Genomic DNA, 57,671 nt, shown 5'->3' with positions numbered 1-57,671 from the left:
GCCGTGCATACTCGGGTGCTGGGGGCCCATGTTAAGAATAAGGTCTTCCGTTTTATCAATACTCATGGCTTTTCCCCCCTATTCCCCTTCTTTACGCTGCCGGACAAGGTTTCGAAGCTCAATGGGCTCTGTCACATAGTCCTTGCGTAATGGATAACCTTCGAAATCATCCCACATATAGATCCTTTTCAGGTTAGGATGACCTTTAAACTGAATTCCAAACATATCAAAAGCTTCACGCTCTAAAAAATCTGCGCCTTGCCAAATCCGCGTTGCTGAATCAATGACTGGGTTTTCTCTGTCAACACTTGCTTTGACTCGCAAACGCTGCGGGCCGTTCCAACTTGTCAGCTGATAGACGACCTCGAAATGATCCCCCAGATCTAATCCTGCCAAATCGTGGAGAAAATCACATGGAACATCGGCGAAGCTTTTCGCCGCAGTTAGGGTTTCAATAACGTAAGGCGCCTGAATTTTAAGAATAATTGCTCCTAAGATCTCTTCTACTTCGCCGTTAACCTTGCCAGCGAGCTCTTCCACTCGTTGTTTTAATAGTTCTTTATTTTCCATGTCTCATTAACCTCACCTTAGCGGGATTTGAAACTTTAAATTGAAGTTGCAAAAGCCCATAGATTAAAGATTCTGGACGTGGAGGACACCCAGGAATATAGACATCAACCGGAACAATTTTATCAACGCCTGCCAGCATAGAATAAGAATCCACAAAAGGTCCTCCGGCGTTTGCACAGCTTCCCATGGCAATGACCCATTTTGGTTCAGGCATTTGGTCATAAATACGTCTTAGAAGCGGTGCCATTTTACGAGTACAGGTTCCTGCCACAATCATAACATCAGCTTGCCGCGGTGACGCTCGGAACACTTCATAGCCGAAGCGTGAAATATCATAGCGAGGTCCTCCGGTAGCCATCATCTCAATGGCACAGCATGCTAAGCCAAGGGTAACAGGCCAAAAAGAGTGCCCTCGTGCCCAGTTAAGAAGCTTATCAATATTAGTTACTAAAATGTTCTTTTCCAGCAGCGTTTCATCTTCACGCAGCTGTCTTTCCAATCTTACATCCACTCTAAAGCACCTTCTTTCCAAGCATACCAGAAGCCAACCAAAAGAATGACGATAAAGATGAACATTTCCACGAAGGCGAATGTCCCTAGTTTTTGGAATGTGAGCGCCCAAGGATATAAGAAGACAGTTTCCACATCAAACGCTGTAAATACAAGAGCATACATAAAGTAATTACTCTTGAATCCGAGCCAGGTCCGTCCAATAGTTTCGTTCCCGCACTCATACGTTGTCAGTTTTTCCTTATGTGGCTTATTGGGCGCCAACAACTTGGGCATTAGCATCATAATGATCGAGACAGCGATGGCACCAACAAGAAACACCCCGACAGCAGCAAAATTGTTGTCCAACTTCCTTACCTCCTTCCTGAAAAAATTTTTTTATAAGCCGGGTTAATCCGCAGCCTCATAGAAAGAAAACAGTTATTATCCCGGCATAAAGCGGCGCCATGGACCTCGGTAGAATTAAAGAGCGCACAGCCCTTCTTTTACCGGGGCAAAACTCTTTCGATGAAGAGGACATGGCCCTAAACGCCGCAAAACTTTCATATGTTCACTCGTTCCATAACCCTTGTTTTTAGAAAAGGTATATTCAGGATAAAGTGCGTCAAGTTCGACCATTAACCGATCACGAGTCACTTTTGCTAAGATTGAAGCCGCAGCGATCGAGGCGCTTAACTGATCTCCTCTTACCAGAGGAAGTTGCGGCAAATTGACCGCCGGCAAGGTAAGGGCATCAATCATTAAGTAATGGGGACGAACCGTTAAACCTTCAACGGCTCTTTTCATTGCCAATTTTGTTGCTTGTAGTATATTTAGCACATCAATCTCGGCGGGTTCAGCACTGCCAATGGCATAGTCTATGGCTTGAGTTTGAATTTGAGAAAATAGTTTTTCCCGTTTACTTTCTGTTAAAGCCTTTGAGTCATTGAGACCGGGCAGCATAAACCGTGTCGGCAGAATACAGGCTGCAGCAACGACAGGTCCGGCAAGAGGGCCCCGGCCGGCCTCATCAATACCTGCTATCAGCAAAAAACCCTTCTGCCATAATTTCTTTTCCTCGATAAGTAATCCCTGAACACGCGCATCTTCCTGCGCTTGGGCCTGCTGATGCTTAATTAGACGTTCTGCGAGCCGCCGAACCCCTTGCCGTGGATCATTTTGGCAAGCAGCAAGCATTCGAGGTGAAGGATCATTATATAATTCGATTTCAACTTCTTTGATATTCATCTGGGATAATGGTACCACCTATTTTCCCTCTTTCTGAGTTCGACATCACAGGTCTATATCCTTTAATTAAGAGGCTCTAATTCTTCCAAATAACGGAAACTCCTTATTTCAAGATCTGTCCATAGTTATTGGGCCAAGTTGCCCTGTTCTCAGTTCACGCAAGAATATTTGAGCTGCTTTTAATGTATCCACCCGCCCGCCTCGAATCAAACAACCACGTTTATTACCTATAGTCTCTAGGGTAATGTCCGAGTCAGAACTCTGATAGCGGCTTAAAGACTGTGGCGAATGTAATTTGAACCAATCGATCATCCAAAGGGCCAATTCTTCTAAATCAAAAACTTCGTCTTTGATTGCTCCTAAAACGGCAAGTTTACGTCCAATTTCGGGATCTTCAAACTTGGGCCATAACATACCCGGCGTATCTAAGAGTTCGACTCGATCATGAATCCGAACCCATTGGTTTCCCCGGGTCACACCGGGCTTATTGCCAACTTTGACTTGGGCTCCTCCAGTTAGCTGATTAATTAAAGACGATTTGCCGATATTAGGTATTCCCACGATCATAACCTTGATCATTTGCGGGCGGACACCTTTTTCCGCAAGTTTCGCCTGTTTTTGCTGTACCATACTTTCTAAGGCCGGCACAATCTGTTTAACACCTTTTCCCGTAACAGCGCTCAATGCATAGGCTGGACTGATAGTTCTCAGCTTTTCGAGCCATTTTGCCGTCCAGGCAGGATCTGCCAAATCGGCTTTATTGAGCAACAATAACTTTGATTTTTTGCCAAGGATCTCATGCAATAAAGGATTGCGACTGCTAGCCGGTATTCTGGCATCTGCAAGTTCTATAACAACATCAACCCATCTTAGCTGATCCGTTAAAAGACGCCTTGCTTTGGCCATATGCCCTGGAAACCACTGTATACTCATTAAAAACCATCCTTAATAGTTCAAAACAACCTTTAATAAATTAAAGAAATTTAATAAAGCAAATTAGAGAAACTTAACCCGTTGAAAAGGGTAATAAACAAACCAGGCTTTTCCTAAAAGATAGCTTTTAGGAAGAAGTCCCCATTCTCGGGAATCCTCGCTTTGACGACGATTATCACCTAAAACAAACACTTTATCCCTAGGTACAACCTGCGGGCCATAAGGAGGATAATCTCCCGGTTTTACATAGGGCTCTTGAATTGCTTGGCCATTGACAAATACTTTATTATCGCGAAGTTCGACTTTTTCACCTTCAACAGCAATGACTCGTTTAACAAACGTCCGTTTTGTGTCTTTGGGGAACGCGAAAACTACAATATCTCCGCGGGTAGGAGCCCAAAGCCGATAGGCTAATCGGTTGACAAGAATGCGATCTCCCGGAGCAATCCCCGGTTCCATGGATGGAGAGGGTATTAAATAGGGCTGTAACACACCCCAGCGCAGTAACCCACCACTTAATAAAATGACACCAAATAAAATGACGATCCATTTTCTTTTTGATTTTGATTGTTCCATTCCATAGCTCCCCTCTTGAACTACTTCATAGTATGAACAAGATTTTGTGGAGCATACGTTAAAAATCAATAATCTCCGAAGTTATCACTAATTCAAGTCAGATAACTCAAAATAGTTCTACGGACCGCATTAAAGAAGACTCGGCTTGCGCCGAGCCTCGCGAGGGCGGAAGCCGTCAATTTACTGCACCATTGTCTCGAAAGACTGAGTGCTCCTAAACAGATTGCCTATTAAGAAGACCGCCTGAGAATCTTTTTCCATGCATGTAAAAAAAGGGCTAGATCGCTCCAGCCCATTTTTAACCTTAGATCGAACGCCGGTCGCGAATACGTGCCGCTTTTCCGGACAGAGATCGTAAATAATAGAGTTTAGCCCGACGAACAATACCCCGGCGAACTACCTCGATCTTATCTAAGCGAGGGGAATGCAAGGGAAATGTACGTTCAACTCCTACGCCGGCAAAAACACGCCGAACCGTAAAAGTTTCCCTGATACCGCCACCTTTCATGGCAATAACAAGTCCTTCAAACACCTGAATACGTTCACGAGTGCCCTCAACAATACGTACATGCACACGTACTGTGTCACCCGGACGGAAGTGAGGAAGATCCTTTTTCATTTGCTCTTCTTCAATCATGCGAATATAATCCATTATAAAATTACCCCCCTTCCTTGCCTAGATGTTCATACACTGGTTTGACAGCGAGCGGACCATCCTTTTTAGACCAATTTATATTAACATAACCTGATTAGTTATGCAACTTCCATTATAAAATATAATTATTCGTTCTTTTCTCAATAATTATCAGTGTCCCCTTAAACGGTCCAAAATAATGGCAACTGCCGACCTTACGGATAAATGGTTATAGTCGGTGGGCCCATATACTGGTTCAAGGATTTGATCCATAGTTTCCATGTCTTCTTTTAACAATCCCCAGCCCGTACCAAACAAAAGCAAAATAGGCGTTTCCGAAGTTTCAATATTCTTGCGCAATTGGGCGTAGGAAACTGTATTCGCATATTTTCGAGCATCGGTAGCCACTCTCAAGGGAGCCATGCCTTGTTCAGCTGTGATCTCAGCATAAACCTCGGCTAAATCCGCAGCAATTTTCACCCTGGAAAAGGCCTCTTGGCGATCCGGATTGTATTCTGCTCCGTATCCATCTTGCCAAAAACCCATAATTCGTTTAGCCAACTGACGCTGAGCTTCAGCAGGATGCACGACATAATAGCGTTTAATCCCGTAAGTCGTTGAACTGCGAGCAATATCATGTAAATCTAAATTTGTGATTGAGGTTGCAACCGTTTCCATGTTTTTATTGTAGACCGGTGCATGGATTAGAGCTAGATAGATATCCGCCACGATATTTCCTCCTGATCTCTGTCTGAACTTTGTATTTTTGGATAGACCTTTTGCCTTTATAGTCATGTGGATTACTCAAGGAATTTTAATCGTCGCCGGCGTTTTTTCGGCGGAGGACAGAGAGATTCCCACTTTTCACGCCATACGTCCATTTCTGGATGTTCAAGAAGAAGTTCTTCTAAAATGGAATAATCCGCAGGTTCGAAACTTAAATGTTTAAACAAATCCGGACGCCGCAAAAAGGTTCGTCGCAGAGATTCCTTTCTGCGCCAGCGTTTAATATTAGCATGGTGCCCAGAAAGCAGGACTTCGGGGACCACTCTCCCCTCAAAATCAGCAGGCCTGGTATATTGAGGGTATTCCAAAAGCAGTGTACTGTGGGATTCCTCCTCAGCAGAAGTTTTCTCCCCTAATACGCCGGGAACTAACCGAGCTACAGCGTCCATCATAACCATTGCCGCCAGTTCGCCCCCCGTTAGAACGTAATCACCCAGCGAAGCCTCTTCATCTGCCAACTCACGGATTCGTTCATCAAAACCTTCATAGTGCCCGCAAATAAACACTAACTCTTCATACTCAGACCAGCGTTGAGCAGTATCCTGGCGAAAAACCTGTCCCTGCGGGGACATCAGGATCGTCCGCCGCCGGCCATTCGCCTGAGACAAATCCCGCACAGCTGCAAAGATAGGCTCCGGCTTCAAAACCATCCCAACCCCGCCGCCATAAGGAATATCATCGACATTTTTATGTTTGCTGACTGCATACTTGCGAAAATCTATGAACTCAAATTCCAAATACCCACCTGCCTGAGCACGTTTGAGAATGCTTTCATGAACAGGCGCAAACATCTCCGGAAACAGGGTCAAGACAATCATTTTAATAGGCATCTGCTAGTCCTCCAACAACCCTGGGGGAAGCACTACATCCATCCGTCGGCCTTTGACATCAACATGTTTGACAACGCTTTTAAGGGCAGGGACACAAATTTCTCCGCGGGCCCCTTTGACAATATAAACATCATTAGCACCCGTTTCCAAAACCTGAGTCAGAACTCCCAAAAAGGTCTCCCCATCATATACCTTCATCCCCTCAAGCTCAAAATAATACCAACCATCCTGAAGAGGAGGAACTTCTGAACGATCAATCCGGACTTCCCAGCCACGAAACGCTTCCGCCTGCTCAACACTCTCAATGCCTTCAACCGAGAGCAAGACATGATCCGGCTGTACGCGGGCAGAAATAACTTTAAAGCGTTGATTTGTCTTGCCCTTACCAAGGATAACTTCCCGCAGCTGAGAAAACCGCTCCGGGTCACTGGTAATCGGGTAGACCTTTAACATCCCGCTCACTCCATGAGGACGCAAAACTTCACCAATCAGCACTTCTTCCATTTTCCAAGCCCTTTCTTTCAATTTAGTTCCTAAAACATTAAGAAGGGCCCTAAGCCCTTCTTAACATCATTGATCAATGTCCATATGAACTCGGCGACCATCTTTAACGGCAGCGGCTTTGACCAGCGTACGAATAGCGTTCGCGATCTTTCCTTGTTTTCCGATAACCTTCCCCATGTCTTCAGGAGCGACAGTAAGCTGCAAATGCACGCTCTTATCTGTCTCAGACTGAGCAACAAGAACCTGGTCGGGATGATCGACCAAGGCTTTCGCGAGGATTTCAACAAGTTCCTTCACAGGAACCACCCCCCACACACTACTCTAGTTCTTGGACTCGTGGAATTTTGTTAAGATACCCGCTTGACTTAACAAAGACTTAGCAGTATTTGAAGGCTGAGCTCCCGTAGAAAGCCATTTTAAAGCCTTTTCCTCGTCAATGTTTATAACAACAGGGCTCTTTGTCGGATCATAATAACCGATTTGCTCAATAAAGCGTCCATCACGCGGAGCTGAAGACTCGGCAATTACCATACGATAGAAAGGATTCTTCTTCGCACCGATACGGCACAAACGAATTTTCGTAGCCATCTTTTCACCTCCTTTACAGAATACCCAAATTTATAGGACCGTAGTCCTCGACTCAACAAACTCATATGACTCAGAAGGCTTTAAATCCAGCTTTCTTACCCTTCTTGCCCTTCTTACCCATTCCGAACATTCCCATACCGCCGGAACTCGTCAATTGCTTCATCATTTTTTGCATTTGTTCAAATTGCTTTAAGAGACGCCCCACTTCCTGAACGCTTGTCCCGCTCCCTTTAGCTATTCTCTTTTTTCGGGAATCTTTAATCAAAGCAGGCTTCCTGCGCTCTTCCAAGGTCATTGAGCGGATAATCGCTTCGATGTGTGCGGTATCTTTCTCATCAATCTTGACATCTTTTAACTGTTTTCCGACTCCGGGAATCATTTCCAAAAGAGACGACAACGGCCCCATCTTCTTCATCTGCTGCATTTGATCGAGAAAATCATCAAGTGTAAATTCTTGTTTGCGCAGCTTTTGTTCCATCTCTTTGGCTTTTTTCTCATCGAAGGACTCCTGAGCTTTCTCAATGAGAGTCAGAACATCCCCCATCCCCAAAATCCGTGATGCCATGCGGTCCGGATGGAAAGGTTCTATGGCATCCATTTTCTCACCGGTACCGGCAAACTTAATTGTGCAGCCGGTAACTGCTTTAATGGATAGTGCTGCCCCGCCTCGTGTGTCTCCGTCAAGTTTTGTCAGAATAACACCGTCAAGACCGATTTCCTTGTGAAAGGACTCTGCCACATTCACTGCATCCTGTCCAGTCATAGCATCTACCACCAACAGGATCTCGTGAGGTTTAACAGCAGTTTTAATTGCCCGAAGTTCATTCATCAATTCTTCATTAATGTGTAAGCGACCCGCTGTATCGATAATCACAACATCATGACCATTTTGATTAGCATGGTTTATACTGGCAACCGCAATATCAGCTGGAGGTTCCTGCCCCATAGAGAACACAGGTACCTTCAGTTGTTCTCCCAAGACCTGCAACTGCTTAATGGCTGCAGGGCGATAAATATCACAAGCTACCAGCAAAGGATGTTTTCCCTGCTTCTTAAGCATGTTGGCAAGTTTGGCGGCATGGGTTGTTTTCCCGGCACCTTGCAGTCCCAACAGCAAAATCACAGTAGGCGGTTTTGGAGCGATCAGGATTTTTCCTGTTGCTCCCCCCATCAGGTCAATCATTTCCTCATGGACAATTTTGATCACTTGTTGCGCCGGAGAAAGGGATTCCAAAACGTCTTGCCCAATACAGCGTTCCTTAACTTTAGCGACGAAGTCTTTAACTACTTTAAAGTTAACATCCGCCTCGAGCAAAGCAATACGCACTTCTCTCATGGCTTCGGTAACATCAGCTTCTTTTAAGATGCCTTTTCCCTTAAGTCGCTTAAATGTTTCTTGGAGTTTATCGCTTAGTCCTTGAAACATATCTTTGGGACACCTCCTGTGTCGTCGCCTCGTAAACCTTAGTTCTGGAGCAACTTACTCTCAAATATCAAATATATCCTCTATCTTAACGCCAATTTGGCAGTGACGTTCCCAAGCCTCAGGGCTGGAAAAATCCCGCTTACCTAGTCCCTGCATCAACGTCCGTACTTCCGCGAGCTTCTCCCGTTCCTTCCAAAATCTTTGGACAAGCCCTAGCTTATGTTCGTATTCTTCAAGTATTTTCTCTGTTCGCTTGAGCAAGTCATGAATCGCTTGGCGACTGATATGTTCCAACCCAGCTATTTCCGCAAGTGAAAGATCCTGTTGGTAATGCAGATCCCAAACGTTTCGCTGCTTTTCTGTGAGCAGCGGCCCATAAAAATCTGCGAAAAGAGCCATTAAGGCAAGTTTCTCCATATCGATCCCCCTGTAAAGCAATTTTACTTTACATTCGAATATTAGACTAAAACTAACGATTTGTCAAGAACCTATTACCCATTCAAAGCACTTGCAATCCCCTTAGCCCGAATTTCTGCTTCCTGACATACCTTGTGAACATCAAGCGTAAGGATTTTTCGCTCCTCCATCAGTATCTTGCCATCGACCATCATCGTGCGTACATCTCCCGCATGGGCCACATAGGCTAAATGAGCAGGAATAGAAAACCGGGGATAAAAATGGGGCTGATCCAGATCAACTGTAATAAGATCTGCCTTAAACCCTGGAGCCAACATTCCTACGTCTTCAAAACCTAAACTTTGAGCGCCGTTAATTGTAGCCATCTCAAGCACTTCATAAGCAGGGAGGGCTGTGGAATTCACCCGAAGTTTTTGCTGAAAAGCCGCCGAACGCATCTCCCCAAAAAGATCGAGATTATTATTACTGGAGGCTCCATCGGTACCTAAACTTACAACAATTCCCTGAGCACGAAGTTCTGTAATGGGGGCAGTTCCACTGTTCAATTTCATGTTGCTTTCCGGATTATGGGCCACACAAACCTTATTGCGTGCTAAAATTCCCATATCGTTCTTGGTCAGATGGACACAGTGAGCTGCCACTACGTGACCGCCAAACAAACCTAACCCCTCTAACCATTCCACAGGAGTCTTCCCATATTGTTCATGAATCATTTTAATTTCATCGAGAGTTTCTGCCACATGGATATGAATTCCCACCCCTAAGTCATCCGCATGGGCTTTAACTTGCTGAAGGTAGTCTCCGGAACAAGTATACGGAGCATGTGGACCAAACATGACCTTAAGCCGTCCTTGACCGGCGCCTTGATAACGCCGAACGAGATCAATGCCTTCTTGCAGAGCGCGCTCTCCATTTGGGCCATTCCCTATAAGTCCACGGGAAAGAACCGCACGAGTACCTGCCTGCAGAACAGCCTCGGCAACTTGATCCATTGAGGCGTACATATCAAGCATCGTGGTTGTTCCGGAGCGGATCATTTCGCAAAGTGCTAAAGTTGTTCCCCAATAAATATCATCCTCTGTCATCTTATCCTCAAAAGGCCAAACCTTTTCATTTAACCAAGGCATAAGAGGAAGATCATCGGCATAGCTCCTTAGCAAGGTCATCGCTGCATGGGTATGAGTATTAATTAAACCCGGCATGACAACATCATTAGGCAAATTAAGAACTCGATCCGGGGCAAAGTTCTGAGGTGCAGAACCTTCTTCCCCAACCGATATAATCCGATCGCCATCAATGCAAATCTCTCCGCGGGAATAAAAGACTTCGGGGCCGGTCATAGGCAAAACCATAGCCCGAATTAATAGTTTTGACAAGCTCTATCACTCCCTATATTGTGCCTATCACCTTAAGAACGCACCATTAATTTAAGAAGGTTGACTGAATATGGTGCCGTGACAATTCCTTTCTCCGTGATAATCCCTGTAATATATTTCGCCGGCGTAACATCAAAGGCCGGATTGTAAACGTTAACATCTTCTGGAGCCATTGGTACTCCAAAACACTCTCGCATTTCTTTAGCCGGTCTTTCTTCGATAGGAATCTCTTGCCCCGTGGCAACTTTTAAATCAATGGTTGAAGTTGGAGCCGCTACATAAAAGGGAACTTCATGGGCATGAGCCAAAACTGCTAAGGAATACGTTCCTATTTTATTGGCTGTATCTCCATTGGCAGCGATACGATCTGCCCCCACGATGACTAAGTCAACTTTGCCTTGCTGCATTAGCGAGCCCGCCATATTATCAGCTATTAATGTCACAGGAATTTTGTCATTCATCAGCTCTAAAGCAGTTAGTCTTGCCCCCTGTAATAAAGGCCTTGTTTCATCAGCATACACGTGAATTGATTTACCGGCAGAATAAGCGGTACGAATAACACTTAACGCCGTTCCATATTCTACAGTTGCTAAAGCTCCGGCATTGCAGTGTGTGAGGATATTACCTTTCTCTGGAACAACCTCATTCCCAAGTTCTCCAATCAATAGATTCATACGCCGATCGTCTTCAGCAATACGGTCAGCTTCCTCGATAAGGACCTTCCTCACTCCATCCAAGTCCTCAATTTCCCAACAATCACGCAAACGATCTTCCATTCGGCGCAAGGCCCAAAACAAATTAACTGCTGTTGGACGCGTCTGAGCTAAACGTTCCTGGACCGTTTCCATAAATTCTGTCAAACCTTCTCTGGGACCGTTATATTCGAGGGCACCGAGCACATAGCCATATGCCACTGCAGCTCCTATAGCAGGAGCTCCGCGAACTTCCATTTTTTCAATAGCTTCGGCAACTTCCTCATAGGATTTAGCATCTCGGTAGGCCGTTTCTCTAGGTAGCTTGGTCTGATCTAATATTCTTAAGACATTTCCCAGCCATTCGATTGATTTCATCATCCCACCGCCCTTTCTAAAACTTACCAGCTTCTTGACTCGCTGAAGGACACCAACAACTCTGTTCAGGAGACAAAACCTCAAAGGTTCCCTGAAGGAGTTCAGCAACCTTCAAACCTAAGTTCTTTAAACTCTCCGTTACTTCGGCATGACTTAAGCGATGATCCGCTATCCCAGCGGCTTCATTTGTTACCATTCCGACCGAAGCATAACACATTCCGAGTTCCCGCGCCAAAACGACTTCCGGGACACTTGTCATGCCAACCACATCCGCTCCGAACTGCTGAAACATCCGTATTTCCGCGGGCGTCTCAAATCTCGGCCCTTCTGTACAAACATAACATGCCCCATCCTTAACTACAATCCCTATTTTTACGGACACATCCAAAACAGCCTTCTTCAGAGAAGGACAATATGGTTCAGTCATATCCACATGGAGGACTCCCTGATCTCCGCCTGCAAAAAATGTTTGGGGACGGCTCTTCGTAAAATCTAAAAACTGACTCAAGAGGACCAGTTCACCCAAACGGTAATTTCGGGATAGAGAACCGACCGCAGCTGTCGCCAAAATCTTGCGCACTCCCAAAGAATGCAGAGCCCAAATATTGGCTCTATAATTAACCAAGTGAGGAGGGGTAGCATGTCCACCGCCATGACGGCTTAGAAATACAATTTCACGGCCTGCAATCTTCCCAACCTTTGGACGAACTATCCCATAAGGAGTCTCAACCGTAAGCAAACAATGATCCGTTAGCTCAAAATTTTCAACACCTGTACCGCCAATTAAGGCAAACTCACGCAGAATTATCCCTCCTCAGAATTGCCGAAAAGAGCCTCAGCAAAGTCTTTAGGCACAAAAGGACGCAAATCTTCCATACCTTCACCGATTCCAATCCATTTCACGGGAATTCGCGTTTCCCCCTGAATTCCCAGGACGACGCCCCCTTTTGCCGTTCCATCAAGTTTTGTCAGCACAATTCCCGTAACCCCGGCAACCTCCTGGAATAACTTGGCCTGCTGCAGGGCATTTTGACCTGTCGTCGCGTCTAACACAAGCAAAACTTCCTGGGGTGCGCCAGGAATTTCCCGCTCAATCACCCGCTTAACCTTCCGCAATTCTTCCATTAAATTCACTTTATTATGCAGACGTCCCGCGGTATCCACAAGGACAACATCTAAATCGCGTGACTTAGCTGCCTGCACCGCATCATAAGCAACAGCAGCCGGATCAGCACCTTCACGCTGTTTAATCACCTCAACTCCCGAACGTTCTCCCCAAACCTCCAATTGATCAATAGCCGCAGCCCGAAACGTATCCCCGGCAGCCAGAACAACTCGTTTCCCGTCCTTTTTAAAACGATTAGCAAGCTTCCCGATCGTCGTCGTCTTACCAACCCCATTAACTCCTACGACCAGAATAATACTCGGCCCCCTCGCCGCAAAAGCAATCGTTTCCTCCTCACCTAACAATTCCACAATCAACTCTTGAAGAACCTTAGTCAACTCTTGAGGATCAGAAATCTTCCGCTGTTTTACCTCTTTGCGCAAACGTTCGACCAGCTCCATAGACGTATTAACCCCGACATCTGAACGAATCAATACCTCTTCCAATTCCTCAAATAACTCTTCATCAATTTTTTTATAACCGGTAAAAATTTGCTCAACTTTTTCCACGAAATTTTGACGTGTTTTCGTTAGACCAGCCTTCAGCTGCGAAAAAAAACCTGCCATACTATACTATGCCACCCTCCCATATCGTGATTCGAAATCACAATTCACAGACCGAAATCAGACATAGATGGTATCATTCATTTTGTATGTCGTTTTTGCACAAATCATGCCAAAAACAAAATACTGATGAATTGTTTACCATATATACCATATCTTTATGTAGTCAAAATAGCAAGTCAAAAAGGGGTCGGTTTTCTTGTTACTAAACCAATCCCTATAATATAACTCAAAAAACTCCATTATATTCAGCCTGGAGAGCTATCTCTCTCCTTACCTTGTCCTCACACTGTCCCCTAGTCCGTTCCAAAACAGACGGCGCACATTTATGTGCCGTCACCCCAAATTCCGTCTCCCGTTTTCGTTTTCTAAACCGATTCCGGACAAGGACTGATTCGTTAATTCCTTCTTTATTTGACCCCAACAAAAGAGCATCTCCCGATCCACCCACAGCAGACGGTGCACATTTTTGTGCCGTCACCCAAAGTTCCGTCTCCATTTCGATTCCTAAGCCGACCCCGGACAAGGACTGTTTCGTTAATTCCTTCTTTATTTGGCCCAAACAAAAAATCATACCCGATTCGCCCGAGATTCCGCTTTATACGTCTCCCGACCCAAGTCCGAGACGCAGCATGATACGGGAGTGAGGTCTTTACGTGAGCAGCTCAGCAAACTCCGTGAAAGCGACCCCATACACGGGGCGGTGCACAGGGATGTGCACCGCCGCCATAGCGCCATGGATGGCGCTTATGGTGCGATAGTCTCCAGTGGAGATTATCGCCGGAGGATGAACCCCGCTCCCCAAAGAAAAAGCTTGAACGGTAGTTTGCTCTGCGAACGTATGACCGAGCGACGTATCATGCAAGTCTCTCATTCAACCGTACCGAAAGCAGCTTAGAAACCCCGCTCTCCTCCATAGTAATCCCATACAATATGTCCGCCGATTCCATAGTCCCTTTTCTATGCGAAATAACCACAAATTGCGTAGAATCAGATAAGCGATGAAGATACTGGGCAAACCTCTGTACATTAGCATCGTCGAGAGAGGCTTCAATTTCATCCAAAATACAAAAAGGGCTGGGTTTTACACGCAAGAGGGCGAAAAGGAGAGCTATTGCTGTTAAGGCCCTTTCACCCCCGGAAAGCAGCGAAAGCAGCTGGGGTTTTTTTCCGGGTGGCTGAGCGATAATCTCCACACCCGTTTCTAATAATTGATCAGGTTCAACTAAAGATAGTTCGGCATTGCCGCCAATAAAAAGCTCCTTAAAGACTTCCTGAAAGGCCGAGTTTACAGCATTAAAGCTTTCTAAAAAGCGTACACTCATAGTCTCATCAAGCTCATCAATCAATTGACGCAGTGTCTGATCAGCCTCAATTAAATCCCTTTGCTGAGCCAACATAAATTCCTTTCGTTCACGCAGCTTAGGATATTCTTCAATAGCCGCTTGATTAATCGGGCCAAGTTCCTCAATGCGGCGTTTTAATTCTTGAACTCTTTTTCCGATAGCTGTCCTCTCTTCTTGGGTAAGATAAGTCACAGCTTCTTCCCATTGAAGGGAAAACTCCTCTTCAAGCCGGGTTAGTCCTGACTGGCACTCTGTTTCCCAACGAACAATCCGAAGATCATTGGCATGTAACCGTTGTTCATTTGTGTGGACTTTTTGACTCTGAGTATGCATTTCCTGTTCTAATGCCTGGGCTTGAGCTAATAGGTCTTCCTTATCCTGTCTTAGCTTCATCAGAGAGTATTGCAAAGACTCCTGAGCCTTGCCGTGGCTCTCCAGACTCTCCTTTAATTCCAGTTGTTCTTTGTCAACCGTCTCAAGGTTATGCTGGAAGGTTAAGAAGTTATGTTTTTTCTGTTTAAGACTTTGTTCACTTTCTCTGAAGACTTCTTTTTCCTGCCCGATTTGCTCTGAGCACTGCGCCAGTTCTTGCTCCCACTTGGCTAAGCTTACCTTTTCCTGGGTCAGCTTCTCCCTGCCTTGATTGAGTTCGTCGGCAGCTGTTTGAGCTTCTTGTTCTCGTTGATTAAATTCTTCGCGTATCCTGCGGGAATTATTTTCTGCGTTTTCAAATTGCTTCGTACTCTTTTGCAAATTCAGGGTAATCTCGTCAATCTCCAGCAAGATTCCCTGTTTACGCTGATCTAACCCACGCAAATCGTTACTGATGCGCCGTATCTGGCTTAAGGAATTGTCATGGGCTGTTTTAAGAATGACCTGACGTTCTTTTTCCTGACGCTGTTTCTGAATTAAGGTTTCCAGATTCTCTTGAAGCTCTCTTTCTTGACTTTCCAACTTCTGAGATTCCTGTTCTTTTTCCTTAAAGTTTTTCTCTGATTGGCTTAATTCAAAACGCAGTGTTTCTATCTCACGCGAACGTCCCAGTAGATTTCCGCCTTTGCGATGAATGCTGCCGCCGGTTAAGGAACCTCCCGGGTGTACTTGGTCTCCTTCCAAAGTAACAATTCGCAGCCTGTACCCAGAAATTCGCGCGATCCGTGTTGCAGCATCCATATCTGTGACAACCACGATACGGCCCAACAAAAATTCGACAGCTTTTTGATATTTGGGGTCATAGCCTACCAAATCTACCGCAATTCCAATAAATCCGGGATCATTTTCCACAGCTTTGGCGACACTCATCCTATTGCCTTGAATTACATCCAAAGGCAAGAAGGTAACTCTTCCTAACTGATGGGCTTTTAAATATCCTATCGCGGTTTTAGCAGCTTGTTCATTTTCAGCGACAACATTTTGCAAGCCTGCTCCGAGAGCTGTTTCTATGGCAACTTCATGGTTCGCCTGCACAGAAATCAAATCTGCCACAGTACCGCAGAGTCCAGATCCTTCGCGAATTCCCTTTTTCTTCGCAAGCATCACCTCTCGAACCCCGCGTTGATATCCCTCTAAAGAATCTTCCAAACTTTGCAAGGCGTGTAACCGAGCACGAGTTTGATCCATTCTTGTACGATGCCGCTGCAATTCACTAGTTTTATCTTGGCGCAATCCCTTTAGCTTTTCCCACTCCGACTGTAGTTGAACTTTTCCCCGTTGAAAAGCTTCTGCCTGCTCCTGCAAACGGAGAAGTTCCTGCTCTTGTGCTTTCGCTTCCTCCGTCATGGTATGGAGTTCTTGTTCCTTATTAGCTTGCTCACGCTGTATTTGTAGAAGCTGCTGCTCCAGCGAGGCCAGGGAATGTCTCATACCCGTAAGAGCATTCGAACAATTCGCTTGCTCTGTCATCGCTTCAAAGAGATCGGCTTTTAAACGATCAATATCTTCCCGCAGTTCATGATCCCGGGTATTTGCTAATTTAGACTCTTGCTCAGCAACCTTTTGTCGGGATTCCTCTACCGTTAAGCTTAGAACTGCTTGTTTTGCCGTCAAGGTTTGCTGACGCTGCTCTAATTGCCGAAGTTTATCTTCACCTTCATTAATCTCCTGGGTTAAACGTTCAATTTGCTCTTTAAAATTATTTGATCGTTCCAAACGCAAGCTTTGCTCATGTTTTACAGCATTATAGGCCTGTTCAGCCTGAAATGCTTCTGCCTGTTTGGCCTGAATTTCTTCCTCAATCGCTTTAAGCTTCATCTTTTGCTTCAGATCTTGACTTTCTATTTGGCTCAAAAGAGTCTGAGCTTCTACTAAGCCTTGTTTCATAGTTTCAGAATCCTGCGTTGCCGCCGCCAGCTTCTGTTTGACATCGGCAACATCTAAAACGACAGCTTGAATTTCCAAGGATTTTTGTTCAGCCATAAGTGCCAGGCTTTCTTCGGCCACTTGGGCTTGGGCAGCCAGAGGAGTCAGTTGTCCCTCAATCTCTTGGATTATATCCTCAAGACGTTGGAGATTTGTGGTTGTAGCATCAAGGCGTTTTAAGGCTTCGCGCTTCCGATAACGGTATTTGGTAATCCCAGCCGTTTCTTCAATCAATGATCGACGTTCTTCCGACTTAAGATTTAAAATTTCCTCAACCCGCCCCTGCCCAATGATCGAAAATCCTTCCTTACCTGCTCCGGTATCCATAAATAACTCTTGAATATCCTTCAGTCGGCATGACGCTTTGTTAATTAAATATTGTCCTTCGCCATCGCGATAAACTCGACGGGTTACGGTAACTTCGCGGAAGTCCAACGGAAACATTCCAGTTTCATTATCAAAAATCAGAGAAACTTCAGCCATGCCTACGGGTTTGCGCTTAGTGCTTCCGGCAAAAATCACGTCTTCCATTTTGGAGCCTCTCAGACTCTTGGCACTCTGCTCCCCCAGGACCCAACGCACGGCATCCGCAACATTACTTTTACCGCTTCCATTGGGCCCTACGATAACACTAAGGCCATGGCCCAACTCCAATTTAATGCGATCAGCAAACGATTTAAATCCTTGAATGTGAATTTCCTTCAAGAATACGGGGAAATTCTCAGGACTCATCGTTTGCTTTCCCCCAGTTCTCTAAGACCTGCTGGGCAGCATGCTGTTCTGCTTCCTTCTTCGTCCGGCCGATTCCTTTACCCATCAGCTTTCCTTGCAGGAAAACCCCTGCCGTAAAGGATTTATTATGATCAGGACCTTCTTCAGCCAAAATTTGATAACTCACTTCAATTTCCTGACGCTGGGCCTTTTCTTGCAGCATTGTTTTATAGTCACCATAATTTCCTTCAGCAACGCCTTCAATGGCGGGTTTAAGCATTTCTAAAATAACTCGCCTTGCCTCTTGAAAACCATATTGCAAATAAATCGCGCCGATAACAGCCTCCCAGGCATCGGCTAAGATTGAAGGCCTTTCTCGCCCGCCTGAAACTTGTTCTCCTTTGCCCAGCAAGAGTTCCTGACCCAAACTTATCTCATGGGCCTTGCGGGCCAATGTTGTTTCATTAACAACAGCCGCCCGCATTTTTGTGAGTTCTCCTTCCGGACGTTCAGGATAATTAAGGTACAGATACTCGGCAACGACAAAATCTAAAATCGCATCTCCTAAAAACTCCAGGCGCTGGTTATTTTCTCTGCCAGACTGGGGATTTTCAAAGACATACGAAGGATGAGTCAAAGCAGTAATAAAGAGTCGATTGGGAGGAACATCCAATCCCAATCGTTTTGCCAGATTAAGTCCCAAGTCTTTTTTGCTGGAAACAAATCCATAACGTTTCCGCACCGATTTCCCATCTGTCTTTGCAGAGACAGGCATCGAGCTGTGGTTCTTTTGTCCCATTTCTCAAGATCTCCTTACCCCGTTATTCGGTAAATTTCTTCAAGACAATGGTGGCATTATGTCCCCCAAACCCTAAAGAATTGGACATTGATACCTTTACCTCCTGATGGCGTGCTTGATTAGGAACATAATCCAAATCACATTCCGGGTCGGGCTCTCCATAATTCGCCGTTGGCGGAATTATACCACGATCGATCGTTAGAGTGCTTATAATGGCTTCAATCGCTCCGGCAGCGCCCATTAAATGCCCTGTCATGGACTTTGTCGAACTAATGGCCAATTTTGTAGCAGCATCTCCAAAAACCGTTTTAATTGCCGCCGTTTCAGTTGAATCATTGGGCCCGGTTCCGGTTCCATGAGCGTTAATATAATCTACCTCGTTTACGTTCAGGCCTGCATCATCGATCGCCATTTGCATTGCCCGAGCCGCGCCGGCACCGCCGGGAACAGGAGTCGTAATATGATAGGCATCAGAAGTGCTGCCATAACCTGCAAGTTCAGCATAAATCCGAGCGCCGCGAGCCTTGGCATGTTCTAAGGATTCTAAAACCAAAACCCCCGCTCCCTCACCCATGACAAAACCACTGCGCCGCTTATCAAAAGGACGACAGGCCTGCTCAGGGTTTTCTTTCTCTGTTGACATTGCTTTCATGGAACAAAATCCGGCATAGGCCAGAGCCGTTAAGGGAGCTTCTGTTCCTCCACATAAGATAACATCAGCATCTCCGCGCTGGATTAAGCGCAGGGCCTCTCCCACCGCATTTGTTGATGAAGCACAAGCCGTCACAATGGTCATGCTGGAACCTTTCAAGCCAAATTCAATCGACAAATGCCCGGCGGCCATATTGCCAATTAACATGGGAACAAAGAAGGGACTGATTCGGTTGCTGCCCCGATTCATCAGCACCTCTTTCTGTTCTTCAAAGGTAATGACTCCGCCGATCCCGCATCCCATCACAGCACCAGCCCGTTCTTTATTAACGTTCTCAAAATCAAGACCGGAATCTTTTACGGCAAGTTTGGCAGCCGCAATAGCAAATTGGGCAAAGCGGTCCATATGACGGCTTTCCTTCTTATCGATCCAATCCGTAGGTTCAAAATTTTTAACTTCTCCCGCAACCTTCGTCGATAAGTTCGAAGTATCAAAACGAGTTAATAACCCGATTCCTGACTTGCCTACAACCAAGTTATTCCAAAATTCCTCAAGTTGATTGCCAACGGGAGAGATGACACCCATCCCTGTGATTACCGCACGATGTTTCAAATCTCTTCCTCCTTAAGCCTTTTCTATTCCTTCTTTTATATTTTCAAAAATTTCATGAACTGATTTGACTTCATTGATTTTATGGACCTTGGCGCCGGAAAAAATCAAGCCGTCATGAACATCACCCTCTTGAGCCTTTATCAGACGGCGCATGATACAAAAGTTCCCCTCGCAATGTTTAAGACACTGGGCGCATCCCTTAGACTTGACATCGTCATGAGCCTCCAGGGCCTTTGTGAAAGGGTTTCTTATTCCTCTTCCCGGCAAACCCACTGGACTATGAATAATAACAATGTCCTCTTCCTTCGCCTTGATCATCTCATTTTTCCATTCTTCAGCAGCGCTGCTCTCGTTACTGAGGGCGAAACGGGTTCCCATCTGTACGCCATCTGCACCGGATTTCAGCATTTCTGCCACACCTTGGCCGTCAGTAACTCCTCCGGCACCTATTACCGGGATATTAACCGCTGCAATAACTTCCGGTAGAATGTCATGGATGGAACGATCTGTACCAAGGTGACCGCCCGCTTCTGTCCCTTCCACGATAACAGCAGCGGCGCCCAGCTTTTCGGATAACTTAGCAAGTTTAGCTGTCGAAACAATCGGTACTACAGGGATACCCTTTTCCTTCCCCCAGGAAAACATATCTCTTGAGAATCCTGCTCCAGAGACCAAAAGGTCTATTTTTTCTTCAAAGGCAGCGTGCACCAACTGGGCAAATTCTCGAACCGCAAACATAATATTAACTCCAATAATCCCCTTTGTGCGCCGACGAGCTTCACGAATTTCTGCAATCAATTCTTCTACAGACAAGCCACTGCCCGCTATCAGGCCAATTCCGCCTTCTTCAGCCACTGCAGCTGCCAAGGGAGCCATTGATATACGAACGGCCATCCCTCCCTGGATGATCGGAATTTTAGCTACTAAATCTGCAATATGAAGTTCGGGTATTTTCACTAATGTTTCCTCCTGTCAGAGTTATACCCCATACTTAATAATTATTATAAAATCTAATTTATTTAAACTTTCTCGGAAGTGTTGACACTTCAGAAAAAAGCAAGCTCTTTAAGAGAAAGCCCCGCAACTGTGTACGGGACTTTTGTGATTATTTGTTTTCCTTGATGTAATTGACTGCATCCCCGACTGTCCGGATTTTTTCAGCTTCTTCATCCGGGATATCCATATCGAAGGCCTCTTCCAGAGCCATAATCAATTCAACGATATCCAAAGAATCTGCATTCAACTCTTCAAAGGAGGTCTCCTGGGTAACCGTTGCTTCGTCGACCCCAAGTTGCTCGACGACGATGGCTTTAACTTGTTCGAAAACTCCCATGGTGTTTCTTCACCTCCTCTCGCTGACAAACGTCTCTCATTTACATTTCCATACCACCGTCAACACATAAGACTTGCCCCGTTATGTAAGCCGATTCCGGTGAGGTTAAGAATCGGACAACTTTGGCAACATCTTCCGGCTTACCTATGCGGCCTAAAGGAATGGTCTGCAGAATCTCATTTTGCACCCCTTCAGGTAATGTTTCCGTCATATCCGTACAAATATACCCCGGCGCGACTACATTGACTCGTATTCCCCGAGAAGCAAACTCTTTGGCCGTTGCCTTAGACAAGCCGATGATTCCGGCCTTTGCAGCCGCATAATTGGCTTGACCAGCATTGCCGGATAAACCAACTACCGAAGAAATATTCACGATGACTCCCGATCGCTGTTTAAGCATTCCTCTGCTGACGGCCTTAGTACATAAAAAGACTCCTTTGAGATTCGTTGCCAGGACCGCATCCCAATCTGCTTCTTTCATACGAAGCATTAAACCATCCCGGGTAATCCCTGCATTATTAACAAGAATATCAATTTTCCCAAAACGTTCTAGCGACGTTTGAACTAAGCGGTCGACTTCTGCGGCTTGGCTGACATCCGCCTGAACAGCGATGCCTTCTCCTCCTGCCTGGCGGATTAAGGAAACAGTCTCCTCCGCCTTTTCAGAGCGGCCTGCAAAATTAACAACAACCTTGACACCCGCTGCAGCCAATTCAAGGGCAATGGCGCGTCCAATTCCCCGACCGCCCCCAGTAACGATAGCCACGCTTTCATTCAGCACCATTTTAACGACTCTCCTTCAAATATGCAAGTGACTTTTCTAAGCTCTCCTTATCCTCTACGCGGAGAAGGTTAACCCCCGGGGCAATTTTCTTGATCAGCCCGGTTAAAACCTTGCCAGGACCACACTCAATAAAGGTATCGACACCTGAATCGACAAGATAGCGCACAGACTGTTCCCATCTTACAGGTCCGCTGACCTGGTCAACCAGGGATTGCACAGTACGCTCCGCAGAAACGACCTCTCCGGCGTCGATATTAGCAATAATCGGACAGCTTGGAGTGGTCCAATGAACCTGTTCTAAAACTGAAAGAAGTTCTTCTCCTGCCTTCTTCATCAAAATCGAGTGAAAGGGTCCGCTCACGGCAAGAGGTACAGCTCTTTTAGCTCCCAGTTCCTTGGCAATCTCCATGGCTCGGGTTAAAGCCGTCAGCTCACCGGAAATCACCACTTGCCCCGGACAATTAAAATTCGCCGGAGCAACAACACCCAGTTCCGCTCCTCGTTGACAAGCTTCTTCCACCTTTTCTGCTGCCAGCCCTAAAATAGCTGCCATCCCGCCTCCTGCGGGAACCGCCTTCTGCATCAGCTCTCCCCGCCGTCTCACAACGTTTAGAGCCTCTGCCAAAGTTAGACTGCCTGCGGCCACATGAGCTGAATATTCACCCAGGCTATGTCCTGCCACATAATCAGGCTTAACACCAGCCTCTTGAAGCTGAAGCCAAGCAGCAATACTCACAAGAAGAATCGCCGGCTGAGTGTTTGCCGTTTGCTGAAGCTCTTCTTCAGGGCCCTTTTCCAAAAGCTCTAAGAAAGATATCCCCAGGACCTCACGGGCTATTTCATAAGCCCCTTTCCCGCTCACTGTTGAAAACAATTCTTGTCCCATTCCAACATATTGAGAGCCCTGGCCCGGAAAGACTACTGCTAGTTTATTCAAGCCTCAGTCTCCCTTCTTTCCAAGCAATGTTGTTAGGCGCGAATATTCTTTTTCTGCTGATTGCATGATATCTTGAACAATCATGGCAGCTGGTTCAATTTGTTTTACTGCTCCTGCAATCTGCCCTGCCATAATTGAACCATTTTCAACGTCTCCTTCAACCATAGCCAGGCGGAGTTTTCCTTGGCCAAGCCTTTCGAGCTCAGCCCCTGCCATGCCTTCTTTCTCATACTGTTCAAATTCTCGTGTAAACCGATTGTCTAAGCAGCGAACCGGGTGTCCGGTTGACCTCCCTGTAACAACCGTCGAACGATCCTTAGCTTTAATGATTTTTTCTTTAACAAGAGGAGAGATCGTACACTCTTGAGCACACATAAAGCGAGTCCCCATTTGTACCCCTTCTGCGCCGAGAGCCATGGCCGCGACGAGTCCCCGGCCGTCTAAAATCCCGCCGGCTGCTATGACAGGTATATCTACCGCATCCACAATTTGCGGAATCAAAGGAAAGGTTCCGATTTCTCCAATATGTCCTCCGGACTCCATACCTTCAGCAATAAGTGCGTCAACTCCGACCTTTTCCAAGCGTTTAGCTAAGGCTACCGAAGCAACGACTGGAATCACCTTCGTGCCAACTTCTTTGAGATCAGGAACATATTTTCCCGGATTGCCAGCTCCAGTCGTAATGACGGGAACACGCTCCTCGAGAATTACCTGCATGACCTCCTCTACAAACGGGGACATTAACATAACATTAACGCCAAAAGGCTTCGTCGTAATTCTCTTGACCTTGCCAATTTCCACACGCAGCCAATCCGCTGGAGCCTGACCTGAGCCAATGATCCCAAGACCGCCTGCCTCCGAAACTGCAGCCGCTAACTCCCCCGTCGCAACCCAAGCCATTCCCCCTTGAAAAATGGGGTATTCTATGCCTATTAACTCACAGATTCTTGTTTTAATCATGCTTCTTTCCCACTTTCATCCATTTGAGGACACAGGCTCCCCAAGTCAATCCAGCTCCAAACCCAACCATGACAACCACATCCCCTTCATGGAGACGACCCGCTTTTACCGCTTCATCAAGGGCCACGGGAATGGAAGCTGCCGACATATTACCGTACTTGTCCAGATTGATAACCACTTTTTTCGGCGATATACCTAAACGTTTGATAGATGCATCAACAATTCGAATATTTGCTTGATGGGGTACAAGCAAATCCACATCTTCTTTGCACAAACCCGCTTTTTCTAAAACATGAACTGAAACATCACCCATAATCCGTACGGCAAACTTATATACTTCCTTGCCTTCCATCTGAATCGTGTGTAAATTTTTCTCAACGGTTTCCTGACTGGCCGGATGCATTGACCCGCCGGCAGTTTGAGCTAACAGCTTACCTCCTGAACCATCGGATCCTAATTCAAAGCTCAGAAAGCCATAGCCTTCCTCCACAGGCTGTAATACAGCTGCCCCTGCGCCGTCGCCAAAAAGAACGCAGGTACCGCGATCTGTCCAATTAATAATTTTACTTAACGTTTCTCCGCCAATGACAAGAACGGTTCTATACATCCCTGCAGCAATGAACTGACTTGCCGTCGCTACTCCGTAAATAAAGCCTGTACATCCTGCCTGGACATCAAAAGCCGCGGCATTTTTAGCGCCTAAGCGATCAGCGACTAAACAGGAAGTCGAAGGAAATGCATAGTCTCCCGTAATGGTTGCCACAATCACAAGGTCGACCTTTTCCGGGCTTATCTTGGCATCTTCTAACGCTTTTAACCCTGCTTGATAGCATAACTCTGACACCGGCGTATCTTTAGCCGCAATATGCCTTTCCCGGATCCCCGTTCGCGTGACGATCCATTCATCATTTGTCTCTACAAGTTTCTCCATATCAGCATTCGTTAAAACCTTTTCCGGAACAAAGGACCCTGTCCCTACAATTCCAACACTTTTCATAGCCGCAGTCCTCTCTATTAATTATTTAAAACACGTTACTTTGGTAAGTTGCTTTTTATTTGTTCCAGGAGCTGTACCTGCACACATTCCCGGGCTACACGAACTGCATTAAAAATCGCCTTGTTTTTCGAGCTTCCATGACAGATAATACTGATTCCATTGACCCCCAACAGAGGAGCACCGCCATATTCAGCATAATCCATCATTTGGGCGATCTCCTTTAAGCCCGGCTTAACCGCTAAAGCTCCTAACTTCCGCAGTACGGTAGAGGTGATTTTTTCCTTAATCTGCTCGAACAAAGCCCCAGCCAGGCCTTCTGCCGTTTTCAAAAGCACATTGCCTACAAAACCTTCACAAACAACCACATCGGCCCGGCCGAAAGGCACATCCCGACCCTCAATATTGCCTGAGAAATTTATGGGAGCATTTTTTAGAAGTTCATAAGCTTTTTGGGTCAAATCATTCCCTTTGCCTTCCTCACTGCCGATATTTAACAGCCCGACCCGCGGATTAGGAATTCCTAAGATCTTCTCGGCATAGATACTTCCCATAAGTCCATACTGACAAAGTTGTTCCGGAGAAGCGTCCAGATTAGCTCCCACATCGAGAACCAATTTACCCCCCTGTGCCGTTGGCAGCACTGTCGCAATAGCAGGGCGTTCAATACCCTTGATGCGCCCTAAGCCCAGCAAAGAAGCTGCCATTTGTGCTCCTGTACTGCCGGCACTGATAAGCGCATCAGCATCACCTTGCTTTACTAAGCGAGTAGCTACGACAATCGACGAATCCTTCTTCTTGCGCACAGCGTTAGCCGGATGTTCATCCATTTCTATAACTTCAGAAGCTTCAACTACCGAAAGGTTATCCGGACATGAACTGGGCAGGAAAGGTTGAATCCGTTCTTTTTGTCCAACCAGCAGAAGATGTAATTCAGAGTTTACTTCTGCTGCCCTCACGACCCCTTTCACGATCTCTTCGGGAGCATAGTCTCCTCCCATAGCATCCACGGCAATTTTCATCTACTCCATCTCCGTTTCACATACTTCCCCTCGCTCCCAGGCAAACAAGACCCAATGTCCGCGAAGTACAGCTTCTGTATTAGCTTGCAAAAGGACATCCACCCAATATTTGTCTCCCTTTCGCTTAGTAACCTTGCCTTCTGCCACAACAACTTCTCCTAACCGAACCGGCCGAATGAACTTAAGCTCTACACTGCCGGTTAAAGCCATCGGAGCATCCACTAAGGCAATCGCTAAGGAATTAGCCTGGGCAAAAAGATAATGTCCCCGTGCAACTCTTGCTTTCGCCAAAACCATGGTTTCCTCGATTACCATGGTAGAACGTGCCCTTTCCCCGATAACTAATTCCTGAAGCTCCCCTATGACTTCTTGGTCATCTAAGGATTTTAACGTTGAATATGCTTCCTGGGCAACAGCCCTAGTCCGTTCTCTCAACTCAGGAATTCCAAGGACTCCGCGATCTAAACGAATAGTTGATACGCTCACTCTAAACTGCTGAGCAAGTTCTTCATCCGTAAAAAAAGGATGTTTGCTTAATTCTGCTTCAAGAATTTTGCGACGTTCATCCTTACCATATCGAACCACCACTATCACCAAATCTTACTCTATATTTCCTATCGCCTTAACCAATCAATCTATTGAACTAAGGTTAATCTTTTCGATGCTCGAAGTTCGCGTACCTCACTTCACAATTGTGACCTGGTCACAATTATAAACCATATCTGTCTTCATTACAAGAAATTACCCTGTCGAAAAATACGCAGAAAAAAACAAAGAACTCTAAAATAGAATTCTTTGTTTGCTGCTAAACCTTAAGCTTCCTTTGAAATTACAACCTTCGAATTATAATACCCACAGTTTGGGCAAATATAATGCGGCAATTTCGGTTTATGGCATTGGGGGCATTCAATGTGGTTTGGTGCAGTGATTTTCCACATAGCCCGGCGTTTACGTACTCTTGATTTTGATTGGCGATGTTGCGGAACACCCATGATTACACCCCCTTTAGGTACTCGAAAATTGATTAGTCATTTGCTTGCCATTTGGCCAATGCTGCAAATCGAGGATCAACAACGTCCTCTTTACACGAACACGTGGTCTGGTTGAGATTTGCACCACAGGTTAAACACAAGCCTCGGCAATCCTCTGAACAGATAAACTTCATAGGCAAAGCTAACACAATTTGTTCAAAAATGCGTTGTGTAATATCAACGTCATCCTTTTCTAAAAGAAGTGCAGATTCCAGCAAATCTTCCGTAGCTTGTGAAGGGAAAACCCATTCGTCCTGGTAAGGTAGATTAAGATGATAATTAAAAGGTTCTAAACACCGTCCACAAATTACTTTTAATTCCGACTCAATTGTTCCCTTAACCAGCACCGCTTTATTTGTGTTGACTACCTGAAGTTGTACGTGTACAGGCGCTGAAAACGAGAATGTTTCTGTTCCTAATTCAAACGGGGAAAAATCTTCCGTCAAATCAAAATAGATACTTTCTCCAGATCTGTGACGAACCTGGGCAACATTCACTTTCACTTTAATTCACCCCAATACACATACTACATTATAGTTGGCACATTTTTCTTTGTCAAGGAAAACTCTTTACATCCTATTTTGCTGTCAATTCTTGAGCCTCGAGAGCAATCATCAGTTCTTCATTGGTTGGAATCACAAGAACTCGGCACCGGGCATTCGGTTTAGAAACGTCGACTTCTTCACCCCGAACTTTATTTTTCTCTAAATCAAGTTCGATTCCAAAGAACTCCATGTTAGCGCAAATTGACGCACGTGTGCTTGCCGAATTTTCTCCAACTCCTGCTGTAAAGATAATGGCATCAACACCGCCTAATTCTGCGGCATAGGCTCCAATAAACTCCCGAACATCATGAGCGAAAATATCTAAAGCCAATTGGGCACGGAAATTTCCCTGTGCTGCTGCAACTTCAATATCTCTGAAGTCACTGCTTACGCCTGAAACTCCTAAGGCACCACATTTGGTATTCAGGAATTCATTCATTTGGTCAACATTAAAATTTTCCTTGTTCATAATATAGGTTACAATCGCCGGGTCCAAAGCCCCCGAACGGGTACCCATGAGCAGTCCATCTAAAGGAGTAAAGCCCATAGACGTTTCGACAGACTTTCCGCCCTTAATGGCGGAGATAGAAGCACCATTTCCTAAGTGGCAGCTAATTAGTTTTAAGTCCTTAAGGGGTTTTTGCAGCAGAACGGCAGCCCGTTGGCTGACATATTTATGGGAAGTACCATGAAAACCGTATTTGCGGATGCCATATTTTTGATAGAACTCATAAGGCAATCCATAAATATAACTATCCGGTTTCATCGATTGATGGAAAGCGGTATCAAAAACTGCAACTTGAGGCACGCCCGGCATGATCGATTGACAAGCTTTAATTCCGGCAATATTGGGCGGATTGTGTAAAGGAGCAAGTTCTATACATTCATCGAGCGCTTTCATTACAGCATCATCAATAACTACAGACTTTGAGAATTTTTCTCCACCATGGACAACCCGATGGCCTACTGCCGTGATTTCACTTAAATCTTTGAGGGCGCCGTATTCAGGAGATACCAATTCTTTAAGCACAAGTTCTATAGCCACGGAATGATTCGGTATGCTCGTTTTCTTGACTTCTTTTTTACCCGAAGCAGTCGTATGTGTAAGAACTGACCCTTGAAGGCCAATCCGCTCCACTAAACCTTTGGCAACCGGGTTATTCGTATTCATGTCAATAGCCTGATACTTCAATGAAGAACTTCCACAGTTTATCACGAGAATTTTCATTTCTAATCCCCTTCGTTTTTTTCCGGTCTCACTTCGATTTCTGTTTAAGATAATCTTAGTCTTTCCGAAAAGTTTTTTATTTTTTCTAATTCTGGCACTCCATATTTTTCCACCAAACTATTTTTTTTTACTAAGTGAGTGTAGCACAATTTTTCAGGTTATTTCAAGCCCTATCTCCATTATTCTTCTAATTTCAGAAGATTGCGCTAACGTTTGCTACATCATTTCTTCCTCGTCACAACTTCTAGCGCCTGGCATTCTTCCATATAAATTAGCAGAGAAGGTGAAGGAAGGTGTGATTTTTCATATGTCTGTTGTGATTCGTGTCTTAAGTTTAAGTTTCCTTGCCTTCGGCATGTTTATTTATCCTCAAGAAGTTCTGAATTCTGCCGCTGCAAGCTTAACCTTATGGTGGCGTTTTGTTCTCCCGGCCTTACTTCCATTTTTTATTCTCTCAGAACTTCTCATGTCTTCAGGCTTTGTTCATTTTCTCGGTGTCTTTCTTGAATCATTTATGCGTCCTATTTTTCGCCTGCCGGGCCAAGCGGCCTTTGTGGTGGCAATGGGATATACCTCAGGATTCCCAATGGGAGCAGTTCTGACTGCCCGGCTCCGTAAAGCCGGAGAAATATCCCGCATAGAAGGAGAACGACTTTTAGCATTCACCAACAACCCCAGTCCGGGGTTCATGTTTGGCGCAGTCGCCTCAGGAATGTTAGGCCAACCGACGCTCGGATTTGTCCTAGCCGGTTCAGTGTATCTTGCCAATCTCCTGGTAGGATTTCTCTTTCGCTTTTACCGTAAAACTGCCTCCCCTGCGCAGCCGCTTAAATTCCCTTCCTTCAGACGTGCCTGGCAGGAACTAAAAACAGCTCAGCTCCAAGATAAACGAACCATCGGACAGATTCTCAGTGATTCCATTAAGCAAAGCTTTACAACAGTGCTTATGGTCGGTGGATTTATGGCCTTTTTTTCCGTAATTCTCCGTCTCCTGAATATTTGGCATATTACATTATTCTTAGCATCTATGAGTCATTATTTTTTAAGGTTAATCCCCATATCAATACATCAAGCCTTTTACAACGGCCTTCTCGAAATGACCATTGGCTGTCAGCAGGGCATCCAAGCAGTTCCGATTCTCAGGCAGCAAATAGCCCTCTTAACTTTCCTCATGGGTTGGAGCGGCTTATCCGTCTTTGCTCAAGTCATCGGATTCATCAGCGGCACGGACCTACGGATCGCACCATTTATTGCAGCCAGAATCCTTCATGGCATTTTCGCTTTAGGACTGAGTCAGTTCTTCTTAAACTACACTAAAATACCGGCCCTTGCCCTGCACCCACAAGCATTAAGCCCCATGTCTCAGGCCTGGAATACATGGCATCTTAGTTTAATCATGTTTTTAGGAGCATCGGGTATTCTATTGTCTCTTGCTGCGAGCCAGCGGCTGCATCGTTAACTATGCCTAGTAAAAGAGAAAGAGAGAAGGAGGAGCTTATTCCTTTACTCTTCCTTCTCACTTTCAATGTTAGCCTTTTGTTCTTTGTCTTCTATGGCAAGACTCTTTAATTCTTCATGATTCTTTCTTATCGATTGAAGGGTCTCATACAAACTCTGCTCCACATGTTGAAGCATCTCATCAGCATATTGAACCGATCCTACCTTAACATTATGGGCAAAGGTCTGGGCTTGTCTGACAATATCCTCTCCATAAGTCTGAGCTTGCTTCACGACCTCGTGTTCAACAGCCATTTTGTCAACGTAAGCTTTTCCCCGTTCCATAACTTTTTGAGCTTCGGTCTGTGCTTCATCGAGTATGCGTTGGCGCTCTTTTAATACCCATTTAGCATTTTCCAATTCTTCCGGCAAAGCAGCACGCACCCGGTCAAGGAGTTCAAAAATCACTGCATCATCCACAAGTACTTTTCCTGTCATCGGAATCTTAGGCCCATGATCAATAATCTCTTCCACTTCATTAAGTAAACTCAAAATATCGTCTTCCACGTAAATCCTCCCCCTCGTTAGACATCCATACTCTGGATATACCATACTTTTGTATCGCCGTATAAACTGGTTTTTCGAATTTCAAAAGAAAAAAAAGCATCATTCTCATTCAATAGTTCATCTTTTGCCGTTTCCGCAATGATAACACCGTTAGGTGCTAAGTAAGTACTGGAACTTAGAGTTTTTAAAGACTGAAGGACTAATTCTTTATGGTAAGGGGGATCTAAAAAAATCAAGTCATAGGCTTCATCTGAGCAGTTTTCCAAATACTTAAAAGCATCCATATGCAAGACTTTCGTTTTCGGCCCTAAGCCAAGACGACCGATGTTCTCCTGAATAACTTCAAGTGCATTATGGCTTTTTTCTACTAATACTGCCTCTCGGGCTCCTCGGGAAAGAGCTTCCAAGGCTAAATTTCCCGTACCTGAAAATAGGTCCAAAACGCGGGCATCAATTATGCGTTCTCCCAAAACATTAAATATTGCGCCTTTAACTTTATCTGAGGTAGGACGCGTCAGCATCCCTTCGACAGCTTTCAGAATTCGTCCCCGCATTTCACCTGCTATGATTCTCATATACCCTCCAAACTCCATTATAGCAGAGCTTATTAAGCTTTTCAGCCAATAATTTGGCCAGATGGACATTTTACGTTAAGTATAACACAAATACTCTGAACTCTTTCTCAATTTCTTTGAATATCATTTTTGTTTTTGCCCATACTATCTTTGGTATTCAATGATTTTTAAATTGAGCATTGAATACTCTTCCCCCATCCAGCTCTTCCTTTCGTTTTTCCTCTCTGTTCACTGGGAGCTTAACAAAGCCCCAGTGACTTTTTTAAGCAGATATAAATATTCTTATAATAGCAAGAAAAGGAGCCAAGAACAATGAATAAATCTCAACTTTATCGCCAACTTAATGTCCAGGTTGACCTAGCGGTCGAAGCGCATCAGCTCCTTCGAGGGGAGAGCGGAGAAGAAATTCCGGGGGTAATTATGGATGAACAAGCATTGGATCATGCCAAAGTAACTATTATTACCGTCGAAACCGATGAGGGAGTTCAAGCTATTGGCAAACCAAAAGGGCAATACATTACCATTGATGCTCCGGAAATAAGAACTAACGATTATTCTATCCATGATTCTATCACCCAAATATTGGCAGATCAATTAGCTGAATTAATGGGCCTTAGAGAGGATGCCAGCGTCTTAATTATTGGCTTGGGAAACTGGAATGCCACACCGGATGCCCTGGGCCCTCAAGTGATCAGTAAGACTATGGTAACCCGTCACCTCTACCAACTTTCTCCCGACGATTTAAAGGGTAAAATGCGCAAGGTTAGCGCTATCTCCCCAGGTGTCCTTGGTACTACGGGAATTGAGACCGCCGAAATCATTCGAGGTATCGTTGATCACGTCAAACCGGATTTGGTGATTGCCATTGATGCCTTAGCGGCTGGTTCTCTGGAACGCATCGGCACCAGTATCCAGCTGGCCGACACAGGGATTCACCCTGGTTCCGGCGTCGGAAATCCACGGGCTGGAATTAACGAAGAAACCGTCGGTTGTAAAGTCATTGCTATTGGCCTGCCAACTGTACTTAACGCTGCTATCATTGCCCACGACGCAGTTGAAGGCATTTTCAAGGAATTTGTAACTACTCCTTCTTTATATAAACTTTATAAAGGAATTAAACCTGAAGTCCTAAGCAAAATTATTGACGATGTTCTATCGCCTTTTCAAGGAAACCTCATGGTCACTCCCAAGGAAATTGATTCCCTAATTCAAACAACTGCCAAAATTATTGCCGGAGCACTTGCCATTAGTATCCATCCAGGAATCGATCGTGAGGATTATGAACGGTATTTGCAATAATCATAATTTAAATCACAAACTATACAGGGCTTGAGGCAGCAAAAGCTTAAGCCCTGTTTGCTTAGATAGTTATAGCCTTGAACGGCGAATAAGAAAAAGGCCAGGTTAATAATAACCGGCCTTTTTCAGGGATACGTTATTGTGGTGTATTGGGAAAGCGTTTGTGTTTGCGATTGGCAATCCCAATCTCTTGAGCGACTTCATACTTGAATTTCTCTAATTCCGGTGTGAGTTGGACCATCGGTTTCGTTGACTTAGCCAAAGCTTACACCTCCATAGATTTTTTCAGTAAGGCAGCAGACCTACATCGCTGCTGCTTCGCTTTCAAACTCTTACGCTTTGTTCTGATTCTAGTATTCTCATTCAGAGGAAATCAATACTCGGCAATTCTTACCAAGATTAAGTTTAATGAACACCAATCTTCTCAGGCGGGAACATTCTCTGAACCTCATGAAAAAGCAACGTGTATTTTTCAGGATGGAGCAGGGCCTTTTGGACCATCTGATAGGCCTTTTCCACAAGCTGTCCGTCACGTGAAAGGTCCGCGAGATGTAATTGACTAAGTCCATGCTGCCGAGTCCCCAAAAGTTCGCCGGTCCCGCGCAGCCGCATGTCTTCTTCAGCAATTTTAAAGCCATCTTCGGTTTGACAAAGGATATCTAAGCGGCGGCTTTGAGATTGTTCCGACAATAAAAAGCAATAGGATTGTTCACTTCCTCGGCCAACCCGTCCTCTAAGCTGATGTAACTGGGCCAGGCCAAATCTTTCCGCCGATTCGATAACCATAACTGAGGCGTTAGGAACATTGACCCCAACCTCCACCACTGTCGTTGCAACGAGGATATCAATGTTCCCCCTTTGAAACTCGGTCATAATTTCTTCTTTTTCTGAGCCCTTCATCTTACCATGCAATAAGGCTACGCGACGCTTGGGAAAGCGATTTTGAAGTTCGGAAGCCCTTTGAGTTGCAGAAATAAGGTCAAGAGTTTCCGATTCCTCAACTAAGGGACATACGACATAAACCTGTCGCCCTATAGTTACCTGTTCTTCAAGAAATTTTTCTAATTTGGTACGACTTCGTTCTGTCAATTTCCTTGTAATAATTGGTTTTCGGCCTACAGGCATTTCATCAAGAACGGAAAGCTGTAAATCTCCATAGAGAGTTAAGGCCAACGTTCTCGGAATCGGTGTAGCAGTAAGTACTAAGACATGGGGGTTATCCCCTTTATCTTGAAGCATCGTTCTTTGACGGACGCCAAAACGATGTTGTTCATCAGTTATCGCCAACCCAAGTGCTTTAAAAACCACCGTATCTTGAATTAAGGCATGAGTTCCGACAACGACCTCTGCACTGCCATCAGCGATTCCAGCCAAAATGCCCTCTCTTTCACTTTTGCTTTGGCTGCCCAGTAAACAAACGACAGTGATTCCCAAAGGAGCGAACATCTTTTCCAGGGCCTGGTAATGCTGCAAGGCTAAGATTTCCGTTGGGGCCATCATTGCTCCCTGATATCCGGACCCCACCGCCCGCAGCAAGGCCGCCATAGCTACTGCTGTTTTCCCCGAACCAACGTCTCCCTGAACTAAACGTGCCATTCCTTGAGGCTTGGCCATATCTTGAAATATCTCGCGAATCACACGCTGCTGAGCACCGGTTAATTGAAACGGCAAACCTTCGCAAAAGCTTTGGATCAACGTTTCCCCTCCGATAAGCGGTGGACTTCCAAGCCTGACTAACCCCTGACGCAGATTTGCAAAGGCTAATTGTAGAAGGAGAACTTCTTCCCAAACCAAACGATCTCTTGCCTTTGCCAAACTTTCATAGTCTGTCGGAAAATGGATTTCACGATGAGCTTTTGCTCGCTCCATCCAACCCTTGGCTTCTTCCTCCGGAATTATCTCAGGAAAGATTGTGTCTGCCTCTTGCAGTACATATTGCATAATTCGACGAATCGCCTTCGAGGATAAGCGTGCAGTCTCAGAATACACCGGCAAAATCGCCGGTGAAGCAGGAGTTGGTGCTGAACGGGAAGACTCACCCGTTTTATCCATCTCAATGTCAGTTACTAATATTTCCGGAATTTGTTGCTGCCAGCGCACTTTTCCTGTTACAACTACCCTTGCCCCAACCGGATATTGTTTAAGAATAAACGGCTGATTAAACCAAGTTGCCTGAACTAAGCGTCCTTGTTGCTCAATGCTCAGCTTAACCACCTTTAGCTTGCCTCTGATAACTTGTCCTGCCGCAACGTTCCCCGAAACAGTAGCAACTTCTCCGTCTCTTAATTCAGAGATCATTCGTCTTCGACGATCTTCATATCTGCGAGGATAGTAGAGAAGTAAATCAAGGATGGTATTAATCCCCAATTTATCAAGTTGCTTTGCCCTTTCCGGTCCAACTCCTTTTACATATTGCAAGGATTTGCCGCTGTCAACTTTTTTTGAGGGCTTAGGCTCTTTTTTAAGACGTTCTTGACTATATACTTGCATCCGTGAATGAGGAGACATCTCCACATGTCGAGACGGTTCCTCATATATAATATCTCCTATAATATCTCCGACTTGCTTATTTTTTTCAGCTTGCTCTTCAAGCTTATCTTCTTCCTGCCTTTTTGGGGTTTCTTGGATCGCTGGGGATACTAAATGTTCTGCTAACCCTCTTTTAGCAGCAGAACCCTGATCCTGGTGAAAGCGATTTTCGGCTTCCAACAACATTTCCTGCCGAAAGCGCCGCAATTCGGAGAAAGCCTCTCGGCGGCGCAATGGGCTCCAAGTTCCATAATTCTGGGCTAATTCCCTAAGCAATCCCATATCATATCCAGGGAACAGCTGTTCAAGTCTGGGGAGTATTCCTCCCAAAAAGGAACTAAATCCTCCAAGAACCCCTGTATTCAAGAAACCTTGCTTTTCTTCAGCTAGCAGCGCTCTCTGCAGATTGTTAAGAACAATTTCCACTTGATTTAATTTCATAGAAAATCAGCTCGGATTTTTCGGCCTGTTGGTGATACAGCAAGGCCGCCTTGAGCAGTTTCCTTTAATGAACAGGACATTTGATGGCCTATTTCAGCCATTGTATCAATAACCTCATCGATAGGAATAGCACTTTTTACTCCTGCAAGGGCCATCTCGGCTGCAGTAAGTGCAATCATTGCCCCTGTAGCGTTCCGTTTCACACAAGGCACCTCAACAAGACCGGCGACAGGATCACACACTAAACCCAGCATAGACTTTAAAGCAATAGCGGCGCCATGAGCCGTTTGTCTTGGTGATCCCCCCGCCAATTCTACAGCCGCTGCCGCGGACATGGCCGACGCCGATCCGATCTCCGCCTGACATCCGCCTTCAGCCCCTGAAACATTGGCTCTCTCGGTAATAATGATTCCTAACCCAGCAGCTGTAAAAAGTGCGGAGAGCAATTCTTCTTCACCCGAATGAAAAATCTCTTCAAGAGTAAAAAGAACTGCCGGCAAAACACCACAAGAACCAGCTGTAGGCGCAGCAACAATTCTGCCCATAGAGGCATTGACTTCAGCCACGGCCAAGGCTTTTGCTATAGCCCCGCTCATAGGTTCCCCGATCAAGGTGGTCCCGCCTTTTCTGCGTTCCTCGACTTTGGCCGCATCTCCTCCCACCAGACCCGAAGCAGAACGTCGTTTACCGCTCAGACCAATCTTAACAGATTCTCTCATGACCTTAAGATTTTTCCCCATACGTGCAAAGAGAGCTTCTTCGGATAATTCCAGCTCTTCAATTTGGTTCTGAAGAACAATGCTGCTGATTTTTAAGCCCTTCGTCTCAGCCTCAACAACCCAATCTTCGTAAGCGCGCATCTGTGCTACCTCCTATTCCAGTGGTTCAATGGCTAAGGCCTGTTTAATGCTCGGAAGTCTCCGAGTTAAATCTAATACAGCTTCATCTATTTTTTGATCCGTCTCCAATACCATTAAGGCCTGTGCACCCTTCTTCTCACGGGAAACCCGCATTGTGGCAATATTGATCTGAGCCGTTGCCAAAAGCAACGTCACTTGAGCCACAACTCCCGGCAAATCCTGATGTAAAATGACGAGAGTCGGGTAATCTCCGTTAATTCCCACCCTAAAATTATTGATTTGCCGAATTAGAATAGCACCTCCACCGATGGAGGAACCAATAATTTCAACTCTTTCCTTTGGGCCTGTTAAATCAAATTTCACTGTATTAGGATGAACATCGCCAAGATCAGCCTTTTCAAAGCGCACCTTAAACCCTCGTTCCTTAGCGAGTTCAGGTGCGTCGGGGATTCTTTCATCATCCGGTGCCATCCCTAAAAGACCTGCAATTAAAGCTACATCTGTCCCATGCCCCTTTCCCGTTTCAGCAAAAGAACCATGAAGCGTGATCGTACCCTCAAGAGGTTCTTCTCCGAGAATTTTCCTGGCCATAGTACCTAAACGGACGGCACCGGCAGTATGTGAACTTGACGGACCAACCATAATCGGTCCAAGAAGATCAAAGACATTACTTTTGCTCACTGTTCCATCTCCCCCGATAAATCTAAGACACATCGTTTAATAACCTATACTTTTAATAACCTATACAAACAGAATTTTGTTTTTATAAAAAAACCTCCGGAAATTCCGGAGGTTAACCTATTCCACACCAAAGATATAATAGTAGAGTGGTTGTTTACCGGGGTGAGCCTCAACTTCCACATTTGAGTTTTCTTCTTGGAGCCAAGTTTTTAATTGTTCAACCTCTTGCAATTCCGTATCTTCTCCATAGAATATGGTAACCAAATCATGATCTTTCCACTCCATCTTTGCCAAAGTTGCTTTCGCAACTTCAAAGAGGCTTTGTCCCGTCTCGACGATGGTGCCCTCAACCAATCCCAGAATGTCACCCGAAGTTATGGTGAACTCTCCAAAGTGCGAATCTCTGACTGCATAGGTTACTTCTCCGGAACAAACGTTCTTCAGGGCACGCTCCATATTTTGAAGGTTATCATTCCTTTCACCTTCAGGGTTTAAATTCAAAAGTGCCGAAATTCCTTGAGGTACCGACTTACTGGGAATTACGTGGACTTCCCGATCCAGAACGACATCTTTTACTTGACGTGCTGCCAAAATAATATTTCCATTGTTCGGCAGGATAAAAACATTACGTGCCTTCACGTTGCGAACGGCTGCCGCCAGATCCTCTGTACTGGGATTCATAGTTTGTCCGCCCAAGACCACTTCATCAACACCCAAACTCAAAAATACATCTGCAATTCCTTGTCCCATAGCTACGGCAATGACACCATATTCTTTCAGGGGGGTTAGTTCTGCTTCAACCTCCGCAGGTCCTGAAGATTTTGATTTCATTGCATGAGCCATTGCTTCATTTTGTTCTAACATATTGTGAATTTGGACTTGATGCAGAGAACCCCACTGAATGGCATAATCTAAAATCTTGCCCGGATTTTTTACATGAACATGGATCTTAACTACCTCAGGCGTCCCAACCACAAGCAAACAATCACCGCGGTTAAACAGATCCTGACGAATTCGATCAACCTGCAAATCCGTTCCTTTAACCAGGAATTCTGTACAGTAAGGATATTCCAAATTCTCCAGCTGAATAAAGTCTTGATTTCCCTGATTCTGCTCCTCGGCTTGAGAGGTTTCCAAATTAACCTTTTGCTCCTGCAAAATTCCAGCCTTTAAGGCTTCACCAGTCAGAGCTTCAATCCATCCTCCCAAAATAATTAAGAAACCCTGACCGCCTGCATCTACAACACCGGCCTGTTTTAAAGCCGGTAACATCTCAGGAGTTCTGGCCAGAGATTCCAGACCCTTTTTATGAGCTTCTTGCAGCGTATCTAAAAGCGATCCCCCTGCTTTCGCTTTACTAAGTGCAGCTTTAGCTGTTTCTCGAGCAACAGTAAGAATCGTTCCTTCAACTGGCCTCATCACAGCCTTATAAGCCGTATCTACCCCGGATTGCAAAGCCTGTGCCAGTTGGAGAGGATTGGCCGTAACCAGCCCATCCAAACCTTTGGCGATCCCTCGTAAAAGCTGAGAAAGAATAACCCCTGAATTGCCTCGCGCCCCCATTAGAGAACCCATTGAAGCAGCACTGGCAACCTCACTTATCGAAGCTCCTGCTGCCTTCTCTGCATCCCTGGCGGCCGATTGAATTGTTAAGAACATATTGGTTCCCGTATCTCCGTCAGGCACAGGAAAAACATTCAGGGCATCCACATCCTGTTTTTTCAGTTCTAAGGCCTGAGCACCGGCAACCATCATTTGTTTCCACTCTTGGGCATTAAGAACGCTCTTTGTATTTGAAACTGGTCTCAAAACAGTATCCCCCTACTCTTTTGCGCTACTCCAAAACGCGAACTCCTTGTACGTTCACATTCACCTGGGATACGTTTAATCCCGTAAGTTTCTCTGTGGTATAACGAACGCGTTCCATAACATTAGCAGCCACTTCAGAAATTCGAACACCATACCCTACCACAATATGGAGATCAATTATAACTTCATTTCCATTGAGGGTAACAACAACCCCTCTGGCCAGGTTCTCACGGCCCAATAAATCAACAAAGCCATCGGTAATTTTGCGCGATGCCATACCGACCAAACCGTAACATTCAACAGCAGTAGCACCGGCAATAGTGGCAATCACTTCTTCCGAAATATCGATTTTCCCTAAGCTATTCATTATTTCCTTACCCATCAAGGACCCTCCCCTTCCAGCTTAGTCCACATGGTTTCCATTTTACCAAGTAAATGAAAAATGTTCAAAGAAAACTTTAGATTTTTTACTAAATTCCGTGAAAAACAAGTTTTAAATAGTTTAAGATTCAAGTATTCAGGAAATACAGAGTGAAAACCTTGCCAATCTCTTCGACATTTGATAAAATACATAAGTGTCATTTCGGCTGCAAAGGAGGATTTAGAGCATGGCCAATGTTTGTGCAGTATGCGGCAAAGGGGTTGTCACCGGATTTCAAGTCAGCCACTCTCATATAAGAACAAAACGTACTTGGAAACCTAACCTGCAGAGCGTTCATGCTATTGTGAACGGTACTCCTGCCAGGATCAAAGTTTGCACCAGATGCTTACGTTCCGGCAAAGTCCAACGCGTTAGCTAATGAATTAAAAGCCCGACTATGTCGGGCTTTTTTCATACTATCAGGCCCTCACGCCACAAACGCAACCAATAAACTTCACCTGTGCTAAGACTCGGCTAAGCCGGGTTTTTTTATCCCCGTCTAAGACCCCCACTTCTTAAGTGGGGGTTATTCGGTTTCTTCGGTGGGGGTAGAATCCCCTACCGAAGCCCCAATGTTCAGCTTTAGCTGAACGAGTTCACTTCCCCGCACTATTTACCACTCTGTCCTTAACAGCCTCTAAATCCACTTTAGAAAACAAATAATGCTCATTACAAAAATGACAAATCACTTCCGCCTTGCCCTCTGAGATTAAACTTTCCAGTTCCTCCGCACCCAGGGAAACCAAAGAATCCCCCAAACGTGACTTAGAACAGGTACAAGAAAACCTGACAGAACGACGTTCCAACACCTGATAAGAAAGACTTCCCAGCAAACTGCCAAGGAGTTCATCCATACTGTGACTCTCAGCCACTAATTCACTAATTCCAACCTTTATCTGCCCAAGTATATCTTCAAGGGCTTGAATATCCTCTTCCTGAGCTCCGGGTAAGGGCTGCATCAAAAAACCGCCGGCTCCGGCCACATGATAATCTTTTTCAACAAGTACACCCAGCAGCATAGCTGAAGGAATTTGTTCTGATGTCAACAAATAATGAACCAGATCTTCCGCAATTTCTCCGCTCACCAGAGGAACCGTCCCCGTATAAACCTCACCATTCTGCAGACTCCGGCTCAAAGCCAGCTCTCCAGCTCCCACCGCCGCCGCCACATCAAGCTTGCCATTAGGCTTCAAAGGCAAATCTACCCACGGTTCCCGCACATATCCCCGAACCTCTCCAAGAGCATTCCCCACGCTCACAACGCCTTGCAGAGGCCCATCCCCCAACAAGCGCAGCGTAACACTCTCGTCCCCTTTGAGCGAACTCGCTAAAATAAGCGTCCCTGTCATCGACCGCCCCAAAGCCGCCGCAGCAACGGGAGACAGCTCATGACGTCTCCGAGCCTCTTCCACCGTATCCGTCGTCCTAACAGCGACCCAGCGAGCCCGGCCCTCAAACATCGTACCAATCCAAAGTTCATCTTGCTGCATTAATTCTTCGTCCTTTATAACATAATATTTATTATATACCTATAATATCCGAAGAGCTTTGTATTTACAAAGCTCAACCTCAACTTATTTCCACAATTAAAAACAAATTCATCAAACCCACAAACATAACCCAAGCGGCGCCCTCAGCGCCGTTCCCCTCGTTCCCCCGCTTCAAAGCCTCACTCTCACCACCCCCGTCGACCCTTGACCAGGAGGGTGTGATTTTGCAGAGCGAACCATTCAGCAGAGGCGCGTCCAGCGCGCTTAGATTTCGAGGGGAACAGCGGGGCAATGGTTAAATCAAGCGTGCTAGCGACGGCGCTGTGGTGAGCGGCGCAAATCACACCCTCCCAGCTAAAGCGACCACCAGAACCCATCCCTCATGTACCTCAATTCCCACGCTCTCTCCAAGGCAAACATTGCTCACTCCCCGCGGAACATCCTGCAGCAAAACACCATGCTCCAGCGGATAATACAATCCCCGCGTACTCACAACAGCCCTTTCAGACAGAGCCAGCAAGGAAAGCTCCTGCCCTTGGAACGTCGAAAATTCCTCCTGCCCTTGGAGAACCCACATCTCATGCTCAGGATCAACCAAACGTATGCGAATCCCTTGCCGGGCATAACCCAACATCAGGGCCAAATTACCCATAAAATGATCGATACGTTTCCCCGTAGCACCATAGAGCCAAATATCCCGTTCACCCTCGGCTAAGGCTTTTTCCTTTGCCCGCAGAAGAGCCAATTCCAGATCTGTTTCATCTTTTTCACGCGGAAATTGTTCAATAGAGCAACCGGCTTTCCGGCACAAGGTTAAAGTCTCCCTGGAAACCGAATCCAAATCCCCGATAAGCTGATGCGGCGTATACCCTGAGTTCAGAGCGTGATTGGCACCACCGTCAGCGCAGATCAGATAATCAGCCTTTCCCAGAGCTTTCTTACCCCATTCCAGGTCCCAACTGCCATTGGCCAATACCACTATATTCATCCTATTCACTCTGAACCGTACTAGCTGCCCGACGGAGCTTTTCTACGGCAAGCTTCGGATCGGCCTGACCAAATACCGCCGATCCTGCTACCAAAATATCAGCCCCCGCTCGGGCAGCTAAAGGTGCCGTTTCCAAATTGATTCCGCCATCTACTTCGACCACACAGGAAGACTGCTTTTGTTCAATGTGATGATGAAGTACCTGAATTTTGGGAATCACACTCTTGATAAATTTTTGACCTCCGAAGCCCGGATTCACCGTCATTAACAATACCATATCTAAATCTTCAAGAATATATTTAAGTCCGTCTAATTGAGTTGCCGGATTAAGGGCAATTCCTGCAGTAAGTCCCAGTTCCTTAATTTGTTGGACTACACGGTGGACATGACGTGACGCCTCCAGGTGAAAGGTAATGTGATCCGCTCCTGCTGCGGCAAAATCTGCAATAAAACGTTCCGGCTCCTCAATCATCAAATGAACATCAAAGCGCATTTTGCTATGAGGCCTCAGTGCTTTAACCATCGCAGGTCCAAAGGTGAGATTCGGGACAAAATGCCCATCCATAACATCAATATGTAAAACCTCAGCACCGGCATCCTCAACCAAACGAACCTGTTCCCCCAAACGAGCAAAATCAGCGGATAAAATAGACGGGGCAAGTTGAACCATTTTAATATCTCCTTTCGGCAGCAATCACTTCTTGCAAGAAATCCCGATAATGTTCATAGCGAGTTCTGGAAATCTCTCCATTTTCTTGAGCAGCTTTAATCGAACAATCGGGTTCTTTATCATGCAAGCAACTGCTAAAACGGCATTCATGCCGATATTTTTCAAATTCCGGGAAATAGCCTGCCAAATCCTCCCGTTTCATTTTAGGCAGAAAAAGGGAGGAAAAACCTGGTGTATCCGCCAGTAACCCTCCTGCGCAAACCATCAGCTCAACATGACGGGTCGTATGGCGGCCACGCTGGGACTTCTGACTGATTTCACCGGTTTTTAATTGTTTCCCATCCGATAAAGCGTTAAAAAGGCTTGATTTACCGGCGCCTGAAGGACCGGCCAGGACACTGATCTTCTCCTCTAAACGGTTTCTTAATTCCGGTATACCTGTACCTGTTTTATTCGATACCTCAAAAACCGTATACCCTGCTCGGCGGTATATATCCGAAACAAAGGGCTGAGGCTTAGAATCGGGGGATAATGTTTCAGCATAATATTTGTCCAATTTGGTAAAAACGATAATTGGTTCTATTGCCGAATGGGTCACCTGAATTAATAAACGGTCTAAAAGGTTCAGATCAGGTTTGGGCGAAGTCATGGCAAAAACAAGAAGTGCCTGATCGACATTGGCAATGGACGGACGACTCAGAGAATTTAGCCGAGGTTCTGCTCCTTCAATTCTCGCCTTATTATCACTTTCAGGTAAAATTCTCACTCGGTCACCAGGCAGAAAGTCTTGATCTTTAATGCGAAAACGACCGCGCAGAGAACATTCCCATACCCGGTCTTCCGCATAGACATAATAAAATCCACCGTAACCTTTAAGTAAAACTCCTTCGATCATACAATTTCCTCACTGTTAATTTCAGGACCGATCCAGCTAGGGATTCGGCCTGCGCCGGATGGTTTCTTTAGGAATAACACTAAAAATCTGGGCCATAAACATTGAGACGTCTTTATCAATATTCAGCGCCAGAGGCCCAGGGCCATGCGATACGACGATGGTAACCTGACTCCCTTGCTGAACCGTTTCTCCCGGGCTAGGCGAGGTACTGATGACGACATCCTCGGGAATAGTGGTTGAATCTTGAGTTTGTACCAAGGGAACTAAATTATTCTGTTGAAGAATCGTTTTAGCATCTTCAGACGTTTTATTAATCACATTGGGCATGTTAATGCTTACAAAAGGAGATCCATTACTAATCGTCAATTTAATAGGTCCGCTCTTCGGCCAAGTCGCCGAAGGCAGAGGGTCCTGCCGGGCAACATAATCTTTGGGAACGGTTGAACTCGGCTGGGTTTCAAAGGTAATCTTGCCCGTAAACCCAGCGTTTTGAATCATATTAACGGCATCCGCCTTCGACATTGGCGCACTGGTTACATCCGGAAATGTACCAGTGTCCGGACCTTGGCTTACAACGACTTGAACTTCCCGTCCGACTTTTACCGTTGTATCTGCTTGCGGATTCTGTTCAATGATCAGGTCTTTTTCAAACTTATCACTGAACTCCTTCTTGACCTCCGGGTTGAGTTTCAATCCTGCAGATTTAAGATAATCTCCGGCAACCGGTAAAGTCTTGCCAGTTACATCAGGAACTTTCGTCGTACCGACCAGGAGATAATTTCTTAACATTATCCCTCCCACCAAAAGAAGCAATACGACAGCAATTCCTGAGATCCACAGCCAACGTTTTTTCTTGGCTCTAGTTAAAAAACCACGCATATGCTTTTCCGGTTCTGGTTCTGGTTCTGGTTCTGGTTCTTGCTCACGCACACTAATCGGTGCTAAAATCTTGCTCATACCTTGATGAGTCCGGGTTGCTTCCAAATCGTCAACAGGAATTACTTCAGGCCGATTGATTGGACGGCCGGCAAGAAGATGGTTCAAGTCCTCCAAAAGCTCTTTAGCAGAAGCATACCGTTGTTCAGGAGACTTAGCAATTGCCCTCATAATCACGCCCTCGAATTCTTTCTCAACTCGAGGATTGAGCTTACTCGGCAGCGTTGGCTGTTCCTGAAGATGCTTAAGAGCAATAGCAATGGGAGTTTCACCATCATAGGGTACCTGGCCTGTAACCAATTCATACAGAATAATGCCCAACGAATAAATATCCGATTGCTCATTGCTCTGCAGACCTTTAGCCTGTTCCGGTGATAAATAGTGAACGGAACCGATAATGTCCCCTGTATGCGTTACCGTTGCCGATGATACTGCTCGGGCGATACCGAAATCCGTAACTTTAGCGCGTCCATCCTCAGTTACTAAAATATTATGGGGTTTTATATCTCTGTGAATAATATGGTGTTCATGGGCATTTTGAACGGCACTGGATATTTGGCGAGCAAGGTTAATCGCCTGATCTGTGGTGAGGGGAGCATAATCTCGAATAATTTCTTTGAGATTCCGCCCTTCCACGTATTCCATAACGATATATTCAGTATCCCCTTCTTTGCCCACATCATAAACAGAGACAATATTTGGATGAGACAAACTGGCGACAGCCTGGGCTTCCCTTCGAAAACGGCGAATAAAGTCTTCATCAGTAGCAAATTGTTCGCGAAGAACTTTGATCGTTACGACACGATTAAGCAGCTGATCTTTAGCTTTATAAACAATCGCCATCCCACCGGCACCAATACGCTCTAAAACTTCATAACGTCCTCCGAAGATTTTACTCACTATGTTCACCTACTTTCTGGCTAATGCTTCTTCAATAATTTGGCGCGCAATGGGAGCAGCTGCCCCTCCTCCAGTTCCGCCATGTTCTACAAAAACAGCCACCGCAATGCGTGGAGCTTCCGCGGGCGCAAAAGCGATATACCAAGCATGGGTAGGTTCATTGCCTCCCGGCTCCGCGGAACCGGTCTTTGCCGCAACCTGGACGTCCGGCAAAGCCCCGGGAGAAGCAGTTCCATCAGTCACAGCAGTCACCATGGCACTTGTAATTTTATCTGCTTCATCTTTAGAAAGTGCAGTTAGCCAAGGCTGAGGCTCTTGTTCATATTGTACGGTTTGTGAAGGATCAAGAACTCGTTCCACAATGTGGGGAGTCATTATAACTCCATGATTTGCAATACCGGCGGTAATCAGAGCCATTTGAAAGGGGGAAACTAAGACCTCACCCTGTCCAAAGCAGCTTGCAGCAAGAAGATTCGTTGACAGAGTTTCCGGAACCTTAGGCGAATTAGTGATCTGACTCACTGGAACATTTAGTTCAAATGGGATCTTTTGTCCAAAGCCAAATCCTTTAACATCAGACAGAAAACTTTTATCTCCTGCCTGGACCCCAAAGGTCGCAAAATACGTATTACAGGAATCGGCTAAGGCCATGTTGTAGTTAACCCAACCATGAGCCTCTTGGTTTTGTTCCGGAATAACTTGTCCGTTGATAACCGTTGAGCCTTTACAATCATATAGATCCGTAGTGTTTATGCCGCTTCTGAATAAGCTGGCGGAAGTAACTACCTTCATCGTTGACCCCGGAGGATAGAGGGAAAAAGCACGATTATCTAAAGGTTTTTCCTGAGTTTGCTTAATAATATCTTTCCAGTGATCGTCCAAATTTGTCGGGTTGTATCCCGGCTGACTTACTAAAGCAAGTACTTCTCCGGTTTTAGGGTCAATAGCAACAGCCGCGCCCATCTTTCCTTTGAGGGCGTTATAAGCCACACTTTGCAAATGGGAATCTAACGTCAGCACCACATCATCTCCTTGACGCGGCAAAGAAAATAACTGCTGAATCGTCTGGGTAGCTGTAGCATTTTTAACACCCATGAGCCAATTCGCTAAACTTCCTTCAATCCCTGCTGCGCCAAGCCGAACAGTAGAGTAACCAAGAGTGGGCTCATACATTTCTCCATTAGGATAGACGCGAACCTTCTTCCCGTTGATTGTTTGAGTTTGTGCTATTATTTCGCCGTTACGGTCAAAAATTCCTCCACGGGTCACTCGGCTTTCCAGGAGAATTAAGCGTCGATTCGCGGGATTATCCAGGAGAGTATCGGATTGAACCACTTGCCAATAAACAAGTCCCAGACTTAAAACAAAGAAGCTAAAGGCCATTCCTAATGCTACACGACGTACCCCTCGCATTATGTTGCATACTCCCTTCCTCTTGTCTTATTACGCTTAGCTCCCACCGCAGTAGCATTGGAAATATTCAACAATACACCTAAAAGAATAAAATGAACGAGTATAGAACTTCCTCCATAGCTGACCCAAGGCAGCGGGATACCTGTCAAAGGAAGTAATTTTGTCACCCCGGCAAGAATAATTAACGTCTCTGTTCCCAGAAGAATTCCAATTCCGGCAGCCAGAATCTGGCCAAAGCGGTCTTTTGCTCTCAAACTAATTGAAAACGCCCTCATGACCACGATAAGAAAAAGAGCCAGAACAGCCATCGCCCCCGCAAACCCCAGCTCCTCCGCTATGACGGAAAAAATAAAGTCAGTACTTGAGGCCGGCACCATAGAAGCTCCGATTCCATTGCCTAGTCCAGTTCCCAGGATCTTCCCGCCACTAATGGCAAACAGTGATTGAGCGATCTGATATCCCATCCCCGTTGGATCTTGCCAAGGGTTTAACCAAACCAACACTCTAACTCGAACGTGTCTAAAAAGTAAATATCCTGCACTTCCCACCAATAAAAAAATAGGCAGAGAAATTCCTAAATACAGCGCACGTTCCGTTACTACGTAAATCATCAGGACAAATAAAGCGTAAAACACCAGCGCCGTTCCGAGGCTTTTTTGCGCCCCTAAAAGTCCAAGGGAAAAAACAGCCATAATTAGAAAGGGGCCTAACGTTCGCCAATCCGGCAAGGATAACTTTCCTACTTGGACAGTTCCAACTCGCAGCAACTCTTCATTTTCTTCCAGATATGTTGCCATAAACAAGAGTAAGGCAAGTTTTACGAATTCCTCAGGTTCGACACCGATTCCTCCGATTTTCAGCCAACTCGTTGCGCCACCGGCGGCAAACCCAAAGACCAGTGTTACAAACAGTAAACTAACAGCAAGCAATCCCCATAGATAGCGAAACTTACCTAACTGTCGATAATCCCTAACAGCAAATAAAATCGTGTAGAAAATCAGCTGTCCAATATTGGCCCACCAAAACTGGTGCAAAGCTTCATTAGGACTTATGCGTACCAAAAACACCAGCCCTAAGGCCAGAATTGCCTGAACAACCGGAAGGACATAAGGATCTCCTTGGTAATGAAGAATTTCTTCCGCAAAACTTCCCATGAGAATAAGGGCAGTAAATATTAAAGCCTGCCAGAGAAGTTGATCCTTATTACCTCCCCATTTTAGCAGAACCAACCCCAACCACATCATTCCTATAATTATAAAGCGAGAAACGAAACGATAAAGCATCTTCTTACTCCATAATACAGCACAAAGCTGTGAAATTATCCGGTGCGCCGCGCTCTAAAATAAGCTGCCGCAATCTCTCTAAGCGTTCTTCCCAAGTACCTGACTCAGAAAATTCAGCCGCTAATTCCTGATCGCTGATCATATTGGAAAAACCATCTGTACACAACAGAAACACGTCCTCGGAACGCAGAGATATAGCCTGACAATCAACTTCAATTTCCTGATCCGCACCAACCGCCCGCATTAAAACGTGACGTTGAGGATGTTTCTCCGCTTCTTCCAAAGAGATTTGGCCTAAACGTACAAGCTCACCCACTAAGGAATGATCTTTCGTCAAAGGTGTCAGCTCTTCTTGCCGCCACAAATATGCCCGGCTGTCTCCCGCATGGGCGATCAAAACCTTCGTGTCACGAATGAGCAGCGCCGTAAGAGTCGTACCCATTCCAGCATTTTGGGGCTCCGTTGTCGACGATTCGTAAACAACCCGATTAGCCTGAGTAAAGGATTCCACTAGCCATCCTTCCAAATCTTGATCACTCAGCCCTTTTAGCTGAGGGGCAAGCTTTTCTAATTCCCCTAAAGCTGTTGATGAAGCAACTTCTCCAGCCCGATGCCCTCCCATTCCGTCGGCCACGGCAAAGATTCCGTGATCAGGTAATACTAAAAAGGAATCCTCATTATTTTTCCGGATACACCCTTTTTCACTAAAGCTTAGCACTCTCATTTTGCCACCTCGAGTATTGGAATGTGATACTTCCAATTTTCACATAATCTCCAGCGACTAATTGGACCGGAGAATGAATTTGTTCTCCATTAACCCAAGTACCATTCGTACTTCCCAGGTCTTCGACAAAGGTTTTTCCTTTTTGGCAGCGAAAAGCGGCATGATCGACAGAAGCAAAATGATCCGGTAAAACGATATCATTATGTTTGCCGCGTCCCAGACGCAAGCCCTTCCCATCAACTTTAAAAACTTGGCCTCTGGGAAGAGTGTCCGTACCTGTCAAAACCTCTAATCGTCCATAGTCCTGATTCGAACGCTGAAACATTCCTTTCAGCTGCAGGTCAGCTAATAACGCCGTAAAAATCCTAAAGATAAAAAGATAAATCAAGGCGACAAAAACCAGTCGTCCGATCACTGTAACAACTTCCATACAACCCTCCAAATACAATATCAGAGAGCAGCTGAGACAACTCTCTAAAATTACGGCAAGGGTACTTTTTGAATCACGAGAACACTAAGGCCGATCTGAATTCGATCACCGGGAGCCACCGTCTGATGCGTGATTCTTTGACCATTGACAAAGGAACCATTGGTGCTCCCCAAATCATCAAGCCACCAGCCGTTTTCCCCTGAAGTAATTTTTAAATGTCGTCTTGAAACCTCGGGATCCTGGAGCACAAGATCACACTGCCCGTGTCGTCCAATATAGATATCATGATCCGGAATTTTAAAGGATTGTCCCTTATTCGGTCCTTCTATAATTTCGAGAAAGTAATCCGAAATCCTTCCCGCACTGTCCTCTGCACTTAAGTTTGTCATGACACTTTCCCGGAAGATCGTTGTGTTTTCACGCCAATTCGATTCTTTGGGAAAGTCCTTTTCTTTTTCCTCTTCATCTCCCCATTCAACGTCAATAGAATCGTCAAAATCGACTTCAACAATCATTTCCCGGGGATTGACAGTGTCATCAGAATGCAGCTCAATGGCTGGTTTCGATAAGAACGTATACCCCTCACGCTTAGCCTCGGTATATAAATACTTGGACAACTCGATCAGAAAAACCTCGCCAAAACTAGCTAAGGGGCCCCAATCACTGGAATGAAGGTAAACCCGGTATATATTCGGTACGTATACTTGAGAAATACTAATTTGTTTATTCCTAAACATCGCTTTCACCAGTTCTTTAGCCAGTTCAACTGGTTGGAGCCGAGCTCCTCCTTTCTTAAAAGCACCGGTAAAAAGAAACTCAGCCATTCCTTCAAATCGAGTCAATAGGCTCATGGTTACCCTCCCTCCACTGTCGTCGAAGCTGACCACAGGCTGCGTTTATGTCCGCCCCCCGTTCTTCACGCAGGGAGACAGAAATTCCGCCAACTTCTAAATGATGAGCAAATTTCTTCAGTTTTTCAAGGTCAGGACGTTTTAAGCCTGTTCCTGCTACCGGATTAACCGGAATCAAATTCACATGCCCTAATTGGTCTTTTAATAAACGGGCTAAAGCTTCTGCTTCACCAAGATTGGCATTGTCATCCGTCAAGGCTACCTCAAAGGTAATTCTTCTGCGCGTAATTTTTGCATATTCCTTGCATGCTTCCATAAGCTGAGCTAAAGGATAGCGGCGATTCATTGGAACTAAACGGCTTCTTGCCGGATCATTAGACGCATGAAGGGAAATGGCCAAACCCACCTGAGGATTGTCCCTCGCCAATTGAATGATTCGAGGCACGACTCCACTCGTCGAGATTGTCATGCGCCGCATGCCAATATTTAGCCCCCGTTCCTGATTCATAAGCATGATTGCTGAAAGCACTTGCTCATAATTTAACAGAGGTTCCCCCATTCCCATAAAGACAACATTCGTAACCTGAAAGTCCGGGTCTTCCTGACGAATAAAATGCGTTATATCCAGAATCTGACCCACTATCTCTCCAATGGTAAGATCTCTGCGGAAACCCTCCATACCTGTTGCGCAAAAGGCGCAGCCTACTGCGCAGCCAACCTGAGTGGAAACACAAACGGTATGGCGATCCCTTGTCAGCTCACGAGCATAATCCATTAAAACGCATTCGATCATTTCCCCGTCTTGAAGACGAAATAAATATTTTCGGGTACCATCAATGGATCTGCGCTCTTTCACGAGTTCCGGCAGATAAAAACTCAAACGCGATGATAGTAACGTAAGATCCTTCGCACCAATATTTTTGATTTCGTCCCAAGAACGCACCGCTTTTTGTTGTACCCATTGAAATAACTGCGCTGCCCGAAAACGCTTCAAACCAAGCTCTTCGCAAACTGTCTGCAGCATTTCTTCGGTGCAGCTTCGCAGATCGTACATTTCCATAGTTATTATTATTCACCCAATTCGTTCCAGTTAAACTTCTCTTCAAAGAAAACTTATTACTAAAGAAATTCAACGTTTGACCATTACTCATATATCCCTATGTGTTCTGCAAAAAAAAATACCACTATTATTTTGTTCACTTCCGGATTATCTCTAGCCCCTGCGATGAAATTTTGCCAAAAAGAATCCATCGGTGCCATGACGTTGCGGCAAGAGCTGAAGCATCCCCTTAGCGGCTTGTTGAATATCTCTGGTATCCTTAAGTTTAAAAGGCAAATCATCCGCCAAGTTCACTGCCTCAAACTCGGGATGGGCTGAGCGAAATTTCTTGACCAATTCAAAGTTCTCTTCCGGTTCAATCGTACAGGTCGAATAAATTAAATCTCCGCCAACTTCGACACAAGAAGCAGCACGCTCTAAGATCGCAAACTGTAGTAGTGGCAGATCCCAAAGGTCTTGTTCCGCTTTCCTCCAGCGAAGATCTGCTCTTCTCCTAAGAACACCCAGACCGGAACAAGGCGCGTCCACTAAAACCCTTTGTTGGGAATCGAGTCTTATTCCCGGCAGATCGCGCGCATCGCCTAACTGAGTTTCTATGCAGGTTATTCCTAACCTTTGGGCCAGTTGATCAATCAGCTCTAACTTATGGGCGTGAACATCAAACGCCTGGATAATTCCCTCATTATTCATCATTTGGGCCAGATGTGTTGTTTTGCCGCCGGGAGCACTGCAGGCATCCAGAACGTGTTGACCTGCTTCAGGCGCCACAACATGAGCAATTATTTGGGAACTTTCGTCTTGTACAGTAAATAAACCGGCTTTAAACGCTTCCAACCCTTCAAGGGAACCAAAGTTTTGAATCCGTAAACTTTCAGGCACTCGTTCTCCCAATTCGACGGTAATACCGTCTCGAATCAGCAGATCCGCTAAATCCTGACGTGAAATTTTGAGAGTATTTGTTCTGATCCAGGTAGGAGCAGGTTCATTATTTGCTTGGCATAAAGCTTCCGTTTCGTCTCTTCCCCAGCGTTTTAACCAGCGCTGAATCATCCATTCAGGATGAGAATAACGCACGGAAAGATAACGAACTGCATCCCGTTTCGCATCAGGCCAGGGGATATCCCAGCCTTTTGTCAGCACCTTGCGCAGGACGACATTCACTAATCCTGTAAACTTGGCAAAGGATTTAGCCAATTCGACACTTTCATTGACTGCCACAGCCGGCGGCACCTTATCAACGAAGAGAACCTGAAAGGCACCGATTCTCAAAATGGCCCGAACTTCATGGGGAAGGGCTGACATTGGCTTACTCAAATGAAGACGCAGAGCATAATCCAAGGTTAACCTGTGTTTCAATACACCGTTAACCAACAACGTTACGAATTGACGTTCCCGGGAATCGGACAATCTGGTAATAGTTTTTTGCATTAAGAGATTGGCATAGGCTCCTTCCACCTCAACACGGGTCAGTATCTGGACTGCCATCCCTCGTGACGTTTCTCTAGTCATCCCGTCTGCCTTGAGCAATAATTATAAACCTCGCCAACTGGAGCACAGCTGCTAAGGCCGCAGCGACATAGGTCAAGGCAGCCGCATTTAAAACCTTGCGAGCTCCGCGGACTTCCTCACTCCCCAGCAGTCTTTCTTCCTGCAAGAGAACTAAGGCTCTGTGGCTGGAATTAAATTCTACAGGCAAGGTAATTAGTTGAAAGAGTACGGCCAGAGAAAAAAACAGGATTCCTAACTGCAGCAGCCAGCCAAAGCTCGGCAGGAACAATCCGACTAAAATTAATATCGGTCCTGCCCCGCTGCCAAAATTAGCCGCCGGTACAAAGGACGATCTGAGCTGCAAAGGCACATACCCGGAAGAATGTTGCAGAGCATGACCCGTTTCATGAGCCGCAACCGCTACTGAAGCCAGGGAATTTCCATAATATACATCCTCACTCAAACTAATAACTCGCGAGCGAGGGTCATAATGATCCGAAAGATTACCGCGAATAGCCTCCACACCTACATCATACAGTCCCTTGCTGTTTAAGAGTGCTTTCGCTGCCTGAGCTCCGGTAAGTCCCGACTGAGCACGCACTCTAGAGTAATGATTGTAAGCAGAGGAGATTTTATATTGTGCATAAAGGGATAGCAGGATTGCCGGAATTAAAAGAACCATCGTAGGGTCCCAAAACATAGTTTAACCTCCTTTTTCAAATCCCGCATTTAAATACCAAAGAAGTGAACTAACTTAATAAATATTAGGCAGAAACCTTAACTGCGCTCGAAGAAATTGTCTTAACATCTGTTAGTCTCTGACGAAACGACGAGCTCTTTTAACTGAATTTTTCTCCGACTTGACCATGCCTCCCGTTCAAAAAGTCACGCGCAGACATAGAGCGTTTACCAGCCGGCTGAACCTCGAATATCCCTAGAACCCCCTCTCCCGTTTGGACAAGCAGACCCTCATCCAGTACTTCGATGATTTGGCCTGGCTTAGGGAGTAAATCTCCAAGTGAATTTCCCGTCCGTTCAGTAATTGGAGATGTGAATACTGAACTACGCCAAACCTTAAAGTTCTCTTCTCGAAATACTCCAAAGGCCCCCGGCCAAGGATTTAAGCCCCGAATTTTATTATGCAATTCAATGGCCGGCCGTGTCCAATCGAGACGTTCGTGTTCACGGTTTAAAAGAGGAGCATAATTGGATTCTCCTGATTGAGGAATAGAAATCAGGGATTCTTGTTCCAGCTCACGCAGCGTTTCAACCAGTAAATCCCCTCCCAAATCTGCCAATTGATTATGAATTTCTCCCATGGTTGCATCTTGGGAAATCGCGATTTCACGCTTAAGTAAGATATCCCCGGTATCCAGTCCTTCATCCATAAGCATCGTCGTTACACCGGTACGCTTTTCGCCATTGATAATCGCCCAATGAATCGGCGCCGCTCCTCGATATGAGGGGAGCAAAGAAGCGTGTACATTTATGCATCCCTGCAAAGGTAAGTTTAAAATTTCCTTAGAGAGCAGCTGCCCATATGCCACAACAATAATACATTCCGGAGCCAACTCGCGCAAACATTGAACACCTTCAGGCGTTTTTATTTTGGCAGGCTGAAAAATCGGCAAGTTTAATTCTTCAGCGGCAGCCTTTACAGGACTGGGTTTTAACTTTTTCCCTCGGCCTGCCGGCCGATCAGGTTGTGTAAAGACGCCTGCAATCTCATATCCATGGCTGGCCAAGGCTCGCAGAGAAGGTACCGCAAAATCCGGCGTTCCCATGAAAACAATACGCATAACTATTCTCCTTTATTGCGAGGTTCGAAGTTCGAGGCTCGAACCCATAAATTTCATCAATCTAGTTTTGCAACCCTATATCGTGAATCCAACGGCCATTTATCCACTCCAAGACTCCCACTTCTTCAAGTAGGAGTGATCCCCATACCTAACCGTCGTTTACTTCCGATAGGTCTTTTTAGCCAGATCGACAAACATAATTCCCTCGAGATGATCGATTTCATGTTGGAGTGCTCTTGCCATCAAACGATCGGCATGAATATCCACCATTTTCCCCTCACGATTTAACCCTTGAACATGAACTTTCGCCGCCCGCACCACGTCCCCTGTCATATTAGGGACGCTGAGACATCCTTCCTCGGCAACAGACTCGCCCTCTTTTTCTAAGATCACCGGATTTACGAGTTCAAGCAGAACATCTCCAACCTTAATGACGACAACTCTCTTGGAGACACCGATCTGAGGCGCCGCTAAACCTACTCCATCTGCGGCTATCATGGTATCCACCATATTATCCAGGAGTTTGATGATCGAGGGATTAATCTCCTTAACCTCTTTTGCTTTCTCCCGTAATATATCTGCACCTATTTCAACAATTTGATAAACTGCCATAACCAGTACCCCTTTCTCTTAAACAATTTATTGTTCTGTCTTTATTCTACTACAATTAAACTAACCCATAGGGCTAATTTGTCAGTGGATCTACTTCAATATTTAATATAATACCATTACTCGCCGAAGTCTTGAAAAAATCTCGTATTCCCTGGTGTAAAAGTTCTCTCAGTTCCTCAAGATTTATCCCGCGCACCGAAATTTGCCAGCGCCATTGGTTTTTCAGCCTCGCTAAAACGGCTTGTGCCGGACCAAGGATATCTAAATCAGTATTTCCAAGTTTAGGATTGCACATTCTTTCTTTCAAGCAGGCCCCTAAACTATTTGCTCCCAAAATAACTCGTTCCTCCTTGTCATGAAGCAGCAGGACGCGAATGATATGGGTAAAAGGAGGATATTTTCGGCCCTTGCGATAGCGAATCTCTTCCCAAAAAAACCCCTCATAATCATGATGGGAAGCCTTCTCAATGGCACTGTCTCCCGGAGTATACGTTTGAATAATAACTTCACCCGCTTTTTCGCTTCGCCCGGCTCTGCCGGCAACTTGAGTTAATAGCTGAAAGGTCCGCTCTTTAGCTCTGAAATCCGGCATATTAAGCATTTGGTCAGCTGCGATAACCCCTACTAAAGTTACATTCGGAAAATCCAGACCCTTCGCCATCATTTGGGTCCCTACAAGAATTGACGCCTTCTGCCGGCGAAAACTTTCCAAGATCGTCGTGTGGGCTTCTCGATTGCGAGTCGTATCAAAATCCAACCGAAGAATTGATGTTTCCGGCAATAGTGCCTGCAGTTCCTCCTCAACCCTCTGAGTTCCTTGCCCAAAAAAGCGAATATACCGACTCCCGCATTTGGGGCACGTCAACGGCGGCTGTTCTTTATGATCACAATAATGACAACGCATGGACTGGCCTTGACTATGATACGTTAAAGCCACATCACAGTTAGGGCAGCTTACCACATAGCCGCATTCACGACAAACCACAAAGGTGGAATACCCTCTGCGGTTGAGGAAGAGCATCGCTTGCTCGCCTAGTTCTAATCGCTCACGGAGTTTTTGCTGCAAGACTTTGGAGAAGATACTTCGATTTCCCTGCATCAATTCTTTGCGCATGTCCACGATTTCAACGGGGGGTAATTGACTATGACCAATGCGCCGAGACATGGTTACTAAACGAATTTTACCGGCTTTCGCCGCAGCGTAAGCCTCTAAAGAAGGTGTTGCACTACCAAGCAGAACCACCCCGCCGGCCTGCTCCATTCTTTTGCGGGCCACATCACGAGCATGGTATTTAGGATTCTCGTCTTGTTTATAAGCGCCGTCATGCTCCTCATCTAAAATAATAAGCTGCAAATTGGCCAAGGGAGCAAATACTGCCGAACGCGCGCCAATCACAATTCTCTTTGTCCCTTGCAGAATTTCTTCCCAAGCTTGCATTTTTTCATTAGCACGCAACCCTGAATGTAAAATGATCACATTCTCACCGAATTGTGCCTGAAAATAACGAGCCACCTGAGCAGTTAAGGAAATTTCCGGGACTAAGAGAATCGCATCACCACCCCGAGAAAGTACTTGGGCAATTAATTCCCGATAAACTTCAGTTTTTCCGCTTCCCGTCACCCCGTGCAGTAAAATAGTCTCACATGAGCCCTCTCTTAAAGAAGTCATAACGTCCTTCACAGCCGCTTCCTGTTCTGCGGATAAGTTGAACGTTCTTTCGCTAAACTCTTGCGGCCTATTCACTTTCTTCTCTCGTCTCTGTCCAACTCCCATGGAAATAAACCGGTATCCTTGCTTAATCATACCTTTTTCGATGAGCAGCTCAACTGTCTCTTCAGAAATATGGGCTCGTTTGATAAAGATATTCCGCGAAATCTCTTTATGGCGGGTCCGGGCAAGCACTTCGATCCCTCGAAAGGCCTCTTCATTGAGCCAGCGAAGAGTCTGAACATCTGAATCTTCCGGTGAGGCGAGAAGGAATAACCGCTTCTCCATCTTGCCTTTAAAAAGTGGCCAAACTGTATGTAAGCTTTGGGCCATAGAACAAAGTGTTGCTTTAGCCAGCCAATGCGCTAATTCAATAAGATCCGGCGGGACAAGACTGTGTTCGTCTATGATTTCCAGAACCGGTTTGAGGGGGGTCCTCTCCAATTCCTCCGGCAAGTCTGATGTTATACCAACAACAAGCCCTTGGACCTTACGTTTTTGGAGATTTACGAGCACTCTCATCCCGATCTTTAAGTTTAAATGCTCCGGAATAAGATAGTGATAGCTTTGATCTAAGCGTCGGTTAGCTACATCAAGCAGGACCTCAGCATAACGTAACATGACGACGCCTCCTTATCTGCAAAAAAACTTCAATCCCAATTCTTTTCAAGACACCTCCCTTATTTTATCATATTACTTGCTTCTAATATAATTAAAAGATTTTTCTATACTCCATCGGGTAAGAAATGCATAAAACTCTTGTCAAACCAATGTGAATTATGATATGCTCTTTACAGCAAAAAAACCTTTAAACCTTTAAATTAGTCCCGTGAGGCTAAGAAGGAAATGGCGGACCATGAATGTATATGGACACCTCTTTCTTGCTTGCGGGCAGGAAAGAGGTTTTTTAGTGCCAAAGAGGAGGTATAACGATATCAACCGAAACCCAAATTAATAAGGGAAACATCGACTGCAAGGAAGATTCCTTCAGAGTAAACCTGAGAGTTTACATGCCTGCAAGGCATTAAGTTGAATTAGGAGGATGACAGTTATGAAAGAAGTTCAAATTAATGAAAGATTACCACTAACACGAGCAATACCTTTAGGGGTTCAACATTTGTTTGCTATGACCGGTTCTACGATTCTAGTCCCCTTCCTTGTAGGTTTAAGTCCTGCAACGGCCCTATTTTGTTCCGGTATTGGTACTATTGTATTCTTACTTCTAACACGCAGCAAAGTTCCAGCCTATCTCGGTTCGTCTTTCGCCTTTATCGCAAGTTTAACCGCATTTATTAAAGATCAGCATGATCTTGGCGGA

General features: G+C 45.5%; 62 protein-coding genes (2 of these 62 running past the window's edge). 4 read left to right on the top strand and 58 right to left on the bottom strand.

Going from position 1 to position 57,671, the window contains the following annotated elements:
* From ACPUYX_RS02960 to ACPUYX_RS02795, 34 genes are all read right to left on the bottom strand, one after another.
* Window positions 1-66, bottom strand: the 5' portion of a protein-coding gene (locus ACPUYX_RS02960) for an NADH-quinone oxidoreductase subunit D (RefSeq protein WP_426378214.1). The gene continues 1,038 nt to the left of window position 1, outside the view; 66 of the gene's 1,104 nt are visible here — the first part of the coding sequence; its start codon is at window positions 64-66; its stop codon lies off the left edge, out of view.
* 12 nt (window positions 67-78) lie between these two features.
* Window positions 79-570 carry an NADH-quinone oxidoreductase subunit C gene (locus ACPUYX_RS02955; protein WP_426378213.1) on the bottom strand — a complete coding sequence of 164 codons (492 nt, stop codon included), beginning with the start codon at window positions 568-570 and terminating at the stop codon, window positions 79-81.
* A complete protein-coding gene (locus tag ACPUYX_RS02950) occupies window positions 560-1,081 on the bottom strand; it encodes an NADH-quinone oxidoreductase subunit B (protein WP_088228449.1) in 522 nt (173 codons plus the stop codon). The genes ACPUYX_RS02955 and ACPUYX_RS02950 overlap by 11 nt, the downstream gene beginning before the upstream one ends.
* The gene (locus ACPUYX_RS02945; protein WP_014828501.1) at window positions 1,072-1,428 is read right to left on the bottom strand and encodes an NADH-quinone oxidoreductase subunit A; all 357 of its coding nucleotides are present in this window, start codon (window positions 1,426-1,428) and stop codon (window positions 1,072-1,074) included. Before ACPUYX_RS02945 ends, ACPUYX_RS02950 begins: the two co-directional genes overlap by 10 nt.
* A 114-nt stretch (window positions 1,429-1,542) precedes the next feature.
* On the bottom strand, window positions 1,543-2,307 hold the full coding sequence (locus ACPUYX_RS02940) for a ribonuclease HII (RefSeq protein WP_426378324.1): 765 nt from the start codon (window positions 2,305-2,307) through the stop codon (window positions 1,543-1,545).
* 108 nt (window positions 2,308-2,415) lie between these two features.
* Window positions 2,416-3,240 (bottom strand): ribosome biogenesis GTPase YlqF, encoded by an 825-nt coding sequence (gene ylqF, locus ACPUYX_RS02935; RefSeq protein ID WP_426378212.1) that lies wholly within the window; start codon window positions 3,238-3,240, stop codon window positions 2,416-2,418.
* A gap of 63 nt (window positions 3,241-3,303) precedes the next feature.
* Entirely contained in the window at window positions 3,304-3,816 is a 513-nt protein-coding gene (gene lepB / locus ACPUYX_RS02930; RefSeq protein ID WP_426378211.1) for a signal peptidase I, read from the bottom strand.
* A gap of 304 nt (window positions 3,817-4,120) precedes the next feature.
* Complete coding sequence (gene rplS / locus ACPUYX_RS02925) at window positions 4,121-4,468, bottom strand: 50S ribosomal protein L19 (protein WP_014828505.1); 348 nt, start codon at window positions 4,466-4,468, stop codon at window positions 4,121-4,123.
* A 153-nt stretch (window positions 4,469-4,621) separates the two neighbouring features.
* A complete protein-coding gene (locus ACPUYX_RS02920; protein ID WP_426378210.1) occupies window positions 4,622-5,179 on the bottom strand; it encodes an RNA methyltransferase in 558 nt (185 codons plus the stop codon).
* Between the two features lie 71 nt (window positions 5,180-5,250).
* Window positions 5,251-6,066, bottom strand: coding sequence for a tRNA (guanosine(37)-N1)-methyltransferase TrmD (gene trmD, locus ACPUYX_RS02915; protein ID WP_426378209.1), 816 nt, complete (start codon window positions 6,064-6,066; stop codon window positions 5,251-5,253).
* Between the two features lie 3 nt (window positions 6,067-6,069).
* A complete protein-coding gene (gene rimM, locus ACPUYX_RS02910) occupies window positions 6,070-6,570 on the bottom strand; it encodes a ribosome maturation factor RimM (protein ID WP_426378208.1) in 501 nt (166 codons plus the stop codon).
* A 66-nt stretch (window positions 6,571-6,636) separates the two neighbouring features.
* A complete protein-coding gene (locus ACPUYX_RS02905) occupies window positions 6,637-6,867 on the bottom strand; it encodes a KH domain-containing protein (protein WP_047811135.1) in 231 nt (76 codons plus the stop codon).
* A gap of 24 nt (window positions 6,868-6,891) precedes the next feature.
* Entirely contained in the window at window positions 6,892-7,158 is a 267-nt protein-coding gene (gene rpsP / locus ACPUYX_RS02900; protein WP_088228455.1) for a 30S ribosomal protein S16, read from the bottom strand.
* 70 nt (window positions 7,159-7,228) lie between these two features.
* Complete coding sequence (ffh, locus tag ACPUYX_RS02895) at window positions 7,229-8,584, bottom strand: signal recognition particle protein (protein WP_426378207.1); 1,356 nt, start codon at window positions 8,582-8,584, stop codon at window positions 7,229-7,231.
* 60 nt (window positions 8,585-8,644) lie between these two features.
* Entirely contained in the window at window positions 8,645-9,001 is a 357-nt protein-coding gene (ylxM, locus tag ACPUYX_RS02890) for a YlxM family DNA-binding protein (protein WP_088228457.1), read from the bottom strand.
* Between the two features lie 74 nt (window positions 9,002-9,075).
* Window positions 9,076-10,377, bottom strand: a complete 1,302-nt coding sequence (locus ACPUYX_RS02885) for an amidohydrolase (protein WP_426378206.1) — start codon at window positions 10,375-10,377, stop codon at window positions 9,076-9,078.
* Window positions 10,378-10,409: 32 nt separating this feature from the next.
* A complete protein-coding gene (gene mtnA / locus ACPUYX_RS02880; RefSeq protein WP_426378323.1) occupies window positions 10,410-11,447 on the bottom strand; it encodes an S-methyl-5-thioribose-1-phosphate isomerase in 1,038 nt (345 codons plus the stop codon).
* Window positions 11,448-11,463: 16 nt separating this feature from the next.
* Window positions 11,464-12,231 carry an S-methyl-5'-thioadenosine phosphorylase gene (gene mtnP / locus ACPUYX_RS02875; protein WP_426378322.1) on the bottom strand — a complete coding sequence of 256 codons (768 nt, stop codon included), beginning with the start codon at window positions 12,229-12,231 and terminating at the stop codon, window positions 11,464-11,466.
* A gap of 20 nt (window positions 12,232-12,251) precedes the next feature.
* Window positions 12,252-13,178: a signal recognition particle-docking protein FtsY gene (ftsY, locus tag ACPUYX_RS02870; protein WP_088187599.1), complete on the bottom strand. Its 927-nt coding sequence runs from the start codon at window positions 13,176-13,178 to the stop codon at window positions 12,252-12,254.
* Window positions 13,179-13,404: 226 nt separating this feature from the next.
* On the bottom strand, window positions 13,405-13,749 hold the full coding sequence (locus ACPUYX_RS02865) for a hypothetical protein (RefSeq protein WP_426378205.1): 345 nt from the start codon (window positions 13,747-13,749) through the stop codon (window positions 13,405-13,407).
* 283 nt (window positions 13,750-14,032) lie between these two features.
* A complete protein-coding gene (gene smc / locus ACPUYX_RS02860; protein WP_426378204.1) occupies window positions 14,033-17,611 on the bottom strand; it encodes a chromosome segregation protein SMC in 3,579 nt (1,192 codons plus the stop codon).
* Window positions 17,601-18,389, bottom strand: a complete 789-nt coding sequence (gene rnc, locus ACPUYX_RS02855) for a ribonuclease III (protein WP_426378203.1) — start codon at window positions 18,387-18,389, stop codon at window positions 17,601-17,603. Before rnc ends, smc begins: the two co-directional genes overlap by 11 nt.
* A gap of 22 nt (window positions 18,390-18,411) precedes the next feature.
* Window positions 18,412-19,653 (bottom strand): beta-ketoacyl-ACP synthase II, encoded by a 1,242-nt coding sequence (gene fabF / locus ACPUYX_RS02850; RefSeq protein WP_426378202.1) that lies wholly within the window; start codon window positions 19,651-19,653, stop codon window positions 18,412-18,414.
* Window positions 19,654-19,665: 12 nt separating this feature from the next.
* Complete coding sequence (locus ACPUYX_RS02845) at window positions 19,666-20,610, bottom strand: NAD(P)H-dependent flavin oxidoreductase (RefSeq protein ID WP_426378201.1); 945 nt, start codon at window positions 20,608-20,610, stop codon at window positions 19,666-19,668.
* Window positions 20,611-20,758: 148 nt separating this feature from the next.
* Window positions 20,759-20,986 carry an acyl carrier protein gene (acpP, locus tag ACPUYX_RS02840; RefSeq protein WP_014828523.1) on the bottom strand — a complete coding sequence of 76 codons (228 nt, stop codon included), beginning with the start codon at window positions 20,984-20,986 and terminating at the stop codon, window positions 20,759-20,761.
* A 40-nt stretch (window positions 20,987-21,026) separates the two neighbouring features.
* The gene (gene fabG / locus ACPUYX_RS02835; protein ID WP_426378200.1) at window positions 21,027-21,770 is read right to left on the bottom strand and encodes a 3-oxoacyl-[acyl-carrier-protein] reductase; all 744 of its coding nucleotides are present in this window, start codon (window positions 21,768-21,770) and stop codon (window positions 21,027-21,029) included.
* Between the two features lies 1 nt (window position 21,771).
* Window positions 21,772-22,707, bottom strand: coding sequence for an ACP S-malonyltransferase (fabD, locus tag ACPUYX_RS02830; protein WP_426378199.1), 936 nt, complete (start codon window positions 22,705-22,707; stop codon window positions 21,772-21,774).
* A gap of 3 nt (window positions 22,708-22,710) precedes the next feature.
* Window positions 22,711-23,667 carry an enoyl-[acyl-carrier-protein] reductase FabK gene (fabK, locus tag ACPUYX_RS02825; RefSeq protein ID WP_426378198.1) on the bottom strand — a complete coding sequence of 319 codons (957 nt, stop codon included), beginning with the start codon at window positions 23,665-23,667 and terminating at the stop codon, window positions 22,711-22,713.
* Window positions 23,660-24,664 (bottom strand): beta-ketoacyl-ACP synthase III, encoded by a 1,005-nt coding sequence (locus ACPUYX_RS02820; protein ID WP_426378197.1) that lies wholly within the window; start codon window positions 24,662-24,664, stop codon window positions 23,660-23,662. The genes fabK and ACPUYX_RS02820 overlap by 8 nt, the downstream gene beginning before the upstream one ends.
* 35 nt (window positions 24,665-24,699) lie before the next feature.
* Entirely contained in the window at window positions 24,700-25,683 is a 984-nt protein-coding gene (gene plsX, locus ACPUYX_RS02815; RefSeq protein WP_426378196.1) for a phosphate acyltransferase PlsX, read from the bottom strand.
* Window positions 25,684-26,268, bottom strand: coding sequence for a transcription factor FapR (gene fapR / locus ACPUYX_RS02810; RefSeq protein WP_426378321.1), 585 nt, complete (start codon window positions 26,266-26,268; stop codon window positions 25,684-25,686).
* Window positions 26,269-26,495: 227 nt separating this feature from the next.
* Window positions 26,496-26,675 carry a 50S ribosomal protein L32 gene (gene rpmF, locus ACPUYX_RS02805; protein ID WP_014828530.1) on the bottom strand — a complete coding sequence of 60 codons (180 nt, stop codon included), beginning with the start codon at window positions 26,673-26,675 and terminating at the stop codon, window positions 26,496-26,498.
* Between the two features lie 32 nt (window positions 26,676-26,707).
* Window positions 26,708-27,217: a YceD family protein gene (locus ACPUYX_RS02800; RefSeq protein WP_426378195.1), complete on the bottom strand. Its 510-nt coding sequence runs from the start codon at window positions 27,215-27,217 to the stop codon at window positions 26,708-26,710.
* Window positions 27,218-27,290: 73 nt separating this feature from the next.
* The gene (locus tag ACPUYX_RS02795) at window positions 27,291-28,487 is read right to left on the bottom strand and encodes an acetate/propionate family kinase (RefSeq protein WP_088229034.1); all 1,197 of its coding nucleotides are present in this window, start codon (window positions 28,485-28,487) and stop codon (window positions 27,291-27,293) included.
* 307 nt (window positions 28,488-28,794) lie between these two features.
* On the opposite strand from ACPUYX_RS02795, the gene ylbJ reads away from it, so the two are divergent.
* Window positions 28,795-29,946, top strand: a complete 1,152-nt coding sequence (gene ylbJ, locus ACPUYX_RS02790; protein WP_426378194.1) for a sporulation integral membrane protein YlbJ — start codon at window positions 28,795-28,797, stop codon at window positions 29,944-29,946.
* A gap of 44 nt (window positions 29,947-29,990) precedes the next feature.
* On the opposite strand, the gene ACPUYX_RS02785 is transcribed toward ylbJ, so the two are convergent.
* Window positions 29,991-30,491 (bottom strand): ATPase, encoded by a 501-nt coding sequence (locus tag ACPUYX_RS02785; RefSeq protein ID WP_426378193.1) that lies wholly within the window; start codon window positions 30,489-30,491, stop codon window positions 29,991-29,993.
* 17 nt (window positions 30,492-30,508) lie between these two features.
* Entirely contained in the window at window positions 30,509-31,066 is a 558-nt protein-coding gene (gene rsmD, locus ACPUYX_RS02780) for a 16S rRNA (guanine(966)-N(2))-methyltransferase RsmD (RefSeq protein ID WP_426378192.1), read from the bottom strand.
* 312 nt (window positions 31,067-31,378) lie between these two features.
* Between rsmD and gpr the strand changes: the two genes are divergently transcribed.
* On the top strand, window positions 31,379-32,365 hold the full coding sequence (gpr, locus tag ACPUYX_RS02775) for a GPR endopeptidase (protein ID WP_088228475.1): 987 nt from the start codon (window positions 31,379-31,381) through the stop codon (window positions 32,363-32,365).
* A 136-nt stretch (window positions 32,366-32,501) separates the two neighbouring features.
* Here gpr and ACPUYX_RS02770 read toward each other — a convergent pair whose 3' ends face one another.
* The 6 genes from ACPUYX_RS02770 to ACPUYX_RS02745 all read right to left on the bottom strand — a co-directional run bounded on the left by ACPUYX_RS02770 (window position 32,502) and on the right by ACPUYX_RS02745 (window position 39,067).
* A complete protein-coding gene (locus ACPUYX_RS02770) occupies window positions 32,502-32,627 on the bottom strand; it encodes a small, acid-soluble spore protein, alpha/beta type (RefSeq protein WP_140417726.1) in 126 nt (41 codons plus the stop codon).
* A 143-nt stretch (window positions 32,628-32,770) separates the two neighbouring features.
* Window positions 32,771-35,335: an ATP-dependent DNA helicase RecG gene (gene recG / locus ACPUYX_RS02765; protein WP_426378190.1), complete on the bottom strand. Its 2,565-nt coding sequence runs from the start codon at window positions 35,333-35,335 to the stop codon at window positions 32,771-32,773.
* The gene (gene sdaAA / locus ACPUYX_RS02760; RefSeq protein ID WP_426378189.1) at window positions 35,332-36,195 is read right to left on the bottom strand and encodes an L-serine ammonia-lyase, iron-sulfur-dependent, subunit alpha; all 864 of its coding nucleotides are present in this window, start codon (window positions 36,193-36,195) and stop codon (window positions 35,332-35,334) included. The genes recG and sdaAA overlap by 4 nt, the downstream gene beginning before the upstream one ends.
* Before the next feature lie 12 nt (window positions 36,196-36,207).
* On the bottom strand, window positions 36,208-36,876 hold the full coding sequence (gene sdaAB / locus ACPUYX_RS02755) for an L-serine ammonia-lyase, iron-sulfur-dependent subunit beta (protein WP_426378188.1): 669 nt from the start codon (window positions 36,874-36,876) through the stop codon (window positions 36,208-36,210).
* Between the two features lie 117 nt (window positions 36,877-36,993).
* A complete protein-coding gene (locus ACPUYX_RS02750; protein ID WP_426378320.1) occupies window positions 36,994-38,631 on the bottom strand; it encodes a DAK2 domain-containing protein in 1,638 nt (545 codons plus the stop codon).
* 79 nt (window positions 38,632-38,710) lie between these two features.
* Entirely contained in the window at window positions 38,711-39,067 is a 357-nt protein-coding gene (locus tag ACPUYX_RS02745) for an Asp23/Gls24 family envelope stress response protein (protein ID WP_088228479.1), read from the bottom strand.
* Between the two features lie 226 nt (window positions 39,068-39,293).
* On the opposite strand from ACPUYX_RS02745, the gene rpmB reads away from it, so the two are divergent.
* On the top strand, window positions 39,294-39,485 hold the full coding sequence (gene rpmB, locus ACPUYX_RS02740) for a 50S ribosomal protein L28 (protein WP_047811111.1): 192 nt from the start codon (window positions 39,294-39,296) through the stop codon (window positions 39,483-39,485).
* Between the two features lie 217 nt (window positions 39,486-39,702).
* Here the strand turns inward: rpmB and hslO are convergent, their stop codons facing one another.
* From hslO to priA, 16 genes are all read right to left on the bottom strand, one after another.
* Entirely contained in the window at window positions 39,703-40,596 is an 894-nt protein-coding gene (gene hslO / locus ACPUYX_RS02735; protein ID WP_426378187.1) for an Hsp33 family molecular chaperone HslO, read from the bottom strand.
* Window positions 40,597-40,936: 340 nt separating this feature from the next.
* Entirely contained in the window at window positions 40,937-41,584 is a 648-nt protein-coding gene (locus tag ACPUYX_RS02730) for a thiamine diphosphokinase (protein WP_426378186.1), read from the bottom strand.
* 1 nt (window position 41,585) lies between these two features.
* Entirely contained in the window at window positions 41,586-42,254 is a 669-nt protein-coding gene (rpe, locus tag ACPUYX_RS02725) for a ribulose-phosphate 3-epimerase (RefSeq protein WP_426378185.1), read from the bottom strand.
* 1 nt (window position 42,255) lies between these two features.
* Entirely contained in the window at window positions 42,256-43,149 is an 894-nt protein-coding gene (gene rsgA / locus ACPUYX_RS02720) for a ribosome small subunit-dependent GTPase A (RefSeq protein WP_426378184.1), read from the bottom strand.
* Between the two features lie 36 nt (window positions 43,150-43,185).
* Window positions 43,186-44,985 carry a Stk1 family PASTA domain-containing Ser/Thr kinase gene (gene pknB, locus ACPUYX_RS02715; RefSeq protein ID WP_426378183.1) on the bottom strand — a complete coding sequence of 600 codons (1,800 nt, stop codon included), beginning with the start codon at window positions 44,983-44,985 and terminating at the stop codon, window positions 43,186-43,188.
* 9 nt (window positions 44,986-44,994) lie between these two features.
* Window positions 44,995-46,398, bottom strand: coding sequence for a peptidoglycan D,D-transpeptidase FtsI family protein (locus tag ACPUYX_RS02710; protein WP_426378182.1), 1,404 nt, complete (start codon window positions 46,396-46,398; stop codon window positions 44,995-44,997).
* Entirely contained in the window at window positions 46,398-47,681 is a 1,284-nt protein-coding gene (locus tag ACPUYX_RS02705; RefSeq protein WP_426378181.1) for an FtsW/RodA/SpoVE family cell cycle protein, read from the bottom strand. Before ACPUYX_RS02705 ends, ACPUYX_RS02710 begins: the two co-directional genes overlap by 1 nt.
* A gap of 4 nt (window positions 47,682-47,685) precedes the next feature.
* On the bottom strand, window positions 47,686-48,405 hold the full coding sequence (locus tag ACPUYX_RS02700) for a Stp1/IreP family PP2C-type Ser/Thr phosphatase (RefSeq protein WP_426378180.1): 720 nt from the start codon (window positions 48,403-48,405) through the stop codon (window positions 47,686-47,688).
* Window positions 48,386-48,835 (bottom strand): FHA domain-containing protein, encoded by a 450-nt coding sequence (locus ACPUYX_RS02695; protein WP_088228489.1) that lies wholly within the window; start codon window positions 48,833-48,835, stop codon window positions 48,386-48,388. The genes ACPUYX_RS02700 and ACPUYX_RS02695 overlap by 20 nt, the downstream gene beginning before the upstream one ends.
* A gap of 50 nt (window positions 48,836-48,885) precedes the next feature.
* Entirely contained in the window at window positions 48,886-49,686 is an 801-nt protein-coding gene (locus tag ACPUYX_RS02690) for an FhaA domain-containing protein (protein ID WP_426378179.1), read from the bottom strand.
* Window positions 49,664-50,755 (bottom strand): 23S rRNA (adenine(2503)-C(2))-methyltransferase RlmN, encoded by a 1,092-nt coding sequence (gene rlmN, locus ACPUYX_RS02685; protein WP_426378319.1) that lies wholly within the window; start codon window positions 50,753-50,755, stop codon window positions 49,664-49,666. The genes ACPUYX_RS02690 and rlmN overlap by 23 nt, the downstream gene beginning before the upstream one ends.
* A 144-nt stretch (window positions 50,756-50,899) precedes the next feature.
* Window positions 50,900-52,255 carry a 16S rRNA (cytosine(967)-C(5))-methyltransferase RsmB gene (gene rsmB / locus ACPUYX_RS02680; protein ID WP_426378178.1) on the bottom strand — a complete coding sequence of 452 codons (1,356 nt, stop codon included), beginning with the start codon at window positions 52,253-52,255 and terminating at the stop codon, window positions 50,900-50,902.
* Window positions 52,248-52,934 carry a zinc metallopeptidase gene (locus ACPUYX_RS02675; protein WP_426378177.1) on the bottom strand — a complete coding sequence of 229 codons (687 nt, stop codon included), beginning with the start codon at window positions 52,932-52,934 and terminating at the stop codon, window positions 52,248-52,250. Before ACPUYX_RS02675 ends, rsmB begins: the two co-directional genes overlap by 8 nt.
* Before the next feature lie 139 nt (window positions 52,935-53,073).
* Complete coding sequence (fmt, locus tag ACPUYX_RS02670; RefSeq protein ID WP_426378176.1) at window positions 53,074-54,033, bottom strand: methionyl-tRNA formyltransferase; 960 nt, start codon at window positions 54,031-54,033, stop codon at window positions 53,074-53,076.
* A gap of 159 nt (window positions 54,034-54,192) precedes the next feature.
* Window positions 54,193-54,645, bottom strand: a complete 453-nt coding sequence (gene def, locus ACPUYX_RS02665) for a peptide deformylase (RefSeq protein WP_088228495.1) — start codon at window positions 54,643-54,645, stop codon at window positions 54,193-54,195.
* Between the two features lie 73 nt (window positions 54,646-54,718).
* Window positions 54,719-56,974, bottom strand: coding sequence for a replication restart helicase PriA (gene priA / locus ACPUYX_RS02660; RefSeq protein WP_426378175.1), 2,256 nt, complete (start codon window positions 56,972-56,974; stop codon window positions 54,719-54,721).
* 430 nt (window positions 56,975-57,404) lie between these two features.
* Between priA and ACPUYX_RS02655 the strand changes: the two genes are divergently transcribed.
* A protein-coding gene (locus ACPUYX_RS02655) for a solute carrier family 23 protein (protein WP_426378318.1) crosses the window boundary here: on the top strand, window positions 57,405-57,671 show its beginning. 960 nt of this gene lie beyond the right edge of the window; only the first 267 of its 1,227 coding nucleotides appear in the window; the start codon lies at window positions 57,405-57,407; the stop codon falls past the right edge of the window.

The sequence above is a fragment of the Desulfosporosinus sp. SYSU MS00001 genome (assembly GCF_049943955.1).
In the GTDB taxonomy this organism is placed as follows: Bacteria; Bacillota; Desulfitobacteriia; order Desulfitobacteriales; family Desulfitobacteriaceae; genus Desulfosporosinus.
The sequence above is the reverse complement of the archived record's forward strand: the minus strand, read 5'-3'. Positions and strand labels throughout refer to the sequence as shown.

Coding starts and splice junctions, on each gene's coding strand:
- hslO (WP_426378187.1), bottom strand. CDS start 40,596: ATGCAGCAAGATGAACTTTGGATTGGTACGATGTTTGAGGGCCGGGCT.
- ACPUYX_RS02710 (WP_426378182.1), bottom strand. CDS start 46,398: ATGCGAGGGGTACGTCGTGTAGCATTAGGAATGGCCTTTAGCTTCTTT.
- ACPUYX_RS02865 (WP_426378205.1), bottom strand. CDS start 13,749: ATGATTTTTTGTTTGGGCCAAATAAAGAAGGAATTAACGAAACAGTCC.
- fmt (WP_426378176.1), bottom strand. CDS start 54,033: ATGCGTATTGTTTTCATGGGAACGCCGGATTTTGCGGTACCTTCTCTG.
- ACPUYX_RS02955 (WP_426378213.1), bottom strand. CDS start 570: ATGGAAAATAAAGAACTATTAAAACAACGAGTGGAAGAGCTCGCTGGC.
- ftsY (WP_088187599.1), bottom strand. CDS start 13,178: ATGGCAGGTTTTTTTTCGCAGCTGAAGGCTGGTCTAACGAAAACACGT.
- lepB (WP_426378211.1), bottom strand. CDS start 3,816: ATGGAACAATCAAAATCAAAAAGAAAATGGATCGTCATTTTATTTGGT.
- acpP (WP_014828523.1), bottom strand. CDS start 20,986: ATGGGAGTTTTCGAACAAGTTAAAGCCATCGTCGTCGAGCAACTTGGG.
- fabK (WP_426378198.1), bottom strand. CDS start 23,667: ATGATTAAAACAAGAATCTGTGAGTTAATAGGCATAGAATACCCCATT.
- ACPUYX_RS02695 (WP_088228489.1), bottom strand. CDS start 48,835: ATGGAAGTTGTTACAGTGATCGGACGACTGGTTTTTGTCGCCTTGATT.
- priA (WP_426378175.1), bottom strand. CDS start 56,974: ATGTTACGTTATGCTGAGGTCCTGCTTGATGTAGCTAACCGACGCTTA.
- ACPUYX_RS02745 (WP_088228479.1), bottom strand. CDS start 39,067: ATGGGTAAGGAAATAATGAATAGCTTAGGGAAAATCGATATTTCGGAA.
- def (WP_088228495.1), bottom strand. CDS start 54,645: ATGGCAGTTTATCAAATTGTTGAAATAGGTGCAGATATATTACGGGAG.
- plsX (WP_426378196.1), bottom strand. CDS start 25,683: ATGAAAATTGCCGTGGATGCTATGGGAGGAGACTATGCTCCCGAAGAG.
- ylqF (WP_426378212.1), bottom strand. CDS start 3,240: ATGAGTATACAGTGGTTTCCAGGGCATATGGCCAAAGCAAGGCGTCTT.
- rsmB (WP_426378178.1), bottom strand. CDS start 52,255: ATGACTAGAGAAACGTCACGAGGGATGGCAGTCCAGATACTGACCCGT.
- ACPUYX_RS02940 (WP_426378324.1), bottom strand. CDS start 2,307: ATGAATATCAAAGAAGTTGAAATCGAATTATATAATGATCCTTCACCT.
- ylbJ (WP_426378194.1), top strand. CDS start 28,795: ATGTCTGTTGTGATTCGTGTCTTAAGTTTAAGTTTCCTTGCCTTCGGC.
- ACPUYX_RS02700 (WP_426378180.1), bottom strand. CDS start 48,405: ATGAGAGTGCTAAGCTTTAGTGAAAAAGGGTGTATCCGGAAAAATAAT.
- ACPUYX_RS02795 (WP_088229034.1), bottom strand. CDS start 28,487: ATGAAAATTCTCGTGATAAACTGTGGAAGTTCTTCATTGAAGTATCAG.
- rpmB (WP_047811111.1), top strand. CDS start 39,294: ATGGCCAATGTTTGTGCAGTATGCGGCAAAGGGGTTGTCACCGGATTT.
- ACPUYX_RS02690 (WP_426378179.1), bottom strand. CDS start 49,686: ATGAGCCTATTGACTCGATTTGAAGGAATGGCTGAGTTTCTTTTTACC.
- recG (WP_426378190.1), bottom strand. CDS start 35,335: ATGAAATTAAATCAAGTGGAAATTGTTCTTAACAATCTGCAGAGAGCG.
- rimM (WP_426378208.1), bottom strand. CDS start 6,570: ATGGAAGAAGTGCTGATTGGTGAAGTTTTGCGTCCTCATGGAGTGAGC.
- rpsP (WP_088228455.1), bottom strand. CDS start 7,158: ATGGCTACGAAAATTCGTTTGTGCCGTATCGGTGCGAAGAAGAATCCT.
- sdaAA (WP_426378189.1), bottom strand. CDS start 36,195: ATGCGCGCTTACGAAGATTGGGTTGTTGAGGCTGAGACGAAGGGCTTA.
- ACPUYX_RS02750 (WP_426378320.1), bottom strand. CDS start 38,631: ATGATGGTTGCCGGTGCTCAGGCCTTAGAACTGAAAAAACAGGATGTG.
- rpe (WP_426378185.1), bottom strand. CDS start 42,254: ATGGTTCAACTTGCCCCGTCTATTTTATCCGCTGATTTTGCTCGTTTG.
- ACPUYX_RS02675 (WP_426378177.1), bottom strand. CDS start 52,934: ATGTTTTGGGACCCTACGATGGTTCTTTTAATTCCGGCAATCCTGCTA.
- rsmD (WP_426378192.1), bottom strand. CDS start 31,066: ATGAGAATCATAGCAGGTGAAATGCGGGGACGAATTCTGAAAGCTGTC.
- ACPUYX_RS02705 (WP_426378181.1), bottom strand. CDS start 47,681: ATGCTTTATCGTTTCGTTTCTCGCTTTATAATTATAGGAATGATGTGG.
- rsgA (WP_426378184.1), bottom strand. CDS start 43,149: ATGATCGAAGGAGTTTTACTTAAAGGTTACGGTGGATTTTATTATGTC.
- rnc (WP_426378203.1), bottom strand. CDS start 18,389: ATGGGACAAAAGAACCACAGCTCGATGCCTGTCTCTGCAAAGACAGAT.
- rpmF (WP_014828530.1), bottom strand. CDS start 26,675: ATGGGTGTTCCGCAACATCGCCAATCAAAATCAAGAGTACGTAAACGC.
- fabG (WP_426378200.1), bottom strand. CDS start 21,770: ATGGTGCTGAATGAAAGCGTGGCTATCGTTACTGGGGGCGGTCGGGGA.
- trmD (WP_426378209.1), bottom strand. CDS start 6,066: ATGCCTATTAAAATGATTGTCTTGACCCTGTTTCCGGAGATGTTTGCG.
- smc (WP_426378204.1), bottom strand. CDS start 17,611: ATGAGTCCTGAGAATTTCCCCGTATTCTTGAAGGAAATTCACATTCAA.
- gpr (WP_088228475.1), top strand. CDS start 31,379: ATGAATAAATCTCAACTTTATCGCCAACTTAATGTCCAGGTTGACCTA.
- ACPUYX_RS02730 (WP_426378186.1), bottom strand. CDS start 41,584: ATGAATATAGTGGTATTGGCCAATGGCAGTTGGGACCTGGAATGGGGT.
- ylxM (WP_088228457.1), bottom strand. CDS start 9,001: ATGGAGAAACTTGCCTTAATGGCTCTTTTCGCAGATTTTTATGGGCCG.
- mtnA (WP_426378323.1), bottom strand. CDS start 11,447: ATGAAATCAATCGAATGGCTGGGAAATGTCTTAAGAATATTAGATCAG.
- rplS (WP_014828505.1), bottom strand. CDS start 4,468: ATGGATTATATTCGCATGATTGAAGAAGAGCAAATGAAAAAGGATCTT.
- ACPUYX_RS02820 (WP_426378197.1), bottom strand. CDS start 24,664: ATGAAAAGTGTTGGAATTGTAGGGACAGGGTCCTTTGTTCCGGAAAAG.
- ffh (WP_426378207.1), bottom strand. CDS start 8,584: ATGTTTCAAGGACTAAGCGATAAACTCCAAGAAACATTTAAGCGACTT.